The sequence below is a fragment of the Methylacidimicrobium sp. AP8 genome, assembly GCF_903064525.1.
Classification (GTDB): Bacteria; Verrucomicrobiota; Verrucomicrobiia; order Methylacidiphilales; family Methylacidiphilaceae; genus Methylacidimicrobium.
The window spans coordinates 792,619-847,681 of record NZ_LR797830.1; the positions used below are offsets into that span (position 1 = coordinate 792,619).

Annotated in this window: 51 protein-coding genes, 1 tRNA gene and 2 pseudogenes (2 of these 54 running past the window's edge); 28 read left to right on the forward strand and 26 right to left on the reverse strand. The window is 65.1% G+C overall.

Going from position 1 to position 55,063, the window contains the following annotated elements; translation table 11 throughout:
• From MTHMO_RS03535 to MTHMO_RS03585, 11 genes are all read right to left on the reverse strand, one after another.
• Positions 1-250: the beginning of a hypothetical protein gene (locus MTHMO_RS03535; protein ID WP_202213557.1), read on the reverse strand. Its footprint begins 470 nt before the window's first position; the window shows 250 of its 720 coding nt (coding positions 1-250); its start codon is at positions 248-250; the stop codon falls past the left edge of the window.
• 49 nt (positions 251-299) lie between these two features.
• A complete protein-coding gene (locus MTHMO_RS03540) occupies positions 300-1,307 on the reverse strand; it encodes a hypothetical protein (RefSeq protein ID WP_202213558.1) in 1,008 nt (335 codons plus the stop codon).
• A gap of 50 nt (positions 1,308-1,357) precedes the next feature.
• Entirely contained in the window at positions 1,358-2,143 is a 786-nt protein-coding gene (locus tag MTHMO_RS03545) for a hypothetical protein (RefSeq protein WP_202213559.1), read from the reverse strand.
• Positions 2,144-2,413: 270 nt separating this feature from the next.
• Positions 2,414-3,421, reverse strand: coding sequence for a hypothetical protein (locus MTHMO_RS03550; protein WP_202213560.1), 1,008 nt, complete (start codon positions 3,419-3,421; stop codon positions 2,414-2,416).
• 49 nt (positions 3,422-3,470) lie between these two features.
• The gene (locus tag MTHMO_RS03555; RefSeq protein ID WP_202213561.1) at positions 3,471-4,469 is read right to left on the reverse strand and encodes a hypothetical protein; all 999 of its coding nucleotides are present in this window, start codon (positions 4,467-4,469) and stop codon (positions 3,471-3,473) included.
• Positions 4,470-4,519: 50 nt separating this feature from the next.
• Positions 4,520-5,533: a hypothetical protein gene (locus tag MTHMO_RS03560; RefSeq protein ID WP_202213562.1), complete on the reverse strand. Its 1,014-nt coding sequence runs from the start codon at positions 5,531-5,533 to the stop codon at positions 4,520-4,522.
• Positions 5,534-5,583: 50 nt separating this feature from the next.
• Positions 5,584-6,591: a hypothetical protein gene (locus MTHMO_RS03565; protein ID WP_202213563.1), complete on the reverse strand. Its 1,008-nt coding sequence runs from the start codon at positions 6,589-6,591 to the stop codon at positions 5,584-5,586.
• A gap of 20 nt (positions 6,592-6,611) precedes the next feature.
• Positions 6,612-7,658, reverse strand: coding sequence for a hypothetical protein (locus MTHMO_RS03570; RefSeq protein ID WP_202213564.1), 1,047 nt, complete (start codon positions 7,656-7,658; stop codon positions 6,612-6,614).
• A 414-nt stretch (positions 7,659-8,072) separates the two neighbouring features.
• Positions 8,073-8,474 (reverse strand): hypothetical protein, encoded by a 402-nt coding sequence (locus tag MTHMO_RS03575; RefSeq protein ID WP_202213565.1) that lies wholly within the window; start codon positions 8,472-8,474, stop codon positions 8,073-8,075.
• On the reverse strand, positions 8,458-9,354 hold the full coding sequence (locus tag MTHMO_RS03580; protein ID WP_202213566.1) for a hypothetical protein: 897 nt from the start codon (positions 9,352-9,354) through the stop codon (positions 8,458-8,460). Before MTHMO_RS03580 ends, MTHMO_RS03575 begins: the two co-directional genes overlap by 17 nt.
• A 448-nt stretch (positions 9,355-9,802) precedes the next feature.
• Positions 9,803-10,405: a superoxide dismutase gene (locus MTHMO_RS03585; protein WP_202213567.1), complete on the reverse strand. Its 603-nt coding sequence runs from the start codon at positions 10,403-10,405 to the stop codon at positions 9,803-9,805.
• Between the two features lie 110 nt (positions 10,406-10,515).
• Here MTHMO_RS03585 and MTHMO_RS03590 point away from each other — a divergent pair, with 110 nt between their 5' ends.
• Positions 10,516-10,746 (forward strand): hypothetical protein, encoded by a 231-nt coding sequence (locus tag MTHMO_RS03590; protein WP_202213568.1) that lies wholly within the window; start codon positions 10,516-10,518, stop codon positions 10,744-10,746.
• A 105-nt stretch (positions 10,747-10,851) separates the two neighbouring features.
• On the opposite strand, the gene MTHMO_RS03595 is transcribed toward MTHMO_RS03590, so the two are convergent.
• The gene (locus tag MTHMO_RS03595) at positions 10,852-11,526 is read right to left on the reverse strand and encodes an energy transducer TonB (protein ID WP_202213569.1); all 675 of its coding nucleotides are present in this window, start codon (positions 11,524-11,526) and stop codon (positions 10,852-10,854) included.
• Positions 11,527-11,715: 189 nt separating this feature from the next.
• Between MTHMO_RS03595 and MTHMO_RS03600 the strand changes: the two are divergent.
• From MTHMO_RS03600 to MTHMO_RS03610, 3 genes and pseudogenes are all read left to right on the forward strand, one after another.
• Positions 11,716-12,025, forward strand: a pseudogene (locus MTHMO_RS03600) (IS607 family transposase); the annotation flags it as partial.
• Between the two features lie 326 nt (positions 12,026-12,351).
• Positions 12,352-13,647, forward strand: a complete 1,296-nt coding sequence (locus MTHMO_RS03605; protein ID WP_237394744.1) for a transposase — start codon at positions 12,352-12,354, stop codon at positions 13,645-13,647.
• Between the two features lie 96 nt (positions 13,648-13,743).
• Positions 13,744-14,253: a Slp family lipoprotein gene (locus tag MTHMO_RS03610; RefSeq protein WP_202213570.1), complete on the forward strand. Its 510-nt coding sequence runs from the start codon at positions 13,744-13,746 to the stop codon at positions 14,251-14,253.
• Positions 14,254-14,284: 31 nt separating this feature from the next.
• Here MTHMO_RS03610 and MTHMO_RS03615 read toward each other — a convergent pair whose 3' ends face one another.
• Positions 14,285-15,454, reverse strand: coding sequence for a sulfite reductase flavoprotein subunit alpha (locus MTHMO_RS03615; protein ID WP_202213571.1), 1,170 nt, complete (start codon positions 15,452-15,454; stop codon positions 14,285-14,287).
• A gap of 138 nt (positions 15,455-15,592) precedes the next feature.
• Here MTHMO_RS03615 and MTHMO_RS03620 point away from each other — a divergent pair, with 138 nt between their 5' ends.
• The 5 genes from MTHMO_RS03620 to MTHMO_RS03640 all read left to right on the forward strand — a co-directional run bounded on the left by MTHMO_RS03620 (position 15,593) and on the right by MTHMO_RS03640 (position 21,013).
• Complete coding sequence (locus MTHMO_RS03620; protein WP_370568210.1) at positions 15,593-16,195, forward strand: phosphoribosyltransferase; 603 nt, start codon at positions 15,593-15,595, stop codon at positions 16,193-16,195.
• Positions 16,196-16,300: 105 nt separating this feature from the next.
• Positions 16,301-18,418: an excinuclease ABC subunit UvrB gene (gene uvrB, locus MTHMO_RS03625; protein ID WP_202213572.1), complete on the forward strand. Its 2,118-nt coding sequence runs from the start codon at positions 16,301-16,303 to the stop codon at positions 18,416-18,418.
• 20 nt (positions 18,419-18,438) lie between these two features.
• Entirely contained in the window at positions 18,439-19,374 is a 936-nt protein-coding gene (locus MTHMO_RS03630) for a hypothetical protein (protein ID WP_202213573.1), read from the forward strand.
• A complete protein-coding gene (locus tag MTHMO_RS03635; protein ID WP_202213574.1) occupies positions 19,371-20,282 on the forward strand; it encodes a 1-acyl-sn-glycerol-3-phosphate acyltransferase in 912 nt (303 codons plus the stop codon). The genes MTHMO_RS03630 and MTHMO_RS03635 overlap by 4 nt, the downstream gene beginning before the upstream one ends.
• Entirely contained in the window at positions 20,279-21,013 is a 735-nt protein-coding gene (locus MTHMO_RS03640; protein WP_202213575.1) for a glycosyltransferase family 2 protein, read from the forward strand. The genes MTHMO_RS03635 and MTHMO_RS03640 overlap by 4 nt, the downstream gene beginning before the upstream one ends.
• A 57-nt stretch (positions 21,014-21,070) precedes the next feature.
• On the opposite strand, the gene MTHMO_RS03645 is transcribed toward MTHMO_RS03640, so the two are convergent.
• Together MTHMO_RS03645 and MTHMO_RS03650 are read right to left on the reverse strand one after the other, a co-directional pair.
• A complete protein-coding gene (locus tag MTHMO_RS03645; protein WP_202213576.1) occupies positions 21,071-21,934 on the reverse strand; it encodes a polysaccharide deacetylase family protein in 864 nt (287 codons plus the stop codon).
• A gap of 4 nt (positions 21,935-21,938) precedes the next feature.
• A complete protein-coding gene (locus MTHMO_RS03650; protein ID WP_202213577.1) occupies positions 21,939-22,841 on the reverse strand; it encodes a YdcF family protein in 903 nt (300 codons plus the stop codon).
• Here MTHMO_RS03650 and MTHMO_RS03655 point away from each other — a divergent pair.
• The 5 genes from MTHMO_RS03655 (at position 22,840) to MTHMO_RS03675 (ending at position 26,196) form a co-directional block, all read left to right on the forward strand.
• A complete protein-coding gene (locus tag MTHMO_RS03655; RefSeq protein ID WP_202213578.1) occupies positions 22,840-23,610 on the forward strand; it encodes a hypothetical protein in 771 nt (256 codons plus the stop codon). The two genes, MTHMO_RS03650 and MTHMO_RS03655, sit on opposite strands and share 2 nt — an antisense overlap.
• Before the next feature lie 87 nt (positions 23,611-23,697).
• Positions 23,698-24,441: a UMP kinase gene (gene pyrH, locus MTHMO_RS03660; protein WP_370568212.1), complete on the forward strand. Its 744-nt coding sequence runs from the start codon at positions 23,698-23,700 to the stop codon at positions 24,439-24,441.
• Between the two features lie 62 nt (positions 24,442-24,503).
• Entirely contained in the window at positions 24,504-25,067 is a 564-nt protein-coding gene (frr, locus tag MTHMO_RS03665) for a ribosome recycling factor (protein ID WP_202213579.1), read from the forward strand.
• A 20-nt stretch (positions 25,068-25,087) separates the two neighbouring features.
• A complete protein-coding gene (locus tag MTHMO_RS03670) occupies positions 25,088-25,669 on the forward strand; it encodes a DJ-1/PfpI family protein (protein WP_202214830.1) in 582 nt (193 codons plus the stop codon).
• Between the two features lie 41 nt (positions 25,670-25,710).
• Positions 25,711-26,196 carry a hypothetical protein gene (locus MTHMO_RS03675; protein WP_202213580.1) on the forward strand — a complete coding sequence of 162 codons (486 nt, stop codon included), beginning with the start codon at positions 25,711-25,713 and terminating at the stop codon, positions 26,194-26,196.
• Here MTHMO_RS03675 and MTHMO_RS03680 read toward each other — a convergent pair.
• Positions 26,159-26,497: a phage holin family protein gene (locus tag MTHMO_RS03680; RefSeq protein ID WP_202213581.1), complete on the reverse strand. Its 339-nt coding sequence runs from the start codon at positions 26,495-26,497 to the stop codon at positions 26,159-26,161. The two genes, MTHMO_RS03675 and MTHMO_RS03680, sit on opposite strands and share 38 nt — an antisense overlap.
• Positions 26,498-26,746: 249 nt before the next feature.
• Between MTHMO_RS03680 and MTHMO_RS03685 the strand changes: the two genes are divergently transcribed.
• On the forward strand, positions 26,747-28,048 hold the full coding sequence (locus MTHMO_RS03685) for a hypothetical protein (protein WP_202213582.1): 1,302 nt from the start codon (positions 26,747-26,749) through the stop codon (positions 28,046-28,048).
• A 251-nt stretch (positions 28,049-28,299) separates the two neighbouring features.
• Here the strand turns inward: MTHMO_RS03685 and MTHMO_RS03690 are convergent, their stop codons facing one another.
• The 4 genes from MTHMO_RS03690 to MTHMO_RS03705 all read right to left on the reverse strand — a co-directional run bounded on the left by MTHMO_RS03690 (position 28,300) and on the right by MTHMO_RS03705 (position 31,563).
• Entirely contained in the window at positions 28,300-29,445 is a 1,146-nt protein-coding gene (locus MTHMO_RS03690; RefSeq protein ID WP_202213583.1) for an FAD-binding oxidoreductase, read from the reverse strand.
• A gap of 14 nt (positions 29,446-29,459) precedes the next feature.
• Positions 29,460-29,867 (reverse strand): hypothetical protein, encoded by a 408-nt coding sequence (locus MTHMO_RS03695; protein WP_202213584.1) that lies wholly within the window; start codon positions 29,865-29,867, stop codon positions 29,460-29,462.
• A 78-nt stretch (positions 29,868-29,945) separates the two neighbouring features.
• Positions 29,946-30,737 (reverse strand): ABC transporter permease, encoded by a 792-nt coding sequence (locus MTHMO_RS03700; RefSeq protein ID WP_202213585.1) that lies wholly within the window; start codon positions 30,735-30,737, stop codon positions 29,946-29,948.
• Positions 30,730-31,563 carry an ABC transporter ATP-binding protein gene (locus MTHMO_RS03705; protein ID WP_202213586.1) on the reverse strand — a complete coding sequence of 278 codons (834 nt, stop codon included), beginning with the start codon at positions 31,561-31,563 and terminating at the stop codon, positions 30,730-30,732. Before MTHMO_RS03705 ends, MTHMO_RS03700 begins: the two co-directional genes overlap by 8 nt.
• 128 nt (positions 31,564-31,691) lie before the next feature.
• On the opposite strand from MTHMO_RS03705, the gene MTHMO_RS03710 reads away from it, so the two are divergent.
• Together MTHMO_RS03710 and MTHMO_RS03715 are read left to right on the forward strand one after the other, a co-directional pair.
• Complete coding sequence (locus tag MTHMO_RS03710) at positions 31,692-33,101, forward strand: glycosyl hydrolase family 28-related protein (protein WP_237394745.1); 1,410 nt, start codon at positions 31,692-31,694, stop codon at positions 33,099-33,101.
• The gene (locus MTHMO_RS03715) at positions 33,070-34,257 is read left to right on the forward strand and encodes a hypothetical protein (protein WP_202213587.1); all 1,188 of its coding nucleotides are present in this window, start codon (positions 33,070-33,072) and stop codon (positions 34,255-34,257) included. Before MTHMO_RS03710 ends, MTHMO_RS03715 begins: the two co-directional genes overlap by 32 nt.
• A gap of 23 nt (positions 34,258-34,280) precedes the next feature.
• On the opposite strand, the gene MTHMO_RS03720 is transcribed toward MTHMO_RS03715, so the two are convergent.
• Positions 34,281-35,030, reverse strand: coding sequence for an SDR family oxidoreductase (locus MTHMO_RS03720; protein ID WP_202213588.1), 750 nt, complete (start codon positions 35,028-35,030; stop codon positions 34,281-34,283).
• A gap of 114 nt (positions 35,031-35,144) precedes the next feature.
• Between MTHMO_RS03720 and MTHMO_RS03725 the strand changes: the two genes are divergently transcribed.
• Positions 35,145-35,576, forward strand: coding sequence for a hypothetical protein (locus MTHMO_RS03725; RefSeq protein ID WP_202213589.1), 432 nt, complete (start codon positions 35,145-35,147; stop codon positions 35,574-35,576).
• A 37-nt stretch (positions 35,577-35,613) separates the two neighbouring features.
• Here MTHMO_RS03725 and MTHMO_RS03730 read toward each other — a convergent pair whose 3' ends face one another.
• Positions 35,614-39,915 (reverse strand): DEAD/DEAH box helicase, encoded by a 4,302-nt coding sequence (locus MTHMO_RS03730; RefSeq protein WP_202213590.1) that lies wholly within the window; start codon positions 39,913-39,915, stop codon positions 35,614-35,616.
• 221 nt (positions 39,916-40,136) lie between these two features.
• On the opposite strand from MTHMO_RS03730, the gene MTHMO_RS03735 reads away from it, so the two are divergent.
• On the forward strand, positions 40,137-41,606 hold the full coding sequence (locus MTHMO_RS03735; RefSeq protein WP_202213591.1) for an amino acid permease: 1,470 nt from the start codon (positions 40,137-40,139) through the stop codon (positions 41,604-41,606).
• Positions 41,607-41,837: 231 nt separating this feature from the next.
• Here the strand turns inward: MTHMO_RS03735 and MTHMO_RS03740 are convergent, their stop codons facing one another.
• Together MTHMO_RS03740 and MTHMO_RS03745 are read right to left on the reverse strand one after the other, a co-directional pair.
• Positions 41,838-42,281: a VanZ family protein gene (locus tag MTHMO_RS03740; RefSeq protein WP_202213592.1), complete on the reverse strand. Its 444-nt coding sequence runs from the start codon at positions 42,279-42,281 to the stop codon at positions 41,838-41,840.
• The gene (locus MTHMO_RS03745) at positions 42,278-42,859 is read right to left on the reverse strand and encodes a transcription termination/antitermination protein NusG (RefSeq protein WP_202213593.1); all 582 of its coding nucleotides are present in this window, start codon (positions 42,857-42,859) and stop codon (positions 42,278-42,280) included. The genes MTHMO_RS03740 and MTHMO_RS03745 overlap by 4 nt, the downstream gene beginning before the upstream one ends.
• A 300-nt stretch (positions 42,860-43,159) precedes the next feature.
• Between MTHMO_RS03745 and MTHMO_RS03750 the strand changes: the two genes are divergently transcribed.
• On the forward strand, positions 43,160-44,215 hold the full coding sequence (locus tag MTHMO_RS03750) for a linear amide C-N hydrolase (protein WP_202213594.1): 1,056 nt from the start codon (positions 43,160-43,162) through the stop codon (positions 44,213-44,215).
• Positions 44,216-45,119: 904 nt separating this feature from the next.
• Here MTHMO_RS03750 and MTHMO_RS03755 read toward each other — a convergent pair.
• Positions 45,120-45,563 carry an SRPBCC domain-containing protein gene (locus tag MTHMO_RS03755; protein WP_202213595.1) on the reverse strand — a complete coding sequence of 148 codons (444 nt, stop codon included), beginning with the start codon at positions 45,561-45,563 and terminating at the stop codon, positions 45,120-45,122.
• Positions 45,564-46,212: 649 nt separating this feature from the next.
• On the opposite strand from MTHMO_RS03755, the pseudogene MTHMO_RS03760 reads away from it, so the two are divergent.
• The 4 genes and pseudogenes from MTHMO_RS03760 to MTHMO_RS03775 all read left to right on the forward strand — a co-directional run.
• Positions 46,213-47,174, forward strand: a pseudogene (locus tag MTHMO_RS03760) (IS481 family transposase); the annotation flags it as partial.
• Entirely contained in the window at positions 47,161-48,249 is a 1,089-nt protein-coding gene (locus tag MTHMO_RS03765) for a DEAD/DEAH box helicase (RefSeq protein ID WP_237394746.1), read from the forward strand. The pseudogene MTHMO_RS03760 and the gene MTHMO_RS03765, both read left to right, overlap by 14 nt.
• A gap of 24 nt (positions 48,250-48,273) precedes the next feature.
• Positions 48,274-48,708, forward strand: coding sequence for a hypothetical protein (locus MTHMO_RS03770; protein WP_202213596.1), 435 nt, complete (start codon positions 48,274-48,276; stop codon positions 48,706-48,708).
• A 199-nt stretch (positions 48,709-48,907) separates the two neighbouring features.
• Positions 48,908-49,366: a hypothetical protein gene (locus tag MTHMO_RS03775; protein ID WP_202213597.1), complete on the forward strand. Its 459-nt coding sequence runs from the start codon at positions 48,908-48,910 to the stop codon at positions 49,364-49,366.
• Between the two features lie 853 nt (positions 49,367-50,219).
• Here MTHMO_RS03775 and MTHMO_RS03780 read toward each other — a convergent pair.
• Positions 50,220-50,293 (reverse strand) — tRNA-Arg (locus tag MTHMO_RS03780).
• Positions 50,294-50,660: 367 nt separating this feature from the next.
• On the opposite strand from MTHMO_RS03780, the gene MTHMO_RS03785 reads away from it, so the two are divergent.
• From MTHMO_RS03785 to MTHMO_RS03800, 4 genes are all read left to right on the forward strand, one after another.
• Positions 50,661-51,752 (forward strand): phosphatidylserine/phosphatidylglycerophosphate/cardiolipin synthase family protein, encoded by a 1,092-nt coding sequence (locus MTHMO_RS03785; RefSeq protein ID WP_202213598.1) that lies wholly within the window; start codon positions 50,661-50,663, stop codon positions 51,750-51,752.
• 418 nt (positions 51,753-52,170) lie between these two features.
• Positions 52,171-52,581, forward strand: a complete 411-nt coding sequence (locus MTHMO_RS03790; RefSeq protein ID WP_202213599.1) for a phosphatidylserine/phosphatidylglycerophosphate/cardiolipin synthase family protein — start codon at positions 52,171-52,173, stop codon at positions 52,579-52,581.
• Positions 52,581-53,198 carry a phospholipase D-like domain-containing protein gene (locus MTHMO_RS03795; protein WP_202213600.1) on the forward strand — a complete coding sequence of 206 codons (618 nt, stop codon included), beginning with the start codon at positions 52,581-52,583 and terminating at the stop codon, positions 53,196-53,198. The genes MTHMO_RS03790 and MTHMO_RS03795 overlap by 1 nt, the downstream gene beginning before the upstream one ends.
• Positions 53,199-53,430: 232 nt before the next feature.
• Positions 53,431-55,063, forward strand: the 5' portion of a protein-coding gene (locus MTHMO_RS03800) for an ATP-dependent RecD-like DNA helicase (protein ID WP_202213601.1). It continues 584 nt past the right edge of the window; only the first 1,633 of its 2,217 coding nucleotides appear in the window; it begins with the start codon at positions 53,431-53,433; its stop codon lies off the right edge, out of view.

The following is a 55,063-nucleotide window of genomic DNA, read 5'->3' on the forward strand; positions in this document are numbered from 1 at the left end:
ACCAGCGGTAGGCCTGAGCCATCGCCCACCGTCCTTCGGGAGTCTGAAGGGTTTCGGCAAAGAGCTGCGGGTCGACCGTCTGCAAAAAAGAGAAGGTTGCGGGCATCCGCAAGGTGGTGAGCTTTTGGATCAAGGCTTGGGCCTCGGGAGAGAGGGGAGCGGATGGTTTGTCCTCTGCAACGGCCACGGCGGCAGTCAACCAGAGGGAAAGAAGTACGCCTCGGGCGCATTCGAGCAGGAGTCGGGTCATCGTCTTGGGCTCCTCCCACGCCAAGGGCAACGTCGCTGCCTCACCCCTTTCAATCACCCGAATGTCCGGAGAAGCCCGCCGCAGCGTAGATCTGCTTGGTAAGCGTGTAGACGGCATCGTGCATTTTCTGATCATGCAGGGCCCGGGCAAGGTCGTTGAGTGCATAGAGCACCTCACTTTGTGGGGAAAAGGCGATAGCGATCGGCCGGACCGGAGGAAAAATGGCGATGGCGGGCTCGAGATTGGGTCCTTTGGCAAATTGGGCGATCTCTTCCCAAAACCAGCTGGGCATCGCGGAAAGCTTCCAAGCAGGTTTATCCGCTAAAGGTGCACCACCTTCTGCGAACCAAATGTCTCGTAAAACCCCGAGGAACTCCTTTGCCGACCACCAGTTCTCGAGGACCTGATGGAGCTTTTCCGGCCCCCAGCGGGTGAAGAGCTCGTAATCTTCTTTTAGTTCCCTGGCATTCTCCTCGTCGTATTGGCTTTCGGGCAGCTGTCGGGCACGAATCGCTTGCGCGTTCTGTAAATCCTGAAGCTCATAGGTGGCCTCCCGCTGCTCCGGAGTCAGATGCGCGAGCCACCAGGCGTCCCATGCGGCTTCCTCGGTATCGAGAATCTGCTCCTGTTCTTCGTCAGGGAGATCCAAAAATTGCGGGGGGACATCCTTTTGGCTTTGTCCTCGAAGCCTCAAGAGCGCATCGAGGATCGGAATGGGAAGGGTGGCGAGCTTTCGCTCCAGCTTGCGGATCTCTGTGCGGACAACGAATTTCCCCTCTTCGGTATGCCTATCGGTGTGCGGAGTCGACCAGCGGTAGGCCTGATCCATCGCCCACCGTCCTTCGGGAGTCTGAAGGGTTTCGGCAAAGAGCTGCGGGTCGACCGTCTGCAAAAAAGAAAAGGTTGCGGGCATCCGCAAGGTGGTGAGCTTTTGGATCAAGGCTTGGGCCTCGGGAGAGAGGGGAGCGGATGGTTTGTCCTCTGCAACGGCCACGGCGGCAGTCAACCAGAGGGAAAGAAGTACGCCTCGGGCGCATTCGAGCAGGAGTCGGGTCATCGTCTTGGGCTCCTCCCACGCCAAGGGCAACGTCGCTGCGGAACCCCCTTTCAATCACCCGAATGTCCGGAGAAGCCCGCCGCAGCGCAGATCTGCTTGGTAAGCGTGTAGACGGCATCGTGCATTTTCTGATCATGCAAGGCCCGGGCAAGGTCGTTGAGTGCACAGAGCACCAGACTTTGTGGGGAACCGGCGATAGCGATCGGCCGGACCGGAGGAAAAAGGGCGATGGCGCGCTCGAGATTGGGTCCTTTGGCAAATTGGGCGATCTCTTCCCAAAACCAGCTGGGCATCGCGGAAAGCTTCCAGGGAAGTTTTCCGGAAATCGGCAAAAGTTCACCACCTTCCCCCTCCCAAACGTATCGCAAAACCCCGAGGAACTCCTTTGCCGACCACCAGTTCTCGAGGACCTGATGGAGCTTTTCCGGACCCCAGCGGGTGAAGAGCTCGTAATCTTCTTTTAGTTCCCTGGCATTCTCCTCGTCGTATTGGCTTTCGGGCAGCTGTCGGGCACGAATCGCTTGCGCGTTCTGTAAATCCTGAAGCTCATAGGTGGCCTCCCGCTGCTCCGGAGTCAGATGCGCGAGCCACCAGGCGTCCCATGCGGTTTCCTCGGTATCGAGAATCTGCTCCCCTTCTTCCCCAGTGAGGTGGAGAAGTCCTTCCGGTGCAGGGGTTCCCCTGAGCCTCAAGAGCGCATCGAGGATCGGAATGGGAAGGGTGGCGAGCTTTCGCTCCAGCTTGCGGATCTCTGTGCGGACAACGAATTTCCCCTCTTCGGTATGCCTATCGGTGTGCGGAGTCGACCAGCGGTAGGCCTGAGAGCCATCGCCCACTGTCCTTCGGGAGTCTGAAGGGTTTCGGCAAAGAGCTGCGGGTCGACCGTCTGCAAAAAAGAAAAGGTTGCAGGCATCCGCAAGGTGGTGAGCTTTTGGATCAAGGCTTGGGCCTCGGGAGAGAGTGGAGCGGATGGTTTGTCCTCTGCAACGGCCACGGCGGCAGTCAACCAGAGGGAAAGAAGTACGCCTCGGGCGCATTCGAGCAGGAGTCGGGTCATCGTCTTGGGCTCCTCCCACGCCAAGGGCAACATCGCTGCCTCACCCCTTTCAATCACCCGAATGTCCGGAGAAGCCCGCCGCAGCGTAGATCTGCTTGGTAAGCGTGTAGACGGCATCGTGCATTTTCTGATCATGCAGGGCCCGGGCAAGGTCGTTGAGTGCACAGAGCACCTGACTTTGTGGGGAAAGGGTGATAGCGATCGGCCGGACCGGAGGAAAAAGGGCGATGGCGCGCTCGAGATTGGGTCCTTTGGCAAATTGGGCGATCTCTTCCCAAAACCAGCTGGGCATCGCGGAAAGCTTCCAAGCAGGTTTATCCGCTATAGGTACACCACCTTCTTGCTCCCAAACGTATTGCAAAACCCCGAGGAACTCCTTTGCCGACCACCAGTTCTCGAGGACCTGATGGAGCTTTTCCGGCCCCCAGCGGGTGAAGAGCTCGTAATCTTCTTTTAGTTCCCTGGCATTCTCCTCGTCGTATTGGCTTTCGGGCAGCTGGTTGGCACGAATCGCTTGCGCGTACTGTAAATCCTGAAGCTCATAGGTGGCCTCCCGCTGCTCCGGAGTCAGATGCGCGAGCCACCAGGCGTCCCATGCGGCTTCCTCGGTATCGAGAATCTGCTCCCGCTCTTCCTCAGGGAGATCCGAAAATTGCGGGGGGACATCCTTTTCGCTTTGTCCTCGAAGCCTCAAGAGCGCATCGAGGATCGGAATGGGAAGGGTGGCGAGCTTTCGCTCCAGCTTGCGGATCTCTGTGCGGACAACGAATTTCCCCTCTTCGGTATGCCTATCGGTGTGCGGAGTCGACCAGCGGTAGGCCTGATCCATCGCCCACCGTCCTTCGGGAGTCTGAAGGGTTTCGGCAAAGAGCTGCGGGTCGACCGTCTGCAAAAAAGAAAAGGTTGCGGGCATCCGCAAGGTGGTGAGCTTTTGGATCAAGGCTTGGGCCTCGGGAGAGAGGGGAGCGGATGGTTTGTCCTCTGCAACGGCCACGGCGGCAGTCAACCAGAGGGAAAGAAGTACGCCTCGGGCGCATTCGAGCAGGAGTCGGGTCATCGTCTTGGGCTCCTCCCACGCCAAGGGCAACGTCGCTGCCTCACCCCTTTCAATCACCCGAATGTCCGGAGAAGCCCGCCGCAGCGTAGATCTGCTTGGTAAGCGTGTAGACGGCATCGTGCATTTTCTGATCATGCAGGGCCCGGGCAAGGTCGTTGAGTGCACAGAGCACCTGACTTTGTGGGGAAAGGGTGATAGCGATCGGCCGGACCGGAGGAAAAAGGGCGATGGCGCGCTCGAGATTGGGTCCTTTGGCAAATTGGGCGATCTCTTCCCAAAACCAGCTGGGCATCGCGGAAAGCTTCCAAGCAGGTTTATCCGCTATAGGTACACCACCTTCCCCCTCCCAAACGTATTGCAAAACCCCGAGGAACTCCTTTGCCGACCACCAGTTCTCGAGGACCTGATGGAGCTTTTCCGGACCCCAGCGGGTGAAGAGCTCGTAATATTCTTTTAGTTCCCTGGCATTCTCCTCGTCGTATTGGCTTTCGGGCAGCTGTCGGGCACGAATCGCTTGCGCGTACTGTAAATCCTGAAGCTCATAGGTGGCCTCCCGCTGCTCCGGAGTCAGATGCGCGAGCCACCAGGCGTCCCAGACGGCTTCCTCGGTATCGAGAATCTGCTCCCCTTCTTCCCCAGTGAGGTGGAGAAGTCCTTCCGGTGCAGGGGTTCCCCTGAGCCTCAAGAGCGCATCGAGGATCGGAATGGGAAGGGTGGCGAGCTTTCGCTCCAGCTTGCGGATCTCTGTGCGGACAACGAATTTCCCCTCTTCGGTATGCCTATCGGTGTGCGGAGTCGACCAGCGGTAGGCCTGAGCCATCGCCCACTGTCCTTCGGGAGTCTGAAGGGTTTCGGCAAAGAGCTGCGGGTCGACCGTCTGCAAAAAAGAAAAGGTTGCGGGCATCCGCAAGGTGGTGAGCTTTTGGATCAAGGCTTGGGCCTCGGGAGAGAGGGGAGCGGATGGTTTGTCCTCTGCAACGGCCACGGCGGCAGTCAACCAGAGGGAAAGAAATCCGCCTCGGGCGCATTCGAGCAGGAGTCGGGTCATCGTCTTGGGCTCCTCCCACGCCAAGGGCAACGTCGCTGCGGAACCCCCTTTCAATCACCCGAATGTCCGGAGAAGCCCGCCGCAGCGTAGATCTGCTTGGTAAGCGTGTAGACGGCATCGTGCATTTTCTGATCATGCAAGGCCCGGGCAAGGTCGTTGAGTGCACAGAGCACCAGACTTTGTGGGGAACCGACGATAGCGATCGGCCGGACCGGAGGAAAAATGGCGATGGCGGGCTCGAGATTGGGTCCTTTGGCAAATTGGGCGATCTCTTCCCAAAACCAGCTGGGCATCGCGGAAAGCTTCCAGGGAAGTTTTCCGGAAATCGGCAAAAGTTCACCACCTTCCCCCTCCCAAACGTATCGCAAAACCCCGAGGAACTCCTTTGCCGACCACCAGTTCTCGAGGACCTGATGGAGCTTTTCCGGCCCCCAGCGGGTGAAGAGCTCGTAATCTTCTTTTAGTTCCCTGGCATTCTCCTCGTCGTATTGGCTTTCGGGCAGCTGTCGGGCACGAATCGCTTGCGCGTACTGTAAATCCTGAAGCTCATAGGTGGCCTCCCGCTGCTCCGGAGTCAGATGCGCGAGCCACCAGGCGTCCCATGCGGCTTCCTCGGTATCGAGAATCTGCTCCTGTTCTTCGTCAGGGAGATCCGAAAATTGCGGGGGGACATCCTTTTCGCTTTGTCCTCGAAGCCTCAAGAGCGCATCGAGGATCGGAATGGGAAGGGTGGCGAGCTTTCGCTCCAGCTTGCGGATCTCTGTGCGGACAACGAATTTCCCCTCTTCGGTATGCCTATCGGTGTGCGGAGTCGACCAGCGGTAGGCCTGAGCCATCGCCCACTGTCCTTCGGGAGTCTGAAGGGTTTCGGCAAAGAGCTGCGGGTCGACCGTCTGCAAAAAAGAAAAGGTTGCGGGCATCCGCAAGGTGGTGAGCTTTTGGATCAAGGCTTGGGCCTCGGGAGAGAGGGGAGCGGATGGTTTGTCCTCTGCAACGGCCACGGCGGCAGTCAACCAGAGGGAAAGAAGTACGCCTCGGGCGCATTCGAGCAGGAGTGGGGTCATCGTCTTGGGCTCCTCCCACGCCAAGGGCAACGTCGCTGTGCAATCCCCTTTCAATCACCCGAATGTCCGGAGAAGCCCGCCGCAGCGTAGATCTGCTTGGTAAGCGTGTAGACGGCATCGTGCATTTTCTGATCATGCAGGGCCCGGGCAAGGTCGTTGAGTGCACAGAGCACCTGACTTTGTGGGGAAAGGGTGATAGCGATCGGCCGGACCGGAGGAAAAAGGGCGATGGCGCGCTCGAGATTGGGTCCTTTGGCAAATTGGGCGATCTCTTCCCAAAACCAGCTGGGCACCGCGGAAAGCTTCCAAGCAGGTTTATCCGCTATAGGTACACCACCTTCTTGCTCCCAAACGTATTGCAAAACCCCGAGGAACTCCTTTGCCGACCACCAGTTCTCGAGGACCTGATGGAGCTTTTCCGGCCCCCAGCGGGTGAAGAGCTCGTAATCTTCTTTTAGTTCCCTGGCATTCTCCTCGTCGTATTGGCTTTCGGGCAGCTGGTTGGCACGAATCGCTTGCGCGTACTGTAAATCCTGAAGCTCATAGGTGGCCTCCCGCTGCTCCGGAGTCAGATGCGCGAGCCACCAGGCGTCCCATGCGGCTTCCTCGGTATCGAGAATCTGCTCCTGTTCTTCGTCAGGGAGATCCGAAAATTGCGGGGGGACATCCTTTTCGCTTTGTCCTCGAAGCCTCAAGAGCGCATCGAGGATCGGAATGGGAAGGGTGGCGAGCTTTCGCTCCAGCTTGCGGATCTCTGTGCGGACAACGAATTTCCCCTCTTCGGTATGCCTATCGGTGTGCGGAGTCGACCAGCGGTAGGCCTGAGCCATCGCCCACCGTCCTTCGGGAGTCTGAAGGGTTTCGGCAAAGAGCTGCGGGTCGACCGTCTGCAAAAAAGAGAAGGTTGCGGGCATCCGGAGGGCGGTAAGCCTTTCGATCAAGGCTTGGGCCTCGGGAGAGAGGGGAGCGGATGGTTTGTCCTCTGCAACGGCCACGGCGGCAGTCAACCAGAGGGAAAGAAATCCGCCAAGCCATTGGTGACGGAAAATGGTCTTCATGGTATCTTCTCCTTGTCCTCCTATGGACCTTGCGGCACCGAGCTTGCCCTGCGATTGACCGCCTCGGAAAGAGAGTGGTCGATCGGTTTTCCCGACAAGGGGTCGTAGGGCGTGCGACCCGGATCGAGCGCAATGTTCGCAGCTGCTTGCCGGTTGAGTTGGGACACAATTGCCTGCACCCGCCGAGGAGTCAAATACCCTGGTTGCGCCGGTGGCGAAAAATATCCCAAGCCCAGTTCGGCCAAAAAGCCTTGGGGGGTGATGGCACTCTGTACAATGGCAACCGAAGGGATGTGATAGATGTTCTCCAATAGGTAGTTGAGGCCGGGATAGATCTCGTTCGGCTTGCTCGTTGTCGCAATCCGCTCATTGGGGAGGAATCCCATGTGGGAGACTCCCCCAATGACAATGGTTCGGGCGTTCGGCTTGGTGACCTGGGCCGCAAACGCGGCAATGCTCAGGTTTCGCTTCTTCATTCCCCATGGGGAGTTCAAAAACCTCCACGATTCAGCGGCTGTGACTGGCCGGCTGGGGGAGTTCACGATTAGGTTCCCGTTCTGGTCCAGTCCGGTATTCCGGTCGAGGTCGCCTCCGATTACCTTGTATCCTGTCTTGTAGAAGTGGCGCCAGAGGCGAAACATTTGCATGCGTGCTCGGAGACCATCGATGGCCTCTGGAGCCACGCCGTTCGCCATCGCGAACGCTTGCGCCGCGCTGCGGGTCAGTGAGTCAACCTTTTGTAGAAATGCCGCATACGTCTTTACGACAAAGCTGCGGCGTTGTGCATTCGGATCGTCCGGCGAGTACCCAGAGTCAAGCTCGGCCATGTTCTGGTAGCTCGGATCTTTCAGAAACCGGTCGAGCTGCTTCTGCTTGGCGGCGGGATACTCGAGGATCACGTTTCGGAATCCGTGGGTATAGGCTGAGTCGGCGAACCTTTCTTCGGCCTGCATCTGCTCGGGATTGAAATGAAATTCTCCAAGGCCGACGCACTGGATGCCCGCCTTGTCGAGGGCGGCCCAATTGCTCTTGTCGGCCTGGGTGATCGGGTTTTGCCCGGGAGGCAAGGGGGAGATCGGCGCGCCGGCGGGGGCCGCGGTTTGTCCCGGGCCTGACGAAGAGCTTTGGAGAGCGGTTGCCGCGGCGGCGGCCGCCGCCGCTGTGCCCATCTGGGTGCCTATCGCCGCTCCTTCCGCAGCCGTGCTCTCGGCCGTCTGGGCCGCCGCCTGCGGCGCGGCCTGGTCGGTTCCCTCGGGATTGGCGGGAGAAGGAGCGCAGGGGTCGCCGCAGGGGAGCGGTCAGAGCGGCGGGGCCTCCCCATTGGGGCGGCTTCCGGAGGGGCGACGCAAACCTGCCCATAGCTCCTCAAGCCCCCCGCGAAGGCCAAAAGGACGGTCGCCCGCAGCAGGAGGCCAGAACGGCAAAAGGCCTTTGCTCTCATGGCCGGGTTGCTCCCTGGGAGGCTTGGGTTCGGAAGGATTTTACCGGGGTCGGGGGCTCTTGCCTTTCAATTGCTCGATTTGCGCCCTTTGGCAGAGGAAGGCATCGATCCACCGGTTACGTTCCCGGGCGAGCTCCCGGTAGTAGGCTACAAAGCAGGACTCGGCGTCCTGCGGCTCGAGCGCTCGGACGGGGGCGAGGATCCGCCCGGCCCAGTCGGTCTGGGCAGCATAACCCGGCGAGGCGACGGTCCAGCGCAAAAGGGCGGAAGCGGTTTCCGGCGCGAGCATCGGCCTCGGAGAGGAGAAGAGCTCCGGCTCGGTGGCCCGAAGCCACTCTTGGGCTCGGGCGGCGATCGCCGGCCGCGGGGCGCCGGGAACTCCCCAGGTGGCGTAGTAACGGAAGCGGAGCTCATTCCAGTTTTGGTCAAAGCTCGCCTCCAAGGGCCGCAGGCAGCGGTTTGCCCGCGAGGCGCAGGGCCAAGCCGTCGCCCTCGCGAAGGGCCAGGATCTCTGCGGCGACAAAGCCGCAGTTCCATTCGAGAAGGGAGGGGGCGGCCAGGAGAATCTTCCATTGGCCGTCGACGACCCGGGCCCGCTCGACCCGCCAGCGAAAGACGAAGGGGTCGCCCGCCCTCAGCAGCCGGTGCTTGTGCTGCACATCGTGGTGGCAGCCCGGCGGGAGGTAGGCATCGAAGAGGAGATCCGACCAGATGCGGGCGACCGGCTCGGGCATTTCTTTGGGGAGGGGGAGCCGGAGCGCCGGCACCACATAGAGGTCGATCCGGGAGCGGACGACCGCCCGGTAGTCGATCGCCACTCCCCCGGGGAGACGCTCGTAGCCGATGGGCTCAAGGGAGTCGATCGTCACCGGCCGCATGAGGTGGCGTTGCAAGCAGGCGCGCGCGGCGGAAACGGGCGGGAGCTCCCTGCGCTCGACCTCGGGATCGAGCCGCCGGGCTTCCCGAAGCCCCGGGTCTCCTTCCCGGAGCCAGTGGAGGAGCTCTCTGCGCCAGCGGGCATAGTCGGCGCGCAGCCGAGCCAAGGAGTGGGGCTCGTCATCGGCCAAGGAAGCGGGAACGGCGACCGCTTGGGGAGGGGTTGCCGGCCGCTTCCGCTCCTTCGCCCGAGGATGGAGCGCCAGCAGGGCGGCGGCCAGCAGGGAAAGGGTGACCAGGAGGGCGGCGCCGGTGGGCTTCCGCGGCCCGCCTAGGCCGCTCGGCGGCCGGACGGGCCGGGAGTCGCCTTCCCCTTGTTGTGGCTGAAAATAGGACCTCTCGGAACACTCCGTCTCTTCCCGCTCCGGAAAAACGACCGCGCGCATGGCTCCTTCCTCCCTTGCGATCCATCTTTCCCGCGGCCCGCGGGACGTGCCGGTGCCCGCCGAAGCCGAGGTTTCGGGCTCCTTACCGGGAAGGAAACTAGCAGGGTCGCCGGGAGAAGGGGCAAGCGGTTTTTCGGTTACATTTTGGTGACGATTTCTTCAGATTTTCCGTTAAGGAAAGGCCGCTCTTCCCGGAGGCCGTGAACCCTGGCCGGGACAGGCGGGGCCGCGGCCGGCGCCGGGCGCGGGTTCGGTCGCGTTAAGGGCTAGCGGCCATTTCTCACAAATTTCGTAGCCCAGGCGCTACAAATGGGCTTGGGTGCGAGGCGGGCGCAGGTTTTCCACCGGAGCTGTATGAAGACATACTGCGAGGATGGAAAACCAAGCGGGAGCCAAGCAGACGAGCCCGTTTTGCAAGCCGTAGGAGAAAGCTTGTGAGAAATGGCCGCTAGACCAGGGGAAGAAATCGGGCCACCGACTCCCAGTCGATCTGGGCGAGCACCGAGTCGAGGTAGGCGGCGCGATCCCAACCGAAATCCAGGATAAAGGCATGGTCTTCCATATCGATGGCGAGAAGCGGAGCGGCTCCCCAAAAAGGGACCGTAACGCTCCCGTCGCCGAGCAGGTTGAGGAGCCGGCCGCTTGCTTGGTCAAGACAGGTCCAGGCCCAGGATTCGGAAGCCAATGCCGTCGTCCGGAGATCGCGCAAGAAGCTGTCGAAGGAGCCGAAGTCGCGGTCGATCCATTCGCGGAGCGTCCCTTGCGGAGCGCCGCCGGCCCCGCCGAGGATGCTGAAATAGAGCTCGTGGCTCTTCGCCGCCGAGAGGCAATAGGAGAGGTCGAGCTTCCGAGCCCGAAAGAGCGAACCGTCGATCTGGTTCTCCTTCGGAGAGTCGCCCTTTTCGAGCGCCGACAAGAGTTCCTTCGCCCTGCGGACTTGGATGGCGTACAGGCCGAGGTGCATCTGCAGGGTCTTCTCCGAGATGCCGCCGGTCTTGCCAAAAAGCTTCTGCCGGAATCGCTCGGTGCAGTCGCTGATGATGGATGCCATGGTTCTCTTTATGCACATCCGCATCCTTCCTTGGCAAGGACTTGGACCGCGAAACGGATGGAGGCTTGCGGTTGAAGAGTCGCGCAGGCGTTGTAATATGTCTAAGGGCGATGACCGACTCGGAATTGGAAGAACGGGCAAAGCGCGCGGCGGAAATTCTCAAAGCCCCGACCCAGTACAAGGTCTGTGAAGGTTGCGAATCGATCGTGCGGAGAAAGGCGGTCTTCTGTCCGAACTGTCATGGCTACCGCTTCGATCCCGATCCGGCCCGCGTGGCCGAACAGGCGCGGATACTCGGGGCGCGACCGGCGAACTCGATCTCCGAACAGGATTACAGCTAAACGGTCGATAGCCGAACCCTGGTCGGCTTCACCGGCGTGGTCGGAGGGCCTTCTCCGGAGCTAGGCCGGAGTAACCCTCGCATGGCCCGCGACCGGCCAACGGCTTCAGACCCCGTCCAAGCTGAAGATCACCGCCTCGGTGAAGGCGCCCGCGGTAATTCCGGGGAACTTCCAGTGTTGGAGCGCCCATTGCCGCGCGCTTCTATCGAGAACGGAGTGGCCCGAGCTCGAAACTACCTCCACCCAAGCGGGACGCCCCTCCTGCACGAAAACTTCCAAGGTCACCTTGCCCTGCCAACCGTGGCGCAGGGCCTCGAGCGGATAGGGCGGCTCGGAAAGGACCAACCCTCCGCCCAAGTTGGGGGCCTGACCTCGATGGGCGGGGGCGCGAAGCTGAGCCGGTTGCCGATGGGAGCGGGAAGCGACCGCCGGCTTCTTGGCGAGCTCCTGCGTCGGAGTCCGGAAAAGCTCCGGCTCCTGCGCCTTGTGCTCTTCGCGCGCAGGAGCGGCGGCGCTCGGAACCGGCGGAGCTTCCTCGACCAACTCGACGGATGCGGATCCCGAAGAATACTGCGGTCCGAGCGGAGCGACCGCCGGGACGGGGCTGCCGGGCACCCCCGGCAGCACCACGCAAGCCAAGCCCGCGTGAAAAAGGATGGCGAGGACGATCGCCAGCCCCATGCCCCAACCGGAGGTTCGCTCCTCCGGCGGCCGGAAGCCCGAGGTCTTCGTTGTTGTTGCCGACCCGCTTGCGGAAGATGCAATGAGTGTCGCTATCATGGTTCGCTTCCCTGTACTTGGAAAAGCAGGAACTGTGCCAATGCTGAGGTTTTGTGGCCCGCTTCTCCGAATTCGGAACCTGTCGCTTCCCGTAAGGAGATTCTCGCTCCTTTCCCTTCTCCCCAGGAATCAAAAGGGGCCGGGGCGGCCTCAAAAACAGGTCAACGGGAGGTGGGGTTGCCGATCATCAAGGCCGTCAAGGAGGTCGGCTCCGGAATGAACGGCCATCGGAAGGGCCTGATCGAGCTGCTCCGTGATCCCAATGTCGGCGTCATCCTGGTCGAGCATCGCGACCGGCTGATGCGCTTCGGCTTGGAGTACGTGGAAGCGGCTTCTGTACGCGCAGAGCCGATCGGTCCTGGTGGTCGATCCGGACGAGATGACCGACGATATCGTGCGCGACCTGCATGAGGTCATCGTTTCGATGTGTGCCAGGCTTTACGGGAAGCGATCCGCTCAGGACCGCGCCGAGAAGGCGCTTGAAGCGATCCATGAGTAAGCGCCCTGTTTTCACCTACCAGACCCGGTTGAGGTTGACGCATGAGCAGACTTCGTGTCTTGACGCCTATGCGGCGCTCTACGGGCGGGCGCAGCGGACTCTTTTGGCCAGGATGCGGGCGGGTGTTTCCATAAACGAGCTCAAGCGGTCGTTTCTGCGCCGGTTCGGCCTCACCGCCCGGCAGTTCAACGCCATTCGGGTCGAGCTCGAAGGCAAGATCGCCTCGATCCGGGAAAGGCGGCCCGAGTTGATCGAGGAAGCCAAATGGCGGATCCGGAAAGCGGAAGAGGCGGTCGGCCGGCTGGAGAAGAAGCATCCGGGATCGAATGTCGTACACCAGAAAAAGCGGCGGCTTGCCGTCCTGCGGGCGAAGCTCGAGGCGCTTCTGGCCGATCAGGAGTCCGGCCCGGGTCCGGCTCTGTTTCGGTTCCCGACGCCTCTTCCGCAAGCAGTTTTCCCGGGAAGAGAACGGCTATGCGGACCATGCCGCATGGAAGAAGGATTGGCAGGCGGAGCGGAGCAGCCAGTTCTTCGTGCTCGGATCGAAGGACGAGGCCTCGGGCAACCGGTCCTGCCAAGCCGCAGTCGCTCCGGAGGGCAGCCTGCGGCTGCGGTTGCGGCTGCCGTACGGATTGGGAAGCACGAGCAAACACCTGGTGCTCGAGGGCGTGCGCTTGGCCTACGGCCAGGAGGAAATCCTCCAGGCCCTCTCCGCCGGCCGGGTCGTGACCGCACAAACCAAGACGGGGAAGCTCTTCCGCAAGCGGGAGGGAGCTGCCGTAAGCTACCGCTTCGTGCGGGACCGGAAGGGGTGGCGGCTGTTCGCAAGCGTCGAGGCGCAACCGGTTGCCCTGGTGACACGCCGCCTTGCCGGAGCAATCGGCGTTGACAGCAACCCGGATCATCTTGCCTTGGCCGAAACGGATCGCTTCGGGAATCTCGTGGAAATCCGCCGGATCGGATTGCATCTCTATGGGAAGAGCGAGGAGCAAGCGAAAGCCGCGATCGGCGATGCGTGCCGGCAGATCGCCCGGGCCTGCGCCGAATCGGGCAAGCCGCTCGTGATCGAGCGATTGGATCTTCGCAAGCGGAGGGCCGAGCTGGAGGCGGTCGATTGCGTCCGGGCTCGCTCGCTCTCTTCCTTCGCCTACGCCAAGACGATCTCCATGCTCAAGGCGGCTTCCTTTCGTGCCGGAGTCGAACGGATCGGAGTCGACCCGGCCTACACTTCCGTGATCGGCGCGGTCAACCACGCGCGCCGTCATGGCATCGGTTCTCACCAGGGCGCGGCCTACGCCGTCGCCCGGAGAGGATTGGGCCTATCCGAGCGCCCGTCCGTGCGGGAGGCTGTCGTGCCGACCCGCAATGGCGGCCATCTCACCTTCGCCCTACCCGCGAGGAATCGGACGAAGCATCTATGGTCGTTCTGGGCGGACGTTCGGAAGAGGCTCAAAGCGGCGCATGCAGCGCATGCCCGGTCGGGAGGCAACCATCTGCCTCCCGCGCCTCTGTCCCCGAAATCGCGGGCATTGGGCGCTACCCGGGCTTTGCCGGCGAAACCCCGGCACGCGAACCGTCAGCAGCACTGTTCGGCCGACGTCCTGGACGATCTTCCCTGGTAGGGGAATGGTTGTCTATGGTTTTAGGAACGGCTTGCAAAGGCTTTGGGCTTGTGGCCCGGCCCGCTCTCCGGCTAAGTGCTCACGAGAGGGGAACCGATGCGAACGCCGGGAGCGGGGAACCGGGGAGGGTTGACCGGCATGATTCTGCTGCTCCTCCTGGGATGCAGCCCGGTCCCGGAGTCCACGCGGGTGACCGTGGGGCATCCGGGTGCCTTCGCTTCCATCCGCCGCCATCCGGGAGTCTATCGGGGCCGGCCGGCGCTTCTCGGGGGAAGGATCGTCCGGGTCGTGACTCTCGACAATCGGACCCGGATCGAGATCGACTGCTTACCGCTGGATGACGACGAACGCCCCATCGGCGAGGCGCGCGGGGAAGGCCGTTTTCTGGCCGAGATCCCCGAAAAGGTCTCCCCCGGCGCCTACCCTTGGGGACGGCTGGCCACCGTCTGGGGCACCTTCGCCGGGACGGCGGAAGGCCGGCCGCTGGTGGCGGCGACGAGGGTCTACGTCTGGCCGCACCGTTACGGCGGGGAGCCGCTCTACCCGCCCGCGCCCTACCGGGAAGGCAGCATCGGCGCCGGCTGGGATCCGGGCTGGTGGTGGTAGGGGGGCCGCAGGAAGCGCGGGCGGGGGCCGGCTAATAAACGTCCTTGTGGTACCGCTTCTCTTCCTTGGCCAAGGTGACGTTCACGTAGTGGGCGGCTTCTTCCGGGCTTAGGCCGCCGAAGCGCTGCGCGATCTCGATGAGCGCCTGATGCACGTCCTTGGCCATCCGGTGGGCGTCTCCACAGACGTAGATATGGGCTCCCTCTTGCAGCCAGGCCCAGAGCGTGCCGCCGTGCTCGAGCATCCGGTGCTGGACGTAGACCTTGTGAGCCTGATCCCGCGAAAAGGCCGTGTCGAGGCGGGAAAGGACCCCTTTGCGGTGGAACTCGAGAAACTCCTCTTCATAGAAGAAATCGGTCGCCCGGTGCTGCTCCCCGAAGAAGAGCCAGTTCTTTCCCGTATGGCCGAGGGCGGAACGCTGCTGGAGAAACGCCCGAAAGGGGGCCACCCCCGTGCCGGGGCCGACCATGATCAGGGAAGCCGCAGGGTCTTCGGGAAGCCGGAAATGCTTGGCCGGCTGCACATAGACCGGAAGCTGGTGGGGTTCGGTCGGTTGGAGCCGGGCGAGATAGCCGGAGGCGTGCCCGAGCTTTTCCCGGCCGTTGGAGCGGAACCGGACGACGGCGACCGTCAGGTGAACCGCTTCCGGATGGATCGCGGGCGCCGACGCGATCGAGTAGAGCCGAGGAAGCGCGCGGCCGAGGAGGCCCAGAAGCTCGTCGACCCCGAAGGAGACGCCGGGGTAGGCCTGCAGAATGTCGACATAGTCCTTGCCATGCAGATAGGCGTCGAGGTCGGGCTCGCTTTGGCAGAGGGCCTGGAGCCGGTCGCGGCTCTCCCCGGGGGGAAGCTTCTCGGCGAGGGCGCGGACGAACTTTTTGGTCGGCCTGTTGAGGACGAACTGCCGCGAGAGAATCTCCCGGAGAGGGGCCTGCTGGCCCTGCACAGAGGCTGTCTCTTCTCCCGAGAACCCGAGGGCGCGGAGCATCTCCTCCACAACCTCCGGCGGGTTGCGGGCGAAGACCCCCAAGGAATCCCCTACCTGATAGGAGATGCCGCTGCCGGCGATATCCACCACGATGTGCCGCGTCTCCTTTTCGGAGCCCGGGAGGGTCAGGAGGCGGTTTTCCGTGATTCGGGCGGGAAACGGATTGGCGCGGCTGTAAGGAGTATTGGTCCGGGGAGGCGACGTATCCGTCATTCGCTGGTCAAGATAGTCAAAAAGAAGTTAAATAGCTATCCCGTGAGGGAGGAAAAAGACAAGCGGAAAACGTGGGCGCCCGGCTAAGCTTGGCACGGAAGGACCGAGAGGAAACGCCGTCGGGAGCCGCTGCTAACCATGAGAGAAGGAAGATTTCGGAATCGGAAGGAGGCGGGCAGGCTCCTGGCCGAAGCGCTGCTCGAGTACGGGGGACGGACGGACACGGTGGTGCTGGGACTCCCCCGCGGCGGGGTCGTGGTCGGGGCGGAGATCGCGAAGATCCTCCACCTGCCCCTCGATGTCTTCACCGTCCGCAAGCTCGGGGTGCCCGGACAGAAAGAGCTGGCGATGGGAGCGATCGCGACCGGCGGCGCGATGGTGTTGAATCCTTCGGTGATCGAATACCTGGGTATCGACGAGCGAACCATCGCGCAAGTCGCGGAGAGGGAGCGTCGGGAGCTGGAGAGGAGGGAGGCGCTCTTTCGCAAGGGGCTGCCGCCGCTTGCAATCGGAGGCAAGGTCGCCATCTTCGTCGACGACGGCATCGCGACCGGGGCGACGATGCGGGCGGCCGTGGCGGCGGCCCGCAAGCTCGGCCCGCGGGCCGTCATCGCGGCCGCCCCGTCGCGCCCCCTCGGTGGTCGAGGAGATGACCGGGCTTGTCGACGAGTGCTTCGTGCTGCTGACGCCGGCATCCTTTTTCGGCGTAGGACAGTGGTACGAGGAGTTTTCTCAGGTTGAGGACGACGAGGTCTGCGCTCTGCTGCACGAGGCGGCGGCCGCCAGAGCAGCGGAGGCGGGAAGGAGGCGTCCGCAGCCGCCTCCAGAGGAAAGGGGGGCGGACCGGTGAGCACGGAAAAGGCCGGGGGTCTCTTCCGGTTGCGCGCCCCGTATGCTCCCTGCGGCGATCAGCCCCAGGCCATCGAGGCGATCGTCCGCCGGATACAAGAGGGGCAGCGGCACACGACCCTCCTCGGGGTGACCGGATCGGGAAAGACCTTCACGGTCGCCAGCGTCATCGCGCGGCTCGACCGGCCTGCCCTGGTGATCTCGCACAACAAGACGCTCGCCGCCCAGCTCTACAGCGAGCTCAAGCAGTTCTTCCCGGAGGCCGCCGTGGAGTATTTCGTCTCTTACTTCGATTACTACCAGCCGGAAGCCTACATCCCGAGCACCGACACCTACATCGAAAAGGATTCGAGCGTGAACGAAGAGATCGAGCGGTTGCGGCTTTCGACGACGATCTCCCTGCTCTCGCGCCGGGATGTCATCGTGGTCGCCAGCGTCTCCTGCATCTACGGGTTGGGTTCTCCGGAAGACTACGAAGGGCTTGCCTTCGCCCTGGAGGTGGGAATGGAACTGCGCCGGGAGGAGCTTCTGGCGCGCTTGGTCGAGATGCAGTACGAGCGAAACGACGTGGCGCTCTCCCGAGGGCGGTTTCGGGTCCGGGGCGACGTGGTCGAGGTCTGCCACCGCTCGGCGGAGGAAGGCCTGCGGATCGAGTTCCTGGGAGACCGGATCGAGCGGATCAGCGAATTTCAGCTGCTGACCGGCAACGTGCTCACCCGGCTGCGCAAAGAGATGATCTTCCCGGCCCGCCACTTCGTGACCCCGTACGAGAAGATGAAGAAAGCGGTCCAGTCGATCCGGGAGGAGCTCGAGGAGCGGGTGGCCGAGCTCGAATCCCAGGGGAAGCTGCTGGAAGCCCAGCGCCTGCGGCTGCGGACGACGTACGATCTAGAGCTCCTCGAGGAGCTCGGTTTCTGCAGCGGGATCGAAAACTACTCCCGCCACCTGAGCGGCCGCGCCCCCGGCTCGCGCCCCTACACGCTTCTGGATTTCTTCCCGAAGGATTTCCTGACGGTGATCGACGAGTCGCACGTCACGATCCCGCAGATCCAGGGCATGTATGCGGGGGATATGGCCCGGAAGCGGGTACTGGTCGAGCACGGCTTCCGCCTTCCCTCGGCGCTCGACAACCGCCCGCTGAGCTTCGCCGAATTCACCTCGATGGTCGGTCAGACGCTCTACGTTTCGGCGACGCCGGGAGACTACGAGCTCGGCCTCTGCGGCGGAGAAGTGGTGGAGCAGATCATCCGGCCGACCGGCCTCCTGGACCCGGTCGTCGAAGTCCGCCCGCTCCAAGGGCAGATCGACGATGTGATCGAAGAGATCCGCAAGAGGGGTGCGGAAAAGGAGCGGTCCCTGGTGCTGACGCTGACGAAGCAGACGGCGGAAGATCTAGCCGACTATCTGCGCGAGCTCGGCCTGCGCGTCCGCTACCTCCATTCGGAGCTTGACGCGATCGAACGGGTCGAGATCCTCCGCGGGCTCCGCGCGGGCGATTTCGACGTGCTTGTCGGGATCAACCTCCTCCGGGAGGGGCTCGATCTCCCGGAGGTCTCGCTGGTGGCGATTCTCGACGCGGACAAGGAGGGCTATCTGCGTTCGGACAAGTCGTTGATCCAGATCGCCGGAAGGGCTGCGCGCCATATTCATGGGACCGTGCTGCTCTATGCCGAGCGCAAGACTCGAGCAATCGAAAACCTGCTGGAGGTGACCGCCTACCGGAGGAGCAAGCAGATCGCCTACAATCAGGCTCACGGGATCACGCCCCGCAGCGTCCAGCGCGGGGTTCAGGAGAGCTTGCGAGGGCTGCTGCGCGCCGAGGCGCAGGCGGTGGAGCGGTTGCACGGGGACGAATCCCGATTCGATCTCGAAGAGGTGCTCCGGGATCTCCAGCGGGAGATGGTTGAAGCGGCGGCATCGCTCGACTACGAGAAGGCGGCGCTCCTTCGGGATCAAATCGAGGAGCTCCGCCGCCAATCCGGCGTCGCTCCCCTCCGGCCCGCGGGTTCGGGAAGGCGGGGGGGCACGGGTAGGCCCAAGCGGAAGCGGCGTCCCTCCTTCGCCGGGCCGCGGAAGGATCGAGGCGGCTCCGGGAAGCCGGGTTCGGCCGCTTGAGCCGCCCTTTGGGGAAAGGAATGGCGGATCGCCCTCCATCCCGACGCGCAGGGAACGGATCTCGATCCGGAGAGGAGATCCACCGGCCTCTCTATCGATCGCTTTGGTTTTCGCTCGGTGTGCTCGCGGCGCGCTTCCTCCCGAGATCGGCGGCGCGGGGCCTCGGTGCCGGTGCGGCCCTGGCCTTCGCCTTCCTCCGGGGCGGGCATGCGGCCGTGGTGGCCCGCAATTTGCGGCTGATCCGCGGTCGATCCGTCGGGAAGGCCGATTCCCGCAAGGTCTATTTCCGCTTCGGCAAAACGATGGGCGATTACTTCTACCTGGGGACGCGATCCGCCGCCCGGGCGCGGGAGCTCATCGCGGAACGGATCGGCTACGACGGGCTTCTGGCGGCTTACCGGAGCGGGAAGGGAGCCCTCCTGTTGACGGGCCATCTCGGCTTCTTCGAGCTGGGAGGGGTGCTCCTCTCGGGCCTGGGGTTTCCGACCGTGATCCTCACCTTTCCTGAGCCGGACGACGATCTCTCCCGGTGGCGCTCGGCCTATCGGCGCCGCTGGGGGATCGAGACGCTCGAGGTCGGAGAAGACGCCTTTTCTTTCCTCGCCGTCCGTCGGGAGCTTGCCCGGGGGAAATTCGTCGCCGCCCTGGTCGACCGTCCCTCGCCGACAAGCCGCATTTCGGTCCGCCTCCCCCATGGGCGGCTGCCGGTTTCGACCGGAATCCTCTATCTGGCGATCCGCGAAGAAGTCCCGGTCTTCGCTGTGACGGTCACCGAGAGGCCCGACCGCCGCTATCGGGTCTGGTGCAGCGCCGCGCTCCGCTTGCCGTCGGGCCCGGCCGGCCTTGCGTCGGTGGAAGCCGCCAGCCAGCGGGTCTTCGATGTCCTAGTCCCCGAAATTGCGGCCGCTTGGAGCCAGTGGTACCAGTTTGTCCCCCTGGGAGGAGAGGGGCGATGAACCTCTTAGGCTCTTTCCGTTCGCGGCTGGGGCGCGGGAGAGCGCATTCGGTTCCGGCCGAAGGAAGCGGGCGGGCCGACGGTTCCGCGGCCAGAGGGGATCCGGTTGCGCCAAGCGGCGGCCAGGCCGGTGCGCCCGCCGGCCGCCGCGGCGCGGACCTCCTCGCGTCGATCGGCGAGTATGCCCGCTTCTACTGGGCAGTGGCATTCTTTTGGCTCGGCAGCCTCCTCTGGAGTCTTGCGGCCTCGCTTCTCGGGCTGCTGTTGCCTCCGCGGGCGGGAGCGCGCGCCGGCCAGTTCCTGATCATGTCCGGCTTCCGGCTCTTCCTCTTGCACATGCGGCTTCTCGGCCTCTTCCATTGCGATCTATCCGCCCTCGACCGGCTGCGGAAGGAAGGGCCGTTGCTGCTCGTCGCCAACCATCCCGCGCTGCTCGATGCGGTGCTGGTGATCTCCCGGCTTCCTCGGGTCGTCTGCCTCACCAAGGCGGGCCTATGGAGGAATCCGTTCCTGGGAGGATGCATCCGCCTGGCCCGGTATATCCGCAGCGATTCGCCGCTCCGGCTGGTGCGGGAAGCGAAGGAGGCGGTTCGGCGCGGCGATCATCTCTTGATGATCTTCCCGGAGGGGACCAGGACCGCGACCGGCCCGGTCAACCGGTTCAAGGCCGGGATCGCCGTCGTGGCCCGGGCGACCGGTATTCCGGTGCAGACGATATTCTTGGAAGGGAGCTTCCCGTACCTGGCCAAAGGATGGCCGCTCCTTCGCAAGCCGCGGTTCCCCCTGGTCTACCGGGCGCGGCTCGGGCGCCGGTTCTCGGCGGACGGAGACGCCCGCGAGTTCCTCGAGGAGCTCGAGCGCTACTACCGTCAGGTCCTCGCGCGGACCCCGTCGATCCCCGCCCGATGACTGCGCGCTCTCTGGTCCTGATCCCGAGCTACAATACGGGTAGGAGAGTCCTCCAGACCGTGGAGGAAGCCCGCCGGTTCTGGGAGCCGGTCTGGGTGGTCGTCGACGGGAGCGACGATGGGTCCGAAGAGTGGCTGCGCCGGAGGGAGGAAGCGGATGCAGGCCTTCGCGTCTTTTCCCTGGAGCGCAACCGCGGGAAAGGGGCGGCGATCCTCCATGGGTTGCGGGAGGCGGCGAAGCTCGGGTTTACGCACGTGCTGACCATGGACGCCGACGGGCAGCACCCTGCAGCCGCCATTCCGCGGTTTTTCGACGTTGCCGCCGCCCATCCCGAAGCGATGGTGCTCGGAATCCCCCTTTTCGACCGGAGCGCACCCGCGCTGCGCGTCGGAGGGCGGAAGATCTCCAACTGGCTGGCGCGCATCGAGACGCTGGGGGGAGACGTAGGCGATGTCCTCTTCGGGTTTCGGGTCTATCCGGTCGGCCCCCTCCTGGCGGTCATGGCCGGCTGCCGGACGATGCGGCGGTTCGACTTCGATCCCGAAGCGGTCGTCCGTCTCTACTGGAACGGCGTGGCCGCGATTCAGCTGCCGGCCCCGGTACGCTACTTTTCCCGGCGGGAAGGGGGAGTCTCCCAATTCCGCTACCTGCGCGACAATCTCCTCCTTGCCCGGATGCACGTCCGCCTGCTCTGCGGAGCGGCGCGCCGGCTACTCGGAGGAGGGCGGTAGGGGGCAGCGTCCGGGGATCCGGCCGCGGGGGAGAGAGCTGGAAGGAGAGCAGCGCGGCTAAAAATCCTTCCCCTCGGGGATCGCCATGGGGAGGGAGACGGCGCGCAGGCCCCGCGCCCGGAGGATCGGGAGAAGGGACGAGAGGACTTCGGCGCTGACGGGCTCTCCGGCGGGCGTGCGCGCGGTCGATCCGTCGTGCAGGAGGAGGATGTCGCCTGCCGCCAGGTTGCGGATCAGGCGGCGGAGGATGACTTCGGGTGTCCGGCAGACCGTGTCGAAACCCCGGCGTGTCCAGGAGACGTAGCGGAGACCTGCCCGAGCGAGCGCCGGAGCGAGAAACGGGTTGCGGAAGCCCATGGGCGCGCGAAAGAAGCGGGGAGGGGTGCCGGCCCCCTCGGCCAGGACCGACTGCGCCCGGCGGATCTCGCGCCGGAGCGCTCCCAAGGAGGAAAAGGCGAAAAAGTTGGAGTGGCGGAAGCTATGGTTTTCGACGCTGTGGCCGCGCCGCACGATCTCCCGGAGGATCTCCGGGTGCCGTTGCGCCTGTTCGCCCACGCAGAAGAAGCTCGCTTTGGCGCCATGCTCCTCCAAGAGGTCGAGGATCTTCGGAGTGACTTCCGGGTCGGGGCCGTCGTCGAAGGTCAGAACGACAAGTTCCCCTGCGGCGGCCGAAGGGAGGCGAACGAGGTTCGGGCCGAGCAAGGAGCTTCTCGGCCAGAGGCCGGCGAGAGTGAGGAGGAGTTGATCGGCGAGGAAGACGGCCAGGAACCAGCTCCAACGCTCCGGAAAGAGCAGAAGGGCGGCGGCGAGAGCGGCGTGGAGCCAAACGGAGAAGCGGACGAAGGGGGAGCGATGCCGGCGCGCGGCGTTCTCCGCAAGGCCGGCGGGACGGTCCGGAAGCGAAGATCTCGATCGGCTCATGCGCCTACCGGATGCGATCAAGCATGCGCCGGTTGCGGGTCCAGGAGGCGTAGGTCCGGCCCACCAGGTACCAGTGGACCAAGAAAGCCTCCGCCAGCAGGCGCCCGATCTCCCCGCAGGAGGCCGACCAGTGGTCTTCGGCGGCGCACACAGTGTGCGGAATCCCGAGCCCGCAGGCGAGGAGCGAGCTGCGGGCCAGATGGAAGCGGCTGGTGACGAGCGCGGCCGGGCGGGGATCCGCGGGAGGAGGCGCCGACCGGTAGAAGCGGAGGTTCTCCAAGGTGTGGCGGGACCGCTCCTCGCGTACCAGCGCGCTTTCGGGCACGCCGCGGCTCCGCAAGTAATCCGCTCCCGCCTCCGCTTCGGTGGGCGCTCCTTCCGCGGTGCGCCCGCCTAGGAGAAAGATGGTCGAGCCCGGCGCGGAGCCGAAGAGTGCCAGCGCGCGCTCCAGCCGGCGCCGATAGGTGGGTGTGGGCCGGCCGAATGGGTCTAGGCAGGAACCCAGGACGACGATCCGGGAGAAGCCGTTCGCCGAGCTGCGGCTGCGGCGGGCGGCGCGGAGGACGGAGGCGAAAGCGCACCAATAGCTCAATGTCCCCGAAGCGAGGATGGCCGCCAGGGAAAGGGCGAGCATCGACAGGCCGTCGGCCCCGAGGAAGAAGGAACCGAGCTCCGGGTTCCCGCTCCGGCACCGCCGCCACCACCGCACCGCTCCTTGTCCCTGCAGGAGGCCTTGGCGTGCTCTAGCCATCGGCCCGATGGTGCCCGATTCCCGGTCGAAAGAAAATCCGCTTGTCGGGCTGGCGCCGGCTCGGCTACGAACGTTGCGCATCAGGCGGGCCGGCAGGCCCCGGATCGCCTGGAGCAGCCCTGCCACGCCGCGGTGATGGAGGGCGTTCTGTCTCATGGAAAAGCGATCCGTGCCTTTTCTCGCTCTGGCGCCGGTCTTCCTGACCTTGGGCGGATGGCTGGCCACGGCCGGACCCGGGGCGACGTCCGCCTGGGCGGAGCCGGGAGGCGAGGCGGAGCGGATCGTCCATCGGCTGGCGGAGCAGGACAAGCGGCTAGCGCTCCGCCGCCGCCAGTTCGATTACGATCTGCTGATCATCCGGCAGAGGCTCGACGCCGACCGGCGCATCGTTTCCGAAAGCAAGGAGCGCGTGGTGGTCTACGCCGACCGAGCCCCCGATTACGGCTCCCGTCCGGAAAAGGGTCCGGAAGGGGAGACCGCCAAGGCGGCCAAAGAGGAGCCCTTCGAGGTTCTCAACCTCATCGATCATTACTTCTATGCGATCGACGGCAGCGAAACGGTCAACGGGGTCGATTGCTACAAGATCCGTTTCACCCCGAAACCGAACATGCCCTACCGGAATCGGGAGGAGAAGGTGTGCAACGCCGTCTGGGGCCACCTCTGGGTTTCCAAGGAGGATTACTCGCTTATGCGCAACGAGGGCTTTCTCGGCCATCCGGTCTCCGTGGCCTGGTTTTTCGCCCGGCTCTACGAGTTGCACTTCCGCTGGGAATCGCAGCGGCTTCCGAACGGCGACTGGGGACCGAAGGAGGTTCGCTATCGGTATGCGGTCCATATCCCTTTCGGGTGGTTGCGGGAGAGGGTGATCCGCCAGTATCGCGACTTTCGGTATCACGAGGGCTCGAGGAAGCCTTTGGCCCGATAGCGAGCCGAGGAAGGCGAGCGAGGTCCGCAGGTGACGGAAGATATTCAGGGAAGCATTGACAAGTGCCGAGAGAGAAGGGAAGGTGCGATGGCTTTCATGGAACCGCCCGCCGAACCCCGACGCGCCCCGGTCTATCGGCGGGTGCTTTTGAAGCTGAGCGGCGAGGTCCTCGGCAGCCCGCAAGCCCCCATCTCGATGGAGGTGACGCTCAAGATCGCCCGGCAGGTGGCGGAGGTCTACGGGACGGGGATCCAGATCGCGATCGTCATCGGCGGGGGAAACATCTGGCGTGGGACGACGGGCCTCAAGAGCGGCCTCGATCGGCCGACGGCCGATTACATGGGGATGTTGGCGACGATCATCGACGGCCTGGCCCTGCAAGGCGCCCTGGAGAGCCTAGGGATTCCGACCCGGGTGCAGACCGCGGTCGAGGTGCGGAACGTAGCGGAGCCTTTTATTCGGAGGCGGGCGATCCGGCACTTGGAAAAGGGAAGGATCGTGATCTTCGTGGGCGGCACCGGCAATCCCTTCTTCTCGACCGACACGACGGCAGCCCTGCGGGCGAGCGAGATCGAGGCGGAGGTCATCCTCAAGGGGACGAAGGTTGACGGGGTCTACGACAGCGATCCCCATTGCAATCCCGAGGCCAAGCGGTTCACGCAGCTGCGGTATATCGACGCGATCCAGAAGCGGCTTTCCATCATGGACGCGACCGCCTTCACCCTCTGCATGGATAACAACATTCCGATCGTCGTCTTCAACGTCTTCACGCCGGGCAACCTGCTTGCCGCAGTCTGCGGCGAGCCGGTCGGCACCCGGGTTTGCGCCTAGCGGCGACTTCTCTTGTTGCAGGCGGACCGCTTTCCTTTCAGAATGTGTCCGAACGGCGAGGTATGAGCAGCTTCGAAGAGATCCTTTTGCGGACCGAAGAACGCATGGAGAAGGCGGTCGGGCATCTGCGCGAGGAGTTCGCCTCCGTGCGATCGGGCAAGGCCTCGCCCGAGCTGGTGGCGAACATCCCGGTCGAGGCCTACGACTCTTCGATGCGCCTGCGCGATCTGGCGGCCATCACGGCGCCCGATGCCCATCTTCTTCTGGTCCAGCCTTGGGATCCGACCGTCGTCGATGCGATCCGAAAGGCGATCGAGGAAGCGAGGATCGGGATCAACCCGATTGTAGACGGCAAGCTGATCCGGCTGCCCGTTCCTCCGCTTTCCGAAGAGCGCCGGCACGAGATGATCCGCGTGGTGCGCCGGATGGCCGAGGAAGCCCGAGTGGCCCTACGAGGCGCGCGCCGACATGGACTGGAGGAGGCGAAAGCCTTCCAGAAGGAATCGGATGTGAGCGAGGACGATCTGGCCCGCACCGAAAAAGACGTGCAGAAGCTAACCGACCGGTTCATCGGCGAGGTCGACCGGCTTCTCCAGGCGAAGGAAGCCGAGCTTCTGAAGGTATAGCCGCAAAGGACGGAGTGCAGTTGAGTGCCAAGACGATTCTGCTTCTGGTCGGCGACTTCGTCGAAGACTACGAGGCGATGGTGCCCTTCCAGGCCTTGCGGATGGTCGGTCACCGGGTGGACGCGGTCTGCCCTGGAAAACGGGCTGGAGAAAGCGTCAAGACCGCGATTCACGATTTCGAAGGCGATCAGACCTATTCGGAAAAGCCCGGTCACCGCTTCGTCCTGAACGCTTCCTTCGCGGAGATCGATCCCGGCCGCTACGACGCGCTGGTGATCCCCGGAGGAAGGGCCCCGGAGTACCTGCGCCTGGAGCCTGCGGTCCTCTCCCTGGTGCGCCATTTTCTCGACGAACGCAAGCCGGTCGCCGCGATTTGCCATGGCGCCCAGCTGCTCGCCGCTGCCGGAGGGCTGGCCGGGCGGCGGGTATCCGCCTATCCCGCGGTCGGCCCGGAGGTGAAGTCGGCGGGAGGGTTCTACGTCGAGCTCCCGATGACCGGAGCCCTCGTCGACGGCAACCTCGTCACCGCTCCCGGCTGGCCGGCCCATCCGGAATGGCTCGCCCGCTTTCTGGAGCTCTTGGGGACCCGGGTGATCCCCTGAGCAGCGGGTAGGCCCGCTGCTCGGCGGAAAGGAGCTTGACCGTGGAAAGAACGGCACGGGGCACCGCTTGGTCGCGCTGCGGGTTCTTCTTGCTTGCCTGCCTGCTCGGCGGCTGCGCCAACGTCGGCTACATGCCCACCGAAGGCCAGGGGCTGCTCCTGCCCGCCAAGCCGGGCACCAAGCGGGTCGTGGATGGCATGGACGTCTGGACCCGGGGAGGACCCGACCGGCCGTCCTGGGTGCTGGGGACGATCCTGGAGACCAGGGGCAAGGGGCCGATCGGCGGGGGCGGAACCTTGCGCGGTCTTGTCAAACAGGCCAGGAAGCGTCATGCGGATGCCGTCGTTCTCTTGCAGAAGCAGAGCCAATGGGTGGGCGACGCGCTCGAGGAGTTCGTCCTGCCCGATTGGGAGGTCAACCGGGAGGCGCTGCTCATCCTCTACCGGCGGCCGGAGAAGGCGGCCGGCGGCCGTGAGCGGGCGACGCCGGCTAGAGCCAACCTTCCAACGCCAACCGGACCAGGCTGATGACGACCGCTCCGGCGATCGCGGAGCCGAAGGAGGGAACGATGAAGCCCGTGACGAGCTTGCCCGTCCAGTACAGGAGCAGCGCGTTGATCACAATCAGGAAGAGGCCGAAGGTCAGCAGGATGAAGGGGAGGGTGAGGGTGACGAAGATCGGCTTGAGCAACGCGTTGATGATGCCGAGCACGAGGGCGGCCACCAGCAGGGAGCTCAGGCTTTCGTAGCGGATGCCGACGAACTTGAGGTGCGCGGCGACGAAGATGGCGATGGCCAGAATGAGCCAGCGGATCAAGATGGTTCCCATGGCGCGCCTTTTTTCCCCGGCGCCGGAGCCGTTGACAAGAACAAACGCCGGCGCGCCGCCGGCAGGAAGAGGCATCCCTAGCAGCCTGATCGCTCCTTGCCGGATCGATCGTATCGCTTCGTAACAAAAATGTAACATGGAGACCGCTTGCCTCCCCGGCGGCGGACCGATAGTCTTACCATCGCATTGCGGATCCGACCGCGATCGAGCGGGAAGGAGGCGAAGGAGAAACCTACGGCAGGAGGCATCATGCGCGGCGCGGGCATATCGGAAGTCGTCGGCAAAACCATCGGTAACAAGAGGGACCGAACACTCGCGAGCTCTTCGATCCCGGCGGGTCCGCTTTCTCCGGCCCGGCCCCGCCGGACGGGCCGAAGGCGGCTCGATTTTCCCGAGTTCGTTCTGGGGGCTTCCCTTCTCGCGCTCCTCGGGGTGGCCGTTGTCGCCTCATGGCAGCACCGGCGGAAAACGCCGGCTCCGCCCGCCGTCGCTCCGGCTCCCGCCTCCGCGCCGATTCCCGCTTCCCTGGAGGACGACGAACCCCACTCCCTGGCGCGAGCCCGCGCCGACTACGAGCGGTGGCGGGAGCAGATGATCCGCTGGATCCGCGGCGACGACGGAGGGGTCGGGCAGGCTAAGCGGCTCGATCCGGCGGCCGAGGCCCGCTTCCTGCCTCCGATCGAGGCGGCCCGGGCTTGCCTCCAACGCCATCTTCACCGCGGGGTCACGATCGACGCTCTGGAGCCGGTCGGCTTCGACCGCGCGGGTGACGGAGTCGCAATCGACTACCGCGCGACCGTCCGCTCGCCCTACTCCCTCTACGTCGTCCCCGCCGTGCCGGTGCCGATTCCCGCGGACGGTCCCCCGCCCTACATCCGCACCCTTCCCTACCTGCTGCTCTCCCACTTCCTCCCGCCCGGCTACCTACATGATTTCGGGAAGAAATTCCTCGTGCTTCCCGCGAACCAGCCGCTCTCCTTTCGCTGGCGGGTCGAGCGTGCCCGGGTGGTGGACGGCCGGTGGAAGATCCTCCTGGCCGCCCCGGCCCTTCTCCAATGGGATTGCAGCTTCTATGCCGCGGAGCTGATGGCCATTCGCGAAGGGAACCCGCTCCCCCTCCATCTGGCGGGGGATCGCTGCTTGGAACCCGATCGGCGGGCGTACTGGGAGACCGTCAACGGGTTTCTCTTCCATTACGACTCGGTCTGGGGTGTGCCCGGGGCTTGGGCCCTGGGCTATGCGGCCAGGGCGCAGGCGATGCTTCCGCCGAGCCCGCTCGCAGGGTGGGTCGCGCGGAATCCGATCCTCCGGCTCGAAGCGGTCCGGCCGGTTTCCGGAGCGTGCGTGGCCTTGGCGCGCTATCCCGCGGCTACCGACTGGGCGGGGCCGATCCTGGCTCCCGCGAGGCAGCTGGCCCCCCGGGATGCCGAATTTCGTTTCGTCCAGGCTTATCGCGACCTAGCCGAGGCGCGCAACCGGGCGATCGACGGCTTCCTCCGGCAGCGGGCGCGGTTCGAGGCCGATCGGAACAAGATCCGGCTTCCCCGGTAGGCGAGGGTGAAGGGGCCCGCCCGCGCCGCCCGGACGGCGGAGGCAGGGCAGATCGAAAAAGAGCCGCGTTTTTGCCGAAGAAGAGATGGGGGAGTAGGAAGCGGCATGGTGGGGGCATCCGGAGAGGGAGAAAACGAGGCGGAAGGCCAACCCGGTGTTGCGGGAGCGGGGCGAGCCGCCGGAACCTCCTCTCGCCCGGGAGCCGTGAGGTCGATGCGCCCGCTCGGAGCGACAGCCTTCCCGTCTTGGCCTCAGCCGCCGGCGTTTTTCTGGATGCGCAGCCGCTCCGGAGAAAAGTCCGCCGCGCAGACGCCTTCGGCGGCGACATGGGGAGGGAAGGGCTCTCCGGTCAAGAGGGCGGCGGCGACTTCCCCCACCGCCGGCGAGGTTTCGATTCCGAAGCCGCCGAGCGCCGCGACCCAAAAGAAGCCGGGAAGGTCGGGATCCCATCCGAGGACCGGGCGCTCGTCGGGGACGAAGGAGCGGAGGCCCGCCCACCGGCGAAGCCGGGAGGCGGGGCCGAGGGGCAGGGTTGTCGCTTCGGCCAGCCTCTGGAGGAGCAGCCGGCAGTCGGCTTCCTCCGGCTGGGCGTCGCAGGGCGGAACCGGGGTCTGGTCGGCCGGCGAAGCCAAAAGCTCCTCTCCCCACGGCCGGAAGTAGAACCGCTCCCGAACCTCGAGCACCATCGGCCAGCGTGCGATCCCGGCTGCGGGGTCCGGCCGGAAGGTCATCACGGTTCTCCGCTTGGGCACGAGTCCGATCGGCCTCGCCCCGGCCAGCCGGGCGATCCGGTCGCTCCACGCCCCGGCGGCGTTAACCAGGAGGGGAGCCGAATAGTCGCAGGCGGAAGTCCGCACCCGCCAAAGGCCGTCCTTCCGCTCGATCTCCCGAACCTCCGCTCCCAGCTCGATGCGGCCGCCCCGCGCGAGAATGCCTTCCTGCAGGGTTGCCAGAAGGGCGGGGAGGTGGATATCCATTCCCCCGGTTTCCAAAGCGGCTCCACCCACGTACTCGGGGCGGAGCACAGGGACGCGCGCGCAGGCTTCCTCCGGAGCGAGCCGCTCGATCGGAGTCCCGCTCTCTCTTGCCCCTTGCACGAAGGCTTCCAGAGCGGGCAGATCGGCCGATGAGCAGATGAAGAGAGCATCGCGGGGAGAGGCGAGCCTGCGTTCGGGCAGGGTTCGCGGGGGATCGGCGAAGAAGGGCCGGCTGGCTCGACAGAGGGCGCGGACGCGGGCGACCCCGTGGCTTCCGCGGAAAAAGACGGCGGAGCGGCCGGTCGAATGGTAGGCGGGCCTGGTCTCCCGCTCGAGGAGGAGGACCGAACGGCCTTTCCCGGCCAGGTGGTAGGCGGTCGTAAAGCCGGCGATCCCCCCGCCGATGACCAGGACGTCCATCGGCTACCGGCCTCCTACTTCTCCTCCGAGCCCTTCGGGAGGCCGTTTACGAAGGCGTCGACCTTCGCCTTGGTGAACTCGATGGTGAGCTGAGCGTGCTTGAGCTCGAGCTTCGCCAGCTCGCCGGTCTCCTTGGGCGACTGGTTTCCCTTCAGCGTTTCCCGCTCGCGCTCCCGAAGGGCCTCCCCGAGGGCGGCCAACGCATCGGCCGCCGCTTGCTTCGTTCTTTCCGAGGGGTGGCGGCGGAACTCGGCGATTCGTTCTTCGGCCGTCTTGGCCTTCTGCTCGGCGCTGCAGCCCAGGAACAAAAGCAGGGGCGCAGCCAAAAGCAGGAGGCGGGCCAAGCTCCGCCGGCGGCTGGGACCGATACCGGGTGCGCAAGGGGCGAACGCGGAAGCCTCTTGGAATCGACAGCGGATCATAGACAAGATGAAAGCGAAAAGAAGCCGGGAAGCCAGCGGGAAATGGAGCAAGAGCGGGGGGTCCGCCTCCGAAAAGGCTCAGAAGAGGATGCGGGGATAGAGCCTTGCGCCGAGAGCCGTCAGCAGGAGGAAGCCGGCCGCCAGCACCGCGAAGTCGGTGCCCAGGCCGACCGCGCTCTCCGCCTGGGCGAGCATGAGCGTCCGTAGGGCATCCACCAGGTAGGTCAGCGGGTTGAGGCGCGAGACCAGACGGAGCCAGCCCGGCATGAGGGCGATTGGATAGATGGCGTTGCTGGCGAAGAAAAGCGGCATGGTGAGCAGTTGGCCGATGCCGATGAGCCGCTCCCGTGTCTTGACCAGACAAGCGACGATCAGGGAAAGGGTGCAAAAGAGGCCCGAGCCGAGGAGGGTGAATGCGAAGAGAGCGACCATCGCTCCCGGCCGCCACCGGATTTGCACGCCGAGGGTCGCTGCCAGGCCGAAGATCACGACCGCCTGCGAAAGACTCCGCACCCCGCCCCCGAGCGCCTTCCCCACCACGAGCGTCCATCGGGGTGCGGGGCTGACGAGGTACCGGGTGAGGACCCCGGAATCTTTCTCCCAGATCGCGGAGATGCCGTAGAAGATCGAGAGGAAAAGGGCGCTCTGAGCGAGGATGCCGGGCGCCAGAAAATCGAGGTAGGGAAGCCGGCCGGTCGGGATCGCGCCGATCCGGTCCATCACTTGGCCGAAGATCAGGAGCCAGAGCAGGGGTTGCACAAGCCGGGTGAAGAGCTCGAGGGGATCGTGGCGGAGCTTCCGGAGCTCGGCCTCCGCGATCGCCAGAGCCTGATCCCCGGCGGCGAAAAGCTCGGCCAGCCGCTTATCCATGGCGCCGGATCGCCTTGCGCGTGCGCAGCGTCTCCGCGTAGGAGCCGCCTTCCGGAGGGAGAGGCTCTCCTGCGATGTCCAGGAAGACCTCCTCCAGGCTCCGTCGCCCGGTTCCGGCGCGGCAGAGCTCTTCGGGAGATCCCAGGCGGACGAGGCGTCCCGAGCGGAGGAAGCCGACGGTTTCGCAGAGCGCGGCGGCTTCTTCCATGTAGTGGGTGGTGAGGAAGATCGTTATCCCCCACTGCTCCCGGAGCTCGCGCAGGCGGCGCCAGAGGGTGCGCCGGGCGGCCGGATCGAGCCCCGCGGTCGGTTCGTCCAGGAAGAGGACCCGGGGGCGGCTGACGAGCGCCTGCGCAATCTCCAAGCGGCGGATCATTCCTCCGGAGTAGTGGCGGACGAGGTCCGCGGGCCGGTCGATGCCCATGAACCCGAGGGCTTCTTCGATCCGCTGGCGCCGCTGCGCGCGGGGAATCCGGTAGAGCTTGGCGCCGATCCAGAGGTTTTCGTAGGCGGTCAGTTCGGGGTCGGCGGATAGCATTTGCGGGACGTACCCGATGCGGGCGCGCACCGAGGTCGGGTCGCGGACCACGTCGTGGCCGTCGACGCGCGCGGTTCCCGAAGAGGGCGGGAGCAGGGTGGTAAGCATGCGGATCGTGGTGGTCTTGCCCGATCCGTTGGGTCCCAGCAGCGAGAAGATCGTGCCCGCGCGCACCTGGAAGGTGAGCCGATCGACGGCGCGGAGAGAGCCGAAGCGCCGGCAGAGCTCCTCCGTTTCCACCGCCAAGGGAGTGGGATCGTCTTGTGCGATCGGGGAAAAGCCCAGCATTGCGTTCTGCCCAAGCGCTGTCCTTTTCCTTTTGCCCGAGCGGCCCGCCGATGGCAACTCTTGGGAAGCGGGACCCGGACGGGAACGGCTTGCTGGACGGTTCGGCTTGAGGCAGTCTGGCAGGCGGAATGGCTCGGCTCGTGCCTCTGGCGTATGCCTTCTTGCTCACCTCTTTGTGCCCGACCGTCCGCGCCGCCAAGATCTTCTGGGCCTCGGAGCCGGTGGCACCGGGGGAGATGGCTCTCCTCTACGGGGGTGACCTCGGGGGAGTCCAGTCGATCACTACCTGGCCGCTCGAAGACGGAGAACCCAAGGAACCGCGGGGCGGCTTTCCCGACGCGCCTGCGGCGACCGTTTCGGTGCCGGTATCGCAATCCTCCTCCGCCTCCATCAAGGTTCCCATTCCCGCAGCCTTTCAAACGGGCATCTTCGCTGTCGATGCCGGTGGGGATAAGCTCCTCCTCAACCTTCCGAAGCCGGAATGGAGCCAGCCGGAGCGCCTGCTGCCGGGGCTAGAGGAGAACGAGGCCGCGCCGGGGAGTCGAATCGATGTCTTCGGGCGCAACTTCGTTCTCGACGTGGAGGAGCCGAAGCGGGCTCTGGTCCTGCTTCGGGAGAGCGCGACGGGGAAGGCGATCCGGCTCGCGCCGGATACCGTCGAGCGGTATCGCCTCTCGGTCCGGCTCCCCGAGGACCTCGCTGCCGGGAACTACGAGATCTGGGTCCACAACGGGCACGGAGGCGAATGGGGATGGGGCGGGGGCGCCAAGCTGGTCGTCAAAGCCGCCGAAAGCTGGCCGTCGACCGTTTACGACGTGCGCGAATTCGGGGCGAAGGGGGACGGGCTAACCGATGATTCGGCGGCCCTGCGGAAGGCGCTGGCCGCGGCCGAAAAAGGAGGAGGAGGCATCGTCTACCTGCCGGCGGGCACCTATGCGGTGCGGGAGTCCTTCTTTCTGCCGCCCAAGACCCTGCTCGAGGGAGACGGCAAGGACTTCACCTGGCTGCAATGGCCGCAGAACGCTCCGCACGCGCCGAGCGACTTCCTTCCCGCCGTGCTCTACGGCGGGGGGCGCTATTCGATCGAAGGCCTCTCGCTTGTGGTCCGCAACGCGCGAAGGGTCCTTCTCGATCTTTCGGTCGTGGCCGATCGGCTCCTGCCGGTGGAGCTGGCCGAAGAGGAGATTCCCGCGGCGTTTTTGAAAAAGGCCGCCGCCGTTCCGTGGGAAACCCGGGACCTCTTTCTGCGCGAGGTGCGGATCGACTACCTGCCCTTCGCGGGCGCTCCGAGCCGGGAGCCGGAGCGCGATCCGCAGTGGGCCTTGGGCCGGTGGGGGCTGGGGGCCGGGAGGACGAGGAGCTTTCCCTCTTTTGGGAGGCGTCCGCAACGTGGAAATTTCCGGTTGCGAGTTCCTCGGGATGCGCCACCGGCTGCTCGACCTGCGCAACGGACGGATCGTCGACAACGACTTTTCGAATCCGATGGGCGCTTTTTCTCGGACGGCAGTGGGCGGACGCTACGTCGCTTTCCTGGATAATTGGGTTGCCGACGGCAGCGTCCTGCAAAGCCACTTGGACGCCTGCCGTTTCTTTGTCATCGCGCACAACCGCTTCAGCGATTTCGGCCGGGGCGAGCGAATGGCCTTCCGGATCCAAGGCGAACCGCTCCGCGGAAAATGGTTCGCCAAGGGGAATCTCCCGGTTCGGCGCCTCCCGGTGGAGCGGATCGAGGGGAAGACGATCCGGCTGCGCGGGGGACGGTTGGCTCCGGGAGAGTTGCGGGGCGCGGGGATGCGGATCGAAAAGCCGGACGGCCGGGAAGACTGGATTCCGGTCCAAGACAATGCCGACGCGTCGGTCGTCCTGGCCTGGCCGGTCGAGGCCGGCACCGAGGCTCCCGATTGGGTGGAAGTGGCCGGATATCTTCCCCCGCGGCTGGCCACCGTCTCCCGGTGCTCCGGGAAGGAGCTTTTCCTCGCCGAAAAGCTTCCCGGCGATTACAGCGGTCTCGGCGTCCAAATCGTCAGCGGCCGAGGCGCGGGACAGGTGCGGACGATCGTTCGAGCGGAGGGAGAGCGGGTCACGGTCGACCGCGAGTGGGACGTCGCTCCCGACGCGACGAGCCAGGTCCTGCTCCACCAGGTGCAGGGAAACGGGATCTTCTTCGCCAACGAGGCCGAGGATCCGAACGGCCTCTTTGTCGGAACGGGAGATCTCTACGACTCGGTCTTCGACGCCAACACCCTGCGGAGGAGCTCCGGCATCTGGGAGAGCTCGGGAACCTTTCTGCAGTTCCTCGAGAACGTCCTCGACGTCGCCGTCAGCTATGCCGAGCCGTCCGCGGGAGCCCCGGCCCTGCCCGGCCGCGGCATGCTCGGGATTCTGGCGGGCGGGGAGCTGGCCGAGCGTTTCGCCAGCCCTTTCGAGCTGGTCCGCGGCGTCGTCTTCCGCCGGAACCGCCTCGCGTTCGGCCACCGTGTCCGAGTAGGATCGCGGCCGGGAGGAAGCGGGTTGGCCGCGGTGGTCGCGCGGGACCTAGTCATTGACCACAACTGGTTCGAGCACGGGCAGGTCGGAATCGAGCTCGAGCGCGGCGTTCGCCAAGCGGTACTCTCCCGGAATCTTTTCTTCGACATCGCGCTGCCCCAGCAGGTCGGTCAGGCGACCGAGGTGGAGATCCTGCCCGAGCGCTGACTCTCCCATCCGGAGCCCGTCGCCTACAACTCCTGGAAGGTCGGCCGGATCAGGATCTCGTTGACGTTGACGTGCGGCGGCCGCGTCACGGCGTAGACGATCGCCGAAGCGATGTCTTCGGCCTGCAGGGCGCGGCCCTCCTCGAAGTTCTTTTGGATCTCCTCGAGGGCCGCGCGGTCGGTGATGGTCTCGAGGAGCTCGGTGATGACCGCTCCGGGCTCGATGACGGTGACGCGGATGTTGTCGGACGGGGAGAGCTCCATCCGCAACCCTTCGGAGAGCGCACGGACCGCGTACTTGGTCGCGCAGTAGACCGCGCTTCCCGGATAGACCTTTCTGCCGGCGACCGAGGAGAGGGTGACGATGTGGCCGCTTTTCTGGGCCAGAAATCGGGGCAGCACCGCCGCGATGCTGGCCAGGACTCCCTTGAAATTGACGTCCACCGTCGCCATCCACTCCGCCACGTGCAGGTTCCGCATGAGCGAAATGGGCATGATGCCGGCGTTGGCGACCAGGATGTCGATTCCTCCGAACTGCTTGCAGGCGGCGTCGACCACGTTTTCCACCTCGCTCGGCTCCCGGACATCGCAGCGGATGGGTAGCGCGTTCCCCCCTTCGTCGGCGATCCGGCGGGCGAGAGCTTCGAGTCGGTCGAAACGGCGGGCGGCGGCGACAACGTTCGCCCCCTCGCGGGCGAGGGCGAGAGCGGTCGCTCGGCCGATGCCGCTTGACGCACCGGTGATGATGGCGGTCTTGCGGGAAAGCGGCTTCATTGTCGGCTCCATTTCTCGGGCTAGGCTAGCAAAGCGCTTGGGGGAAGGTCGAGAACCCATCCGCTTTTTGCCATAGAAATCGGCTTCGGCAGGCTGTAGGCTTTCCGGAAGACCATGCAGACGACCTCCTGGGCCGGCATCCCCTTCCGGTTCGTGCTCGCCTTGGCGACGCTCCTGTCGATCGGCGCCTGCTCGCGCCAAGAGATCTGCCCGGCGGTGACCGAACAGGACAAGAAGCAGTTCGCCGAAGCCCTCCAGGCCAGGCCTCTTGTCCGGATCACGGTCCTTTCGATGGTTCCCAGCCGCATCTACCGGTGTGGGGTCGCGGTGCGCTGGTCGACCTCGGTCAACATGATCACGCTTTCCGCCGAGGGAAGGCCGACGACCACCTACTGCGGCAGCTTCGAGATGGCGGCCGACTTTCCCCGCAACTCCTTCGGAGAGATCGCCGTGGCTTCGGCGCTTCCCGCGTATTGGTCGGACACGGTCCGGGAAATTCAGGGCTATGCGTTGATGAGCCGTCGGCCTTCCGGCGCTCCGCGGTAACCGGAGAGGGCCGGCTCGCGGCCGGCAGGGCGGCGGGCTAATCCCGTGCGTCGGCGCGCCGGAGGAGTCGCTTGGTCGCCTCCCACTCCTCGCGGGGATCGAGGCGGCGGAGAAAATGGCTTTTGCCGGATCGGAGAACGGCGATCGGCTCGCCGTCGCGGTAGAGCAGGCGGTTACCGGCCAGGGCGGGCAGCCGCTCCCCCGGCGTGAGGATGCCGACCAGGTTGGCGGGATCGGCGGCGCAGACCGAGACCCAGGAGCCAGACTTCGGCCGGTCCCGGATCTTCCGCAGGGAAGCGGCCGCCTCGGGGAGGGCGAACTGCTCTCCGGAGAAGCCGGCGACGAAGCGTCCGCCGCGGATTTCTTCGCGCGCTTCCAAGCGGCGGTAAATGCCCACAAGCTGCCACCACGGGGGTAGCCCCTCCTCCCGTTCCAGGAGCCGGCGAAAGACCACGCCGTAGCGCCGGAGCAGCACGCGGGCGATCTCCTCCGCCCGCTCTTCGTCTCCCAGGGCGCAAACCGGAGGTGTGAGTGACCAGCGGCCGGCAGGAACCTCCCGGTCCCTGCGGCGCCCCCGCTCGGGCCGGAAGAGGCGCAGGCCGGAAAAGCCGTCGGAATGAACCAGCCCGCTCCCGGCCAGCTCGGCCAGCGCCTCCGTAGCTTCTCCGCGGAGCAGCCGGCAGTTCTCCAGGATGTCGGAGAGGAAGGAGGGGCCCCGGCTTTGGAGGTAGGCGAAGATCGTCGCCGCCCGGGGGCGCAGCCGCCCGGGAGCGGAAAGGTCCCCGTTCGACCAGACCGCAAGCCGGCCGCGGGGCAAAACGGCGACGGGGGAGGAGGCCACCAGCCGCGGGTTCTTGTTCTCCTCCGGCCGTCGGCGCAGCCGGTGCCAGAAGAAGCGGCCGTCTAGGCAGAGCCGTTCGAGCCAATCCGGATCGAAATCGGCGATCCGGGCCGGCAGAAGCTCCTGCTCCCAGGCTTCCGCCGGCGCCGAAATCCCTTCGAGCAGCGGGAGGACCGCATGCAGGCTCTCCGGGCCGCTCCCGCGCTCCTCCGGGGCGAGCCGCTGCCATGCCAAAAGAAAGCGAAGGAAGTCCAAGGCCGAGACCGGGCGAACCGACCGGCGGAGGCTCTCCTGCGCATAGCGATGGATCCGCGCGAGCAACCCGCGGGGGCACCACTGCTCTTCCTCTTCCCCGGGGAGCCAGCGGCCGCGGAAGAGGAAGCCCTCCGCTTCGAGCGCCGCCAGGGAAGGGAAGAGCCGCTCGGCCGGCAGTCCCAACGGCCGGCCGAGCGCGGTGGCGGACAGAGGGCCGAGCCCCTGGAGGCGTCCGCGGAGGATCTCGCGGAGCGCAGCCTCCGGATCCCACGGGGAGGAGGCCGGAGGCGGACCCGTCTTTCCGCTGACGATCTCCCCTTCCGGAAAGAGCGCTTTCCAGTGGGCGAGCCATGCGGGGGAGCTCCAGAGCAGATCGCGGATACCGGGCCGGGGCCGGAACGCGATCGCCCTCCCCGCTTCCGCCAGCTCCTGCAAGAGCCCTTCCCAGGACCGCGCCGGTCTTTTCCCGAAGCGGCGGAGCGGCTCCGGACAGCCCGTGCGGGCCTCCCGTTCGGTAAGGAATCCCAAGAGTAGAAGGGCGTCCTCCATCTGGTCGGGGTCTTGCGGATCCGGCCAGGCTTCCTCTTGGACGCAACGCACCGCCTGCGGGTCGGCAATGGAGAGCTGCCGGAGATCCGAAAGCGGGAGCCGTCCGGAGTAGGCGACCGCACGGGCGCGGCGCTCCTCGGCGGGAGCGGGGTCGAGAAAGGAGTAGGGGCGGGCGGCCAGGATTCCCCGGGCAGCCGGGGAGGGTTCGCGCAGATCGCGGGCCTCCGCGGCGATGGCGCCGCCCCGCAGCTTGCGAAGGAGATCCTCCAGCCCGTCCGCGTCCATCGCCTCCGCAAGGCAGTCGCGCAGCGTCTGCTCGACCAGCGGGTGGTCGGGGCATTCCCGGTCGCCGCCAAGGTTTTCGGGGCAGGCGACCGCGTCGGGGAAGATCGCCCCGAGCAGCTCCTCGGCCTCCATCCTCTGGAGAAGGGGAGGGACCCTGCCCCCTCCTCGGCGTCGAGCGACCGCGAGCGAGATCGAGGCGGTCCAGCGCCAGCGGATCGTGAACATCGGGCTGGTCAGGAGCGCCTGGATCAAGACCGAGCGGACCGACTCCGGGTGGAGGAACGAGAGGATCTCCTCGAGCGGAAAGCTATGCGCGTGGGTAAGCGAGAGAAGGATCGCATCCTCGGTCGCCGCCGCCTGCAGCTCGAAGTTGAACTTTCGGCAGAAGCGCTTGCGGAGCGCGAGCCCCCAGGCGCGATTGATCCGGCTCCCGAAGGGCGAATGGATGACGAGCTGGGTTCCGCCCGACGGATCGAAAAAGCGCTCGATCGCGATGCGTCCCGGATGGGGGACGAAGCCGAGGGCCGCTCGGGTGGCCGCCAGATAGGCGGCGAGCTCTCGAGCGGCGCGCCCGGGGAGGCCGATCCACCCCTCGAGCTTTTTGCCGGCGTGTTCCGCCGCGTCGGGAAGCCCGCGTTCTTCTGCTTCCGCAAGCCACTGGTCCACGCGGCGGCGGACCCTGCCGGCACACGCGGAGAGCTCGCGGCTGCGGCCGGGCAGCTCCCCGAGCCAGAACGGAATCGTGGGAGCCTCTCCGCGGGCGTCTTCGACGCGGACGACCCCGCGCTCGATCTTGCGCAACCGCCAAGAGGTGTTGCCCAGCGCGAAGATATCTCCGGGAAGGCTCTCGACCGCAAAGTCCTCGTTCACCGTTCCCAGGGTGATCCCCTCCGGTTCCGCGACGACGGCGTACTCCCCGGCGTCCGGAATCGCGCCGCCGCCCAGCAGGGCGGCCAGCCGAGCGCCCTTGCGCGGGAGGATGCGGTTGCGGGCGCGGTCCCGGAAAAGGAAGGCGCGGCTGCCCTCCCGCCTCGGAGAGTAGCCCTCCGCCAGCATCGCCACGACGCGCAGAAATTCCTGGCGGCGGAGCCGGCGATACGGATAGGCCCTCCGGACCGACCGAAAGAGCTCCTCTTCGTCCCGCGGGCCGGCGGCCACCTCGGCGACGATCTGCTGGGCGAGGACGTCGAGGGGGGCTTCCGGGATCACGAGCCGGTCGAGGACTCCCTCCCGGATGGCCAGAAGGAGCCCGGCGCACTCGACCAGCTCGTCCTGGCTCAGCGGAAAGAGCCTCCCTTCGGGGACCGCTTCTCCGACCCGGTGGGCCGATCGGCCGACCCGCTGGAGAAGGGAAGCGATCGACCGAGGCGAGCCGAGCTGGCAGACAAGGTCGATCTCGCCGACGTCGATGCCGAGCTCCAAGGAGGAGGTGGCGACGAGAACCGAGAGCCGCCCGGTCTTCAGCCGCTCCTCGGCCGCAAGGCGCCGTTCCCGGCTCAGGCTCCCGTGATGGGCGGCCACCGCCGCTTCCCCGAGGCGTCCGGTCAGGTGGTGGGCGACCCGCTCGGCGAGGCGGCGGCTGTTGACGAAGATAAGGGTTGTCCGGCGGGAGCGGACCAGATCGGCCAAGCGATCGTAGATCTCTTCCCAGACCTCGGTCGAGAGGACCGGCTCCAAAGGGGAAGAGGGCAGCTCGACCGTGATCTCCATCTTTCGCCGCGATCCGAGGTCGACGACGGCGCAGGGCGCCGATCCCCTCTCTCCGACCCCGGTAAGGAAGTGGGCCAACTCGCGGATCGGCCGCTGGGTCGCCGAAAGCCCGATGCGCTGGAAGGGCACGCGAGTCAGGGCGGCGAGCCGTTCCAGGGAAAGGGAGAGGTGGGCCCCCCGCTTTCCGGAGGCCACGGCGTGGATCTCGTCGAGGATGACGACTCGGACCGTGGAGAGCAGAGCGCGTCCGCCGCCGCTGCCGAGAAGGAGGTAGAGCGACTCCGGGGTGGTCACCAGGAGATGGGGAGGCCGGCGGAGGAGCCGGGCGCGCTCCGACGCCGGGGTGTCCCCGGTGCGTGCGCCGATCCGGATTTCCGGGGCCGGGATTCCTTTGGCGGCGAGCTCCCGGCCGATGCCGGCCAGCGGTTCCAAGAGGTTGCGCTGGACGTCGTAGGAGAGGGCACGGAGCGGAGAGACGTAGAGGACGGAGACCTCCGGGCGGAGCTCCCCGGACTGGCTTTGGCGCACAAGCTCGTCGATCGCCGCAAGAAAGGCGGCCAGGGTCTTCCCCGAGCCCGTCGGCGAGGCGAGGAGGACCGGCCTGCCGCTCTGGATGAGCGGCCAGGCCGCCGCCTGGATCGGGGTCGGGGCTCCCAGCGTCTTGGCAAACCAGTCACGGACGGCGGGATGAAAGTTCATGCGCTTCCCGCGCTGTCGGGCTTCCTAATCAATGGCCGGATCGCGGCCCGCCGCAAGGTCGGCTCTCTCCCTGGCTCCTATCGGGTTTCGGGCGGGGCGCCCGGCGCAGAAAAATCGTCGACAACGGCCCGCGACCGCTCCAGATTTCCGGCGGAAGGAGCGAAGAGCCGCCGGTTTCGGCACGGCGGCTGCTTGTAGTGCAAGGAAACAGGAAAGAGGCCATGGAGCGGCGGAAAGGAGCGGGGCAGGAGTCGCCGAATTCCGCCGCCCGTCCGGCGCAATTGCACCGCACCCTTTCGGCGGTCGACTTGATGCTCCTGGGGGTGGGAGCGATCGTAGGCGCCGGGATCTTCGTCCTCACGGGCGTTGCCGCGGCGACGGCGGCCGGGCCGGGCCTCATCCTTTCCTTCGTCGTGGCGGGCCTCGCCTGCCTCTTCGCCGCGCTCTGCTACGCCGAGTTCGCCTCGATGGTGCCGACGGCGGGGAGCGCCTATTCCTATGCCTCCTTGAGCATGGGGGAGTTCGCCGGCTGGCTGACCGGCTGGAACCTGATCCTGGCCTACCTGTTGACCGGTGCCGTGGTGGCGATCGGCTGGTCGGGATATTTTCAGGAGCTTCTCTCGGGGATCGGGATCTCCCTCCCCGCCGCCTTCGGCAAGGCTCCCCACGAGGGAGGCTGGCTTAACTTGCCGGCGGCGCTGATCGCCCTCGGGCTCAGCGGGGTCCTGGCCTTGGGGGCTCGGGAGAGCGCGCGTTTCAACCACTGGATCGTCGGGGTGAAGCTCGGCGTGATCGCGCTTTTCCTGGTGGCGGCCGCGCCCCATGTCCGTCCGGAGAACTGGCAGCCGTTGCTCCCGTTCGGCTGGAAGGGGGTGATGGCCGGAGCCGCGCTCATCTTCTTCGCCTATGTCGGCTTCGACGCGGTTTCGACGGCGGCCGAGGAAGCAAAGGAGCCGCAGCGCGACCTGCCTCGCGGGATCCTCGGATCGCTCGCCGTGTGCACCCTGCTCTACATCCTGGTGGGAGTGGTCTTGACCGGGATCGTTCCGTACCGGCTTCTCAACGTCAAGGACCCGGTCGCCTTCGCGCTGGTGCGGGTTGGGGAGCGGACGGCGGCGAACCTCGTCGCGGTGGGGGCCATCGCCGGGATCACCTCGGCTCTCCTGGTGAACATGTACGGCCAATCCCGCGTCTTTTTCGCCATGTGCCGGGACGGCCTCCTGCCGGCTTCCTTGGGCAGGATCCACCCCGTTTCCCGGACGCCGGTGCGGATGATCGTCCTGATCGGAGCCGTCATCGCGGGAATCGCGGGTTTTTTCCCGATCGAAACCGTTGCGGAGCTCACCAACATGGGGGCGCTGGCCGCCTTCATGGTCGTCGCTCTCGGAGTCCTGGTCCTTCGAAAGAAGAGCCCCGGCCTCCGACGGCCGTTCCAGGTTCCGGCCATGCCGTGGACCGCTCTGGCCGCGATCGGCTCTTGCGGCTACTTGATGACTAACCTAAGTCGCAAGACCATGGTCTGGTTCGCGGCGTGGATGGCCGCGGGCGCTCTGCTCTATCTGCTGGTGCTCTGGGGCCGTCCGGGACGACCCGCTCACGCGGTCCTGACGCGGGGAGCCGCCGAGGGGGAGCAAACGGTGCCCCTTCCCGAAGATCTCTGGTTCGCAACGCCTTCGGACTCCTCTTCCTGACCTTTCCTATGGCGATGACCCGGGGGGCCGGCGCGCCGCCCGCCCGCCGGGAAGCGGCCGAGGAGCCGCGGAAGCCGGCTCCGAGGCGCGGATGCGGGCACCTCTTCTCCCGCGAAAAGCCGAGGGGGCGTTTCCGGCCGTGCGGTACGGAAAAGGGAAAAAATCGGCGCCCGGCCGCGCGCCCGAGCCTATTTGCTGCGCCTCGCCTGCGAAATTTGTGAGAGATGGCGGCTATCCGTTTTCGTGGATTTCCGCTGTTTTTCCCGATTCGGATTGGGAACAGCGATCGGCTTGTTGCAGGCGGCGGCTCGCCCTTCGATGTCGTTCGACCAAGGCGGCCAGAACGGCGCCCAAAAATCCGCCGGAAAGGTCGGCCGCCCAGTCGAAGGGATCGGGAGTTCGGCCGGGAATGAGCCGCTGGTAGTTCTCGTCGAGCGCGCCGAGGATCGCGACGGCGGCCGTAGCCGCGGGCGTGCTTCCGCCGGCCAGACGCGCGAGGAGGCCGGCTCCGGAGTAGGCTATCCCGTGGAGAAGCTTGTCGTTTACCCGGCTAACCTCCCGGGGCAGGTTCGCTCCCGGGATGCTGGAAAGGGAAAGCAGGAGCAGCGCATAGGCAAAAAAGGCGATCCAGAGCGGGCGCCTGCTCGAAGACCTCGGTGCGGCGGGACGGCTCACGGGGCGGGCTTTCCCGGCTTGGGCTCGCGCGTCGTTCCCACCGTCAACGTTTGCGCAAACCGCGGGTCGGGGATCACGACATCCGCGGCGGCGACCTCCGTTTCGACCTGGCGGCCGAGCCATTCGAGGAGGATGCGGACGCGCTCCTTGCCGGGGAGGTACTTGCGGACGATGGCGTCGATGCCGCAGAACGGGCCGGCGCCGATCTTGACCTCCATGCCCGGCTCGGGCAGGCATTCGAGGGTTAGGAGGTTTTCCGGGCCCAACCGCTGGCGCAGATGGTCGACCGCTCCGTGGGGAATGTGGGGATATCGGCCTCCGAACCGGACGATCTTGGCCACCCCTTGGGCGTAGCGGACCGCGTTGAGGCGAACGAGCGGCTCGAAGCAGGCAAAGAGATAGCCGGGAAAGAGCGGCTCGATCGTCCAGACACGTTTGCCCTGGCGCAGCCGGCAGTAGCGGATCAAGGGCAAGACGGCCTCCACCTCCTCGAGCCGGAGCAGCGAGTCGTAGGCGATGCGTTCTCGCTTCGGCTGGGCGCGCAAGCAGAACCACAGCCGTTCGTGCGGGGAAAACATCGTCGTGTTGACTCGCCGCCTACGCGGCAGGCGGCGAGCGTTTCCGGTTTGCGAAAGCCCCCTTTGCCGATCCAAGCACTAGCCGCGAAGGAGCGGTTCGTCAAGAGACGAATGACCGCCGGAGCCTCCCGATGCCGAAGCCAGGGCCGGCGCGGCGTTTTGCCGTCCGCCGTTGCCGGCCGGGCGGATCCACCGGCAACGGTCTACCACTGAATGTCGGCGGCACCGAATATTCCGGTGTGGCGAAGGCGGCTGCGGCCGTATAACCTGGAACCATCTCCCGCACGCAAAGGGGCGACGATGAAATGCCGGCGCACAAGCCTATTGCTGACCATGGCCATGGCGGCAGGCTTGGCCGCCCCGTCGGATGCGTGCACGCGTGCGGAATACCATGGGCGGGACGGCCTCAACATCACGGGACGCACTATGGATTGGAAGGAGCCGATCCCTGCCAGCTTGTGGATTCTGCCTCGCGGCATACACCATGACGGGCTTGCCGGGCCCCATTCGGCCCAATGGACTTCCCGCTACGGCAGCGTGGTCGTCAGCGCCTTCGGAATCGCCTCGGCCGACGGCATGAACGAGAAGGGCCTGGTGGCCAATATGCTGTGGCTGCCGGGCTCCAAATATCCCGAGGCCGAACATCCCGAGAACCGGTTGAGCATTTCCTTATGGGTACAGTACTTCCTCGACAATTTTGCCACGGTGGACGAGGCGGTGCGGGCCATGCGGGAGCATCCGGTGCAGGTGATCTCCGATCGGATTCCGGGCACCGACATCTACACCACCGTGCATCTGTCGATTTCGGACGCAAGCGGCGACAATGCGATCTTGGAATATATCGAGCGGAAGCTCATCATCCACCACAGCCGTGACGATCAAGTGATGACCAACGAGCCGGAGTACGATCAACAGCTGGCCCTGGCAACGTATTGGAAGGAGGTGGGCGGCACGGTATTCCTGCCGGGCACCAGCCGCTCCGCCGACCGTTTCGCACGAGCCGCTTTTTATATCCACGCCATCCCCGAGACCGGCAATGCCGTCGAGGGCGTCGCGGAGGTGATGAGCCTGATGCGCAACGTGTCGGTGCCCATCGGCATTTCGACGCCGGAGAAGCCGAATATCTCCAACACGCGCTGGCGCGTCGTGGCCGACCAGAAAAACCTCATCTACTACTACGAGGCGGTGACGACGCCGAACACGTTCTGGGTCGACCTCAAGAAGGCCGATTTCCGAGCCGGCGCGCGGGTGTTGCGGTTGCCGCTGGAGAAGGACGAGATCTACTCCGGTGATGCGATCAAGCATTTCCATCCGTCAACGCTTTTCCCGTTTCTTCCGGTCTCGCCGAAGCGGTGAGGCATTCCGGGCTTGGCGGCGGCCGGCCGCAACCGCCGGCCTATCGATTGCGGTATGTTGCCCTTGGGGTGTTTCCGCCGGCAACCCGGCAGCCCACGCCCGCGAGGTTCCCGCCTTCCCGGCTTGAAGCCGGAAAATGCCGCCCAACGGTGCCGAAGTTTCATCCGCCCGGCACCGTGCGTCCTGGAGAGCGGACGGAAGCCGGCCAGCCGGGGAAAGCGATTCCGCCGGTTCCCTGTGCCGGGGTGCGCGCAACTTTCTTTGCAGCTCGGCGACAAAGCGGCAAATCCGCTCGATCGCAAAAAAAAGCAGAGACGGCTCATGCCTTCTCCGTCCGGGCAATCCCTGTCGAAAACAGCGGGCCGCTGCGAGGCCAGGCCGCGGGCCGGCGACGACCGCGGAATCCCGGCCGGGCTCGGAGCCGGCTTGTGAGCGCCCGACAGAACAAGGCTCCGGATCGGCAATGCGGCGTCGCCGACGGGCATGCGCCATCGAACGAGATGCCCGAGAGAGAGATGCCGCAGAAGGGGCACGGCCGGCTCCTTGCGATTGCGGAATCGGCGGCGATCGTTCCCCTGTCGGCCCCTTGGAGCAGCAGAGCGCCCGTGCGGTCGGGAGACAACCATCTGCCTCCCGCGCCTCTGCCCCGGAAAGCCCGGGCATTGGGCGCTACCCGGACTTTGCCGGCCAAACTCCGGCATGCGAATTGTCGGCAGCATTCTTCGGCCGACGTCGTAGACGATCCTCCCTGGTAGAGGAAGGATGGTCTATGGTTTTCGGAACGGCGGCGGGAGAGACCGATCCGGCCGGGAGCCGCAGGAGCTGCAGGCAGGGCGACCGGCGCCGTCCGAGCGGCGAGCACAGGCTCTGCGGAGAAGGAAGCCGGGCGAAAGAGTCAGTCCGCTTACCTTTGGCCGGATTCGGCCCGTTTCTTAAGCGCTGCGTTCATGGCCTCCAGCCCACGCCGGCACCTCGGCTCCATCAGTGGCCAAAGGCAAGGGACCAGAAGGCCCTGGAAGGTCTCTCCGTGGTGAAGAAGGACCTTCCTTGGGCCCTGGATCTCAAGGACAAAGCGATGGTCTCCGGCCAGCAGGCGCGGGGAGAGCCAGTAACAGGTCCAAGATAGCTCCCGGTTCGGCTCCACCGTGCGGACCTCGGCGTTCATGGCAACCGAAGGCGAGTCGGGTGCGCAGACGCGAAGCGCCAGCCGCTCCCCCGGACGGGCTTCTCCGCGCACCGAGCGGAGAAAAGGATTCCATTGGGGATAGCAAGAAAAGTCGACGAGTGCATTCCAGAGGGCCGCGGGGGAAGCCGCAATCTCGATTTTGGTCTGAACGGTTCGGTTCATGGTTGAGTACCGTGTTTAAAAAAGGCCCTTCACCATATCTTTCCCTGACCCCCACATCCTTTCCTACCCTTTTCCGGTCCGGCTCAAGCGGGTAGTTCCCACAAGCAGCGGGGAATACGCCAGCCCGTGTCCCTGGTACGTTGACCGGGATCGCTTTGCCGGCCGACAGCCAAAAATGACCCCCTGACGACATGTGGAATTGACCCCCTGGAGACAACAGGAGGTGTTCCTGGGAAAGGAAGAAGGGCAGCATCTTCTGCGATTACGCAGGAGGAGATGCTGGAACCGGAGGGAGTGGGTTGGATGATGGCTTTGCATGATCTGGGTCGGGGAACCAAGCGGATCCCTCGGGGGCTAGCCGCCTGTCGGCCTTGATGCGAGAGCTTGCCATGATCCGCGGCCGGTCCGATGCGCCATGGGGAGGGACTGTCTCGAGAACCGGAAAAACCAGGATAATGCGACGGTAGTTCTTCCGGCGGGGTGTCCGCTTGTTTGTGTGCGGGTGCAAATTGCGCGTGTGATGCTTGCCCTTAAAAGGCGCTATCTGTTGGGGTTCGCATGATTACCTTCTAGAAAATCGCCGTCCGTTGCTGATCGGGCGTGCGGTGCTTCGGGAGGTTGTGGCAAGCTGGAAAGCCGAGGTAAAGATATGAGAATCACCCTGCACAAAAATGCGACGACTACGCCGGCGATCCGCACGGCGATTCTGGCGGGCGAAGGGCAGCGATTACGAGTTGGCGAAGCAGTTTCGCGTGACTCGGGAGACGATTCGTCGGTGGCGGAAGCGGGATTTTGTCGAGGATGCCAGCCACACCCCGCATCATCTTCCGACGACACTCAATGCGGGACAGGAAGAGCTGGTGATCTACTTGCGCACGCAGCTCCGGCTGCCGCTGGACGATCTGCTGGCCGTCATCCGCGAATTTATCGAACCCTCCATGACCCGCTCGGCCTTGGGCCGGCTCCTGCGGCGCCGAGGCCACTCCCGGCTGCCTCAACCGGAAAAACCGGCCAATCCCACTCAACCCTTTAAAGTTTACCTGCCGGGCTACTTTCATGTGGACCTCAAATACCTGCCCCAGATGGCCGACGAGACGTCTCGCCGTTATGTCTTCGTCGCCAAGGACCCGAGCCACCCGTTGGGTCTTCTTGGCGGTCAAGCGTGCAAAGACCCCAGCGGCCGCCCGCAGCTTTCTCCAGGCGCTGGCCAAGGCGGCACCCGTGAAAATCCGAACCATCCTCACCGATAACGGCAAGGAGTTCACCGATCAGGTCTTCGGCCAAGAACCCAAGGATGCCACCGGATCCCATGAGTTCGACGCGCTCTGCCAAGCATTGGGAATCGAGCACCGCCTGACCAAGCCAAAGTCGCCTCGCACCAATGGCATGGTGGAGCGCTTCAACGGAAGACTGGCGCAGATCCTCCGTACTCATCACTTCCAAAGCTCCCTCGACCTGAAAACCACGCTCCACCGCTACGCCTGGCTCTACAACGAACACCACCCTCAAAAATCGCTCAATCACCAAACCCCACTTCAGGCCCTAAAAACATGGCAACAATCCCATCCGCATCTCTTCCAAAAAGCAGTACGCAATCATGCGGGACCTGACACGCGCCGACGAGAAGCAGTTAGGGGCCATTTTCGAGAAGGAAGCCTACCGCATCGGTCTGGCCGATCTGATCCGGCAGGGCTATCTCTCGCGACTGATCGTGGACACCCTGCCGCTGTCGGGAGGGGGCATTGATTTGGCCGGTGTCTCCGTCCGCAAGGGAGAGTTCGTCGAGGAGGAAGCGGCAGACGCAATCGCTCCCTACCTCGACGAGATCGCCGGGATCATCGCCGCGCACTACGCCGACCGCCGCATCCTGGCCTTCTTGCCGCTGCGCAAGACTTCGGAGGCCTTCGCGTCGGCATGCCTTGCTCACGGTATGAAGGCTGAGCATGTCGACGGCGAATCTCCCGATAGGGCGGAGATCCTCGAGCGGTTTCGCCAGGGGAAAACCCGACTCCTGAGCAACGCCATGCTGCTCACCGAGGGATTCGACTGTCCAGCGGTTGATGCGATCCTGATTCTGCGGCCAACGCGCTCGAGGGTTCTCTACCAGCAGATGATCGGGAGGGGGACGCGGCTCTTCGAGGGGAAGCGCGATTGCCTAATCCTCGATCCCTGCTTTGTTCACGATCGCCTACCGCCCTTGCGGGCCTCCTGCCTGGTCGCCAAGGACGCCGAAGAAGAGAAGCGCATCGATGCAGCCGGCTGCAAGGACCTACTGGAGGCAGCCGAGAAAGCAGAAGAAGCGCGCCGGGAGCGGGAAGAGACGCTCGTATCCCGCCTTCAGGATCATTCGCGCAGGATCGTCGCGGACTACTTGAGCATCATGCTCGCCGAAGCAGAGGACTACGAGCCTGTCTTAGCGTGGGAGAGCGCGCAACCTACTCCGAGGCAATTGGACGTGCTGGACAAGGCCGGCTTCGACACGAGCCTCATTTCCTCGCGCGGCCTTGCGAGCAAGCTCATCGACGGCATGCACAAGAGGAGGGCAAGAGGACTTGCCACCTTCAAGCAGGTGAGACTGATGCGAAGGCTCGGCTACCGGGGCGATGCGACCAAGGCGACGTTCGAGGAGGCGAATGCGTGGATCGGGGAGCGGCTGAACAAGAAGAAGCCCGCTTCGGTGGCGTGAGCGAGGAGAAGAAAAGGAGAAACCATGAACACGAAATCCCTATTGATCGCCTGCGCCTTGGCGCTTTGCCCTGTGGCAAGCGCCCATGCGATTCTTGCGAGATGGTATCCCTTGGAAGTGCCGCATCGAGGACCGCTCGGCAGCGGCGAACATTCCATAGTCCATGGGATGAAGATCTACCGAACACCCCCCTCGCGGCCATACATCGTGATCGGCACAATTGACGCGGGAAGCGGACTCTTCGGATCTCCGAGAACTCGCGCAGTAGACAAGGCGAAGGAAGTGGGAGCCGATGCGATCATCCTGGTTCAAACGGAACGCTGGCCTACTGGCGGGCAGGCTTGGGGATGGGGGCAAGGAACACACGCGGGAGGCGGGATCGGAGGACTAAATTACATACAGAAGTACGCCGTGATCGGCCACTACCAAGCAATCAAGTGGATCAAGGGCGAGAAGTAAGGCCGGAGCTTGCGAAGAATCGCGGGATGGTTGGGGGGTGTCTGATGGAACGGTGAGGCTTGATTTTCCATGCGTAACCGGGAAGGACGCCTACGCCTAGGGCCGGGAACAAATCCTATCCGCAGTTTCCTTAAGCATCCTGTCGATGCTCACCCGATCGGGCCACCGCTCATCCGCCGCCAGCTTTCTCCGGTGCTTCATGCGCAGCCTCGTTCAAGGAATCCTGTACCAAATCGGCTACCGCTCCCTCGGCCTCGGTCTGCTTCCGACGCTTGCGGCCGGCGTTCCGGATAATACCCAGAGCGTGCCGCGCCACGATCCTGCGGGCTTCCTTATCGCCCTGGTATCTGTCCGAGCAAAGCCGTGGTTCAAATTCTTGAGCCTTGCGGAGGGCTTCCTCGCGCAAATCGACGGCAACCTGCTTCCCGTACAGCAAAAGCCATGCTTCGATGCAGCGCGAGGTAAGCATGCCCTTGGGGATGCCTCGTTGGGAGAGCTTCGAGCGGATTTGGTCCGCATGCTCGGTGAGCATCCCGACATCAACCGGCTCCATGGAGATACACCCGAAATTCGGATCATCGACGATCCGAAGCAGAGCCTTGTAGTGGCTTCCGGCGGCGGCGACAAGCTGTCTGTAGATAGCCTTCGCCGTGGATGACATCAGTAAGCGCATGGAGCGACTCTACGACAAGGGACGGGCCTTGGCAACACACTGGTAAGACAGAGCGCATCTACCCCTGGTTGGCCAAGGAGCAAAATTTTCCCGGCGGCGGGACGAACAGGGGGCACTCGCTATAGGCACGCGGCGCGCCCCAAACCCCTGCGCGAAAACGCGCAGGTGCCGGGGCGGGAGGGGAGCGCATGATAATGCGTTATCAATAATCCCCTACCCCCTACCACGGCCTTACTGATAAGGCCTTACACCTTGGAGAGATCCGTGGCTCCGCGCCTACGGCGTCTTACTGATAATCCACAATCCATCGCCCATTCCCGGCCGACGTTCCCGGACGTCTTCACCGCAGACCCAAATTCCGGCCGACGTTCCTGGACGTCCCGACGTCCGCCGGTGAAGAGAGACTACGAACGATCCGCTGAGCACGCGCCCCACGCCCTACGAAATGAGAAGGCATTCTCAATAGCAGCCTCGCGCAAAGCACGCGGCGCGAGAGACCGACCGAGCCCCTGGAGGTTCTGGAGGTTCAATTTTAAAACCTCCAGCGCATAAGTCATTGATGGACAAGGCCGCTGGAGGTACTGGAGGTTCTGGAGGTTTTTTTAACAAAGGGGGGCGAAATGCAGAGATGAAGGCCGAGCTTGATGCCCCAGCCTACCCGAAGCGCGGCGTCGAGGCTCGAAGCGTTGCCCAACCCCTGCTCCGGCTATTGCCACTTTATTGGCAGAATAGAAGCATACGAACCCGTTTGTTTGCGTATCTATCGTTACACATTTGTTCTTAACGCAATAAGCTCCCTAGGGCTTCTACCAGGGAGGATTGCGTCTTTATATCTGGTTGGTCCCGGGCCGATTCGAACGGCCGACCTACGCTTTAGGAAAGCGCTGCTCTATCCTGCTGAGCTACGGGACCTGCTTGGTCGGGAGCAGAACACCGGTCGGACGTGGGATCTCCGCGTCCCGCTGAGCAACCTTAGGCGAAGGCGTCGGCGGCGGCAAGGCTCCGTGGAAGGCGCGGGCGGATTCTGCCTGGAGCCGCGCGGAAATCTCTTGTGCTCGGATCCCCCGGATCCAAAGATCCCGTCGCTTTGCGGTATGGCGTTCATGAGCCGGGGGAGGCACAACGGGTTGGCGGGCCTTGGGTTGCTGCTATTGGCCTTGGCGGGCTGCGCGGGCGCCCCGCGCATCCCTCCCGGCCATGGCGGCGTTGCGGGGAGGGGGGGCATGCGGCCCGGGGGCGGGCCGGAAACCGTGTCTCTCTCCTCTCCCGGGGGCCGGAGATGCTCGAGGCCCTCTTCGCTGCCATGGAAGGGGCCCGGGATCACATCAACTTGGAATTCTACATCCTCGAGAACGTGTGGATCGAGGGGAGAAGCCTCGAAGATCTGCTTATCGAAAAGCTCCATTCGGGCGTCGCGGTGAACCTGATTGTGGACGGCTACGGCTCCCGGCGGGCCGGCCATGCCTTTCTTGAGCGATTGCGGAAGGAAGGGGCGAGTGTCCTGCTGTTTCATCCGATGGACGCGGCAGGGATCCTGCGGATCGATCGGCTCAACGAGCGCGACCATCGGAAGATCCTGGTGGTGGACGGCAAGGCGGGGTTCGTGGGCGGCATCAACCTCTACCCGGTCTACCTGAACCAGGCGGAGCCGGGTGCGGTGCAGCGGCGGGACTTCCATCACGTCCTCTGGAATGACCTGGTAGCGCGGATCGAAGGGCCTGCTGTCGCAGAACTCCAGCGGCTCTTCTTTGCCACCTGGTCGAAGGAGAAGGGTCCGCCGGTCGAGAAAAAGGCGTACTTCCCTAAGATCGCAAGCGTAGGGAGCGAATGGGTCCGCGTGATCGGAAGCGGGCCGGAGAAGAATCGGGCTCTTTTTTACCGGGAGCTTCTGGAAGCGATCCACGCTGCCGGGCGCAACATCGATCTCTGCACCGGCTCCTTCGTGCCGACCCGGCAGCTGGTCGAAGAGTTGGCCGAGGCGAGAGGACGCGGGGTGGCCGTGCGCCTCGTCTTGCCGTCGGCCCTCTACCATCCGGGGGTGGAAATCGCCGGGAGCGCCGATTACGAGCAGCTCCTGCGAGCGGGGGTCCGCATCTGGGAGATGCCCCAGGAGGTCCTCCATGCGAAGCTGGCGTCGATCGATGGGGCCTGGATCGCGGTAGGTTCTTCGAATCTCGACGAGCGGAGCGTGCTCTTTAATCAGGAGGTCGATGCGATCATCCAGGGGAAGAAGACCGCATCGGCGGCTGAGAGGGTCATGGAAGCGGAGATCGCCCGAGGCCGGGAGATCACCCTTCGGGAGTGGCGAAGGCGGACTCTGCTGCGGCGGACGAAGGAGTTTCTTTCCGGAATGTGGCGGGTGCTGATGTAGGGGTGTTTCCCGCGATGCATCGGCTCAACAAGAAGCGGCCGATCAGATGGGCTTGGTTCGGCCTCCTCGGGACTGGTTCTGGCCGGCTGCGTGCCCACGCCGAAGATCGCCTTGCGCCCCGATCCACCCGGAGAGGCGCTCGGGCGGCAGCTGGCTGCGGATGCCGCGTTGTATCCGAAGCCTGCCGGTCCGGGCAACCGGGTGAATCTGCTGGCCGACGGCATGCGGACCTTCGAGGCGATGTTCGCGGCGATGGAGCGGGCCGGAGCCCACATCAACCTCGAATATTACCTCTTCGAGGATCTCCAAGTCAGGCCGAAAAGCCTGGGCTATCTTTTGCAGGAGAAGCTCCGGTCCGGCGTGGCCGTGAAGATCATCCTGGACGGCTACGGCTCCTACCGGACCAGCCCCGCTTTTCTTGGAAGGGCTGCGACGGGCGGGGGCGCGGATTCTCGTCTTCCGGCCGCTCATCCCGGAGGCGATGCTTGGGGTGAGCCGGAGCAACGATCGCGACCACCGGAAGATCCTCGTGGTCGGCGGGAAGGTCGGCTTCGTCGGGGGCGTCAACTTGGCCCGGGTTTACCGGAATTACTCCGATCTCCGGGCAGCCGCGCGGGGGGACTTCCGGCACGCCGATTGGAGCGATATCGCCGCCCGCATCGAGGGGCCGGCGGTGGCCGATCTCCAGCGGCTCTTCTTTGCCGCTTGGACGAGCCGGCACGGGCCGGCGGTGGAGAAGAGAAACTATTTTCCAAAGGTCGCGGAGGCGGGGAGCGAACGGGTCCGGGTGGTCGGCAGCGGACCCGGGCGCGACGAAGCGCTCTATTAATGAATAGAAGCTTGCTCGAGGCGATCCACCTGGCGCGTCGGAGCGTGGATCTGTGCACCGGCTTTTTCGTTCCCATTCGACAGGAGGTCAAGGAGCTTGCCCGGGCGGCCCGGCGCGGCGTTGCCCTCCGGTTGGTCCTACCCTCGCCGGTCAACGACCGCGAGGTGCGCGCGGCGGGACGGGCCGATTACGGGCGACTGCTCAAAGCCGGAGCAAGGATCTGGGAAGTGGGGGGGGCGGTGCTCCATGCGAAGTTCGCCACGATCGACGGGGCCTGGAACTCGGTAGGGTCCTCGAACATGGATCGGAGGAGCGTCGTCTACAACGATGAGGTCGATGCGATCATCTTCGGCGGGAATACGGCTGCGGCCGCACGGACGCTCATCGAGGAGAACATCGCCCGCTCCAGGGAGGTCACGCTCGATACTGGGCACCACCGGGACTTAGCGGCCATTTCTCACAAGCTTTCTCCTACGGCTTGCAAAAAACGGGCTCGTCTGCTTCGCTCCCGCTTGGTTTTCCATCCTCGCAGTATGTCTTCATACAGCTCCGGTGGAAAACCTGCGCCCGCCTCGCACCCAAGCCCATTTGCGGCGCCTCGGCTACGAAATTTGTGAGAAATGGCCGTTAGGGGAACGGATGAACGAGTTCTTCGCATCGTTCTGGCGCTTCTTGATGTAGCGGTGTAGTCGCTTCCCGCTTCGTGATCGAGCCACCGGTCCGGATCCTCCTGAGAAGGGACCGTCGGAAGCAGCCCGCCTTCGGCGGGAACGAAGGTAGGAGAAGCGGCACAAAAAAGGTTGGTTTTCCGGGAGGATAGGTCACAAGGTTTCTACAGTCAGGAGTCCCGTGGCCGCTTCCCTTCCGCCGTCCGAGAGACTTTCCGGGCTCATCGAACGGGTCACCTTTTTCAGCGAGGAGACCGGGTTTTCCGTGCTCAAGGTGAAGGTCGCCGGCAGGCGGGACCTGGTCGCGGTCGTCGGTACGCTTCCGTCTGTCGCGGCCGGGGAGTGGCTGACGGCCCAAGGAAGATGGGTCCGGGAGCGGGAGCATGGCCTCCAGTTCCGGGCGGAGTCGCTTCGGACGACCCCGCCGACCACCGTAGAAGGGATCGAGCGCTATTTGGGGAGCGGGATGGTCAAGGGGATCGGTCCGGTCTTCGCCAGGAAGCTGGTCGAGCGGTTCGGGGAGAAGATCCTCGAAATCATCGAAAAGGAGTCGGCCCGGCTCGAGGAGGTCGAGGGCATCGGGCCGAAGCGGAGGGCGAGGATCAAGGAAGCCTGGAACGAGCAGAAGTCGGTCCGGGAGATCATGCTCTTCCTCCACTCCCACGGGGTGAGCACGAGCCGGGCGCTCCGGATCTACCGGACCTACGGTGCCGAGGCCGTGGAAACGGTGCGCGCCCAGCCCTACCGGCTCGCCCGGGACATTCCGGGCATCGGTTTCCAGACCGCCGACCGGATCGCCCGGAACGTCGGCATTGCGCAGGACTCTCTCGACCGGGCCTGCGCGGGGCTCGCCCACCTTCTCCTGGAGGCGACCGAGTCGGGCCACTGCGCTCTGCCGCTGCCGCTCCTGCTCGAAGGAGCGGAAAAGCTTCTCGAGCTGCCGGAGCCGCGGCTTCGCGAAGCGCTGACGCGTTCCGCGGCCCAGGGGGACCTGCTCCTCGAGGAGATGGAGGGAGAGACCTGGGTCTTTCTCCCCTATCTCCAGCGCGCCGAGGAACGGATCGCCGAGCGGATCGGCTCGCTGCTTTCTTCGCCTCCGTGCTACCCGCCGATCGACTGGGAGAAGGCTCTTTGCTGGGCGCAGAAGCGTACCGGGAAAGCCCTCTCGGCCAGTCAGCAGGCGGCCCTGCGGCGCGCCCGGGAAAGCCGGATCCTGGTCGTGACGGGGGGGCCCGGGGTCGGGAAGACGACCTTCCTGCGAACGCTCCTTCTCATCCTGGGGGCCAAGGGCCTGCGCCTCCTCCTCTGCGCGCCGACGGGGCGGGCGGCGAAGCGGCTTGCGGAAGCGACGGGAAGGGAAGCGAAGACGATTCACCGGCTGCTCGAGATCCAGCCGGCGAACGGCCGCTTCACTCGGGACGAGAACCGGCCTTTGGAATGCGACCTGCTCGTGGTCGACGAGTGCTCCATGGTCGATATCCCGCTCTTCTCCCATCTTCTCCGGGCGCTTCCGCGGGAGGCGAGCCTGCTCGTTGTGGGCGATGCCGACCAGCTCCCCTCGGTCGGTCCCGGGACGGTGCTCCGCGACCTGGTCGGAAGCGGCGTGGTCCCGGTGGCCGAGCTTACCGAGGTCTTCCGGCAGGCGGCGGGCAGTCGGATCGTCGCCACGGCGCACCGGATGCGGCAGGGACTTCTGCCGGAACGCCCCGATGGGGAGGAATCGGACTTTTACTTCGTCTCCCGGGAGGAGCCCGAGCGGATCGCCGCGGTCATCGTCGAGATGGTCAAGACACGCATTCCGAAGAAGTTCGGAC

What these genes read in the sequence shown, in the direction of transcription:
- MTHMO_RS03540 (WP_202213558.1), bottom strand. Translation starts at nt 1,307, where the DNA reads ATGACCCGACTCCTGCTCGAATGCGCCCGAGGCGTACTTCTTTCCCTC.
- MTHMO_RS03550 (WP_202213560.1), bottom strand. Translation starts at nt 3,421, where the DNA reads ATGACCCGACTCCTGCTCGAATGCGCCCGAGGCGTACTTCTTTCCCTC.
- MTHMO_RS03555 (WP_202213561.1), bottom strand. Translation starts at nt 4,469, where the DNA reads ATGACCCGACTCCTGCTCGAATGCGCCCGAGGCGGATTTCTTTCCCTC.
- MTHMO_RS03560 (WP_202213562.1), bottom strand. Translation starts at nt 5,533, where the DNA reads ATGACCCCACTCCTGCTCGAATGCGCCCGAGGCGTACTTCTTTCCCTC.
- MTHMO_RS03565 (WP_202213563.1), bottom strand. Translation starts at nt 6,591, where the DNA reads ATGAAGACCATTTTCCGTCACCAATGGCTTGGCGGATTTCTTTCCCTC.
- MTHMO_RS03580 (WP_202213566.1), bottom strand. Translation starts at nt 9,354, where the DNA reads ATGCGCGCGGTCGTTTTTCCGGAGCGGGAAGAGACGGAGTGTTCCGAG.
- MTHMO_RS03585 (WP_202213567.1), bottom strand. Translation starts at nt 10,405, where the DNA reads ATGGCATCCATCATCAGCGACTGCACCGAGCGATTCCGGCAGAAGCTT.
- MTHMO_RS03590 (WP_202213568.1), top strand. Translation starts at nt 10,516, where the DNA reads ATGACCGACTCGGAATTGGAAGAACGGGCAAAGCGCGCGGCGGAAATT.
- MTHMO_RS03595 (WP_202213569.1), bottom strand. Translation starts at nt 11,526, where the DNA reads ATGATAGCGACACTCATTGCATCTTCCGCAAGCGGGTCGGCAACAACA.
- MTHMO_RS03605 (WP_237394744.1), top strand. Translation starts at nt 12,352, where the DNA reads ATGTCGTACACCAGAAAAAGCGGCGGCTTGCCGTCCTGCGGGCGAAGC.
- MTHMO_RS03610 (WP_202213570.1), top strand. Translation starts at nt 13,744, where the DNA reads ATGCGAACGCCGGGAGCGGGGAACCGGGGAGGGTTGACCGGCATGATT.
- MTHMO_RS03615 (WP_202213571.1), bottom strand. Translation starts at nt 15,454, where the DNA reads ATGACGGATACGTCGCCTCCCCGGACCAATACTCCTTACAGCCGCGCC.
- MTHMO_RS03620 (WP_370568210.1), top strand. Translation starts at nt 15,593, where the DNA reads ATGAGAGAAGGAAGATTTCGGAATCGGAAGGAGGCGGGCAGGCTCCTG.
- MTHMO_RS03630 (WP_202213573.1), top strand. Translation starts at nt 18,439, where the DNA reads ATGGCGGATCGCCCTCCATCCCGACGCGCAGGGAACGGATCTCGATCC.
- MTHMO_RS03635 (WP_202213574.1), top strand. Translation starts at nt 19,371, where the DNA reads ATGAACCTCTTAGGCTCTTTCCGTTCGCGGCTGGGGCGCGGGAGAGCG.
- MTHMO_RS03640 (WP_202213575.1), top strand. Translation starts at nt 20,279, where the DNA reads ATGACTGCGCGCTCTCTGGTCCTGATCCCGAGCTACAATACGGGTAGG.
- MTHMO_RS03645 (WP_202213576.1), bottom strand. Translation starts at nt 21,934, where the DNA reads ATGAGCCGATCGAGATCTTCGCTTCCGGACCGTCCCGCCGGCCTTGCG.
- MTHMO_RS03655 (WP_202213578.1), top strand. Translation starts at nt 22,840, where the DNA reads ATGGAAAAGCGATCCGTGCCTTTTCTCGCTCTGGCGCCGGTCTTCCTG.
- MTHMO_RS03650 (WP_202213577.1), bottom strand. Translation starts at nt 22,841, where the DNA reads ATGAGACAGAACGCCCTCCATCACCGCGGCGTGGCAGGGCTGCTCCAG.
- pyrH (WP_370568212.1), top strand. Translation starts at nt 23,698, where the DNA reads ATGGCTTTCATGGAACCGCCCGCCGAACCCCGACGCGCCCCGGTCTAT.
- frr (WP_202213579.1), top strand. Translation starts at nt 24,504, where the DNA reads ATGAGCAGCTTCGAAGAGATCCTTTTGCGGACCGAAGAACGCATGGAG.
- MTHMO_RS03680 (WP_202213581.1), bottom strand. Translation starts at nt 26,497, where the DNA reads ATGGGAACCATCTTGATCCGCTGGCTCATTCTGGCCATCGCCATCTTC.
- MTHMO_RS03685 (WP_202213582.1), top strand. Translation starts at nt 26,747, where the DNA reads ATGCGCGGCGCGGGCATATCGGAAGTCGTCGGCAAAACCATCGGTAAC.
- MTHMO_RS03690 (WP_202213583.1), bottom strand. Translation starts at nt 29,445, where the DNA reads ATGGACGTCCTGGTCATCGGCGGGGGGATCGCCGGCTTTACGACCGCC.
- MTHMO_RS03695 (WP_202213584.1), bottom strand. Translation starts at nt 29,867, where the DNA reads ATGATCCGCTGTCGATTCCAAGAGGCTTCCGCGTTCGCCCCTTGCGCA.
- MTHMO_RS03700 (WP_202213585.1), bottom strand. Translation starts at nt 30,737, where the DNA reads ATGGATAAGCGGCTGGCCGAGCTTTTCGCCGCCGGGGATCAGGCTCTG.
- MTHMO_RS03705 (WP_202213586.1), bottom strand. Translation starts at nt 31,563, where the DNA reads ATGCTGGGCTTTTCCCCGATCGCACAAGACGATCCCACTCCCTTGGCG.
- MTHMO_RS03710 (WP_237394745.1), top strand. Translation starts at nt 31,692, where the DNA reads ATGGCTCGGCTCGTGCCTCTGGCGTATGCCTTCTTGCTCACCTCTTTG.
- MTHMO_RS03720 (WP_202213588.1), bottom strand. Translation starts at nt 35,030, where the DNA reads ATGAAGCCGCTTTCCCGCAAGACCGCCATCATCACCGGTGCGTCAAGC.
- MTHMO_RS03725 (WP_202213589.1), top strand. Translation starts at nt 35,145, where the DNA reads ATGCAGACGACCTCCTGGGCCGGCATCCCCTTCCGGTTCGTGCTCGCC.
- MTHMO_RS03730 (WP_202213590.1), bottom strand. Translation starts at nt 39,915, where the DNA reads ATGAACTTTCATCCCGCCGTCCGTGACTGGTTTGCCAAGACGCTGGGA.
- MTHMO_RS03735 (WP_202213591.1), top strand. Translation starts at nt 40,137, where the DNA reads ATGGAGCGGCGGAAAGGAGCGGGGCAGGAGTCGCCGAATTCCGCCGCC.
- MTHMO_RS03745 (WP_202213593.1), bottom strand. Translation starts at nt 42,859, where the DNA reads ATGTTTTCCCCGCACGAACGGCTGTGGTTCTGCTTGCGCGCCCAGCCG.
- MTHMO_RS03750 (WP_202213594.1), top strand. Translation starts at nt 43,160, where the DNA reads ATGAAATGCCGGCGCACAAGCCTATTGCTGACCATGGCCATGGCGGCA.
- MTHMO_RS03755 (WP_202213595.1), bottom strand. Translation starts at nt 45,563, where the DNA reads ATGAACCGAACCGTTCAGACCAAAATCGAGATTGCGGCTTCCCCCGCG.
- MTHMO_RS03765 (WP_237394746.1), top strand. Translation starts at nt 47,161, where the DNA reads ATGCGGGACCTGACACGCGCCGACGAGAAGCAGTTAGGGGCCATTTTC.
- MTHMO_RS03770 (WP_202213596.1), top strand. Translation starts at nt 48,274, where the DNA reads ATGAACACGAAATCCCTATTGATCGCCTGCGCCTTGGCGCTTTGCCCT.
- MTHMO_RS03775 (WP_202213597.1), top strand. Translation starts at nt 48,908, where the DNA reads ATGCGCAGCCTCGTTCAAGGAATCCTGTACCAAATCGGCTACCGCTCC.
- MTHMO_RS03785 (WP_202213598.1), top strand. Translation starts at nt 50,661, where the DNA reads ATGCTCGAGGCCCTCTTCGCTGCCATGGAAGGGGCCCGGGATCACATC.
- MTHMO_RS03795 (WP_202213600.1), top strand. Translation starts at nt 52,581, where the DNA reads ATGAATAGAAGCTTGCTCGAGGCGATCCACCTGGCGCGTCGGAGCGTG.